The sequence below is a fragment of the Cellulomonas sp. NTE-D12 genome (genome assembly GCF_027923705.1).
Lineage (GTDB): Bacteria > Actinomycetota > Actinomycetes > Actinomycetales > Cellulomonadaceae > Cellulomonas.
Window position 1 is genome coordinate 2,626,992 of sequence record NZ_AP026442.1, and the last position, 56,488, is coordinate 2,683,479.

The window sequence follows — 56,488 nt, forward strand, 5'->3', positions numbered from 1 at the left end:
GGCCGCGCCGGGTTCCACGGCCCGCCCGACGCCCGTGGCATGGTCGAGGTGGGCTACGAGGTGGTGCCGTGGGCGCGCCGCCGGGGGTACGCCCGGGCGGCGATGGACGCGCTGCTCGCCGTGGCGCGGCAGCGCGCGGACGTGCAGGTGCTGAGGGCGACGATCAGCCCGCAGAACGCGGCGTCACGGGCGCTGGTCGCCTCGTTCGGCCTGGTCGAGGTGGGCGAGCAGTGGGACGAGGAGGACGGCCTCGAGACGATCTTCGAGGTGCCCGTCGTCTGACGCCGGCGGCCCGCACGGCGGCCCGGACGATGGCTCAGACCGCGTCGTCCCCGCGCTCGTTGGTCCGCACCCGCACCAGCTCGTCGATCGTCTGCACCCACACCTTGCCGTCACCGATCTTGCCGGTGCGGGCCGCGGCGACGAGCGTGTCCACGACCGTCTCGACCATGTCGTCGCTGACCACCACCTCGAGCCGCACCTTCGGCACGAAGTCGATCTGGTACTCGGCGCCGCGGTACACCTCGGTGTGCCCGCCCTGGCGGCCGTACCCCTGCGCGTCGGACACGGTCAGCCCCCGGACGCCGATGGCGCCGAGCGCCTCGCGGACGTCGGAGACCTTGAACGGCTTGACGATCGCCGTGATGAGCTTCATCAGGAGGTCCTTCCGATGCTGGAGGTGGCGGTGAGCTCGTACGCGGTCTCGGCGTGCTGGCTCGAGTCGAGGCCCTCGTGCTCCTCCTCGGGCGTCACCCGCAGTCCGATGGTCGCGCGCAGCGCCCACGCGATCGCGTAGGACGCCGCGAAGGCGAACGCCGAGGCGGCCAGCACGCCGAGCAGCTGGCGTCCCACCTGACCGAGCCCCCCACCGAGCAGCAGACCCTGGCGGGCGACGGCCGGGTTGACCGCGGTGGCGGCGAGCAGGCCGACGGCGAGCGTGCCGATCACGCCACCGACGTAGTGCACGGCGACCACGTCGAGCGAGTCGTCGTAGCGGAAGCGGAACTTGAGCCGGATGGCGAAGAGGCAAACGACGCCGGCGACCACCCCGATGACGATCGCGGGGACCGGTGCGACGAAGCCGGCGGCCGGCGTGATAGCGACCAGCCCCGCGACCGCCCCCGTGGCGCCGCCCAGCGTGGTGGCCTTGCCGGTCAGCCGCTTCTCGAGCGCCAGCCAGCCGATCATGCCGCCGACACCGGACAGGTGGGTGGCCAGCGCCGCGCTCGCCGCGAGGGTGCCCGCGGTCAACGCCGACCCGGCGTTGAACCCGATCCAGCCGAACCAGAGCAGGCCGGCGCCCAGCAGCGTGAGCGGCAGGTTGTGCGGCGCCATCATCTCCCGCGGCCAACCGCGCCGCGGTCCCAGCACCAGGGCGAGAGCCAGGGCCGACGCCCCGGAGCAGATCTCGACGACCGTCCCGCCGGCGAAGTCCAGCAGGCCCGCGCGGTGCAGCCACCCGGTGGGCGACCAGACCCAGTGCGCGAGCGGCGCGTACACGACGACCGACCAGACGGCGACGAACGTGACGAACGCGCCGAACCGCATCCGGTCCGCCGACGCGCCGCTGATCAGGGCCGCCGTGATGATGGCGAACATCAGCTGGAACGCGACGAAGGCCAGCGGCGGGACCGTCAGCGGGATGCCCGGCACCGCCTCCTGGGCGTGGGCGAGGCCGACGAGGTGGAGCCCGCCGATCAGCCCGCCACCGGCATCGGTGTCGAACGCCAGCGAGTAGCCCGCGACGACCCAGGTGATCGAGACGACCGCGATCGCGGTGAAGCTCTGCATGATCATCGCGAGCGCGTGCTTCGACCGGACCATGCCCGTGTAGAAGAACGCGAGCCCCGGCGTCATCAGCAGGACGAGCGCGGTGCAGACGATGATCCACGCCGTGTCGCCGGCGTCGACGGGTGCTGCGGTGGTGAGGAGGTGCATCGGGCCATCTCTCTCGCGTGGAGGCGGACCGGTCCGCCGCCGTGGCTACGCCGCGCGCGAGCGTACTGGCTCGTGGGAGTGGTGACGGGGTGTGTCCGTCGCGGGTCCGTGCCGGCCCGGACCGCTGGTTGCGGGGCCGCGCCCGGCGGCGGGCGGTGACGGCCGGATTTGGCCGTGCCCTGGCGGTGACGTAGGGTTGTCGAGCCGACGCGGGGTGGAGCAGCTCGGTAGCTCGCTGGGCTCATAACCCAGAGGTCGCAGGTTCAAATCCTGCCCCCGCTACTCAAGACCGAAGGCCCGGACCAGATAGTCCGGGCCTTCGTCGTGGATGCGAGGGCGGTCACGCGCAGCCGACGGGCGTGATCAGCCCTCGCGAGGCGGCGCGACGGAGTCGCGGATGACGAGGGTGGTGTGCAGTCGGCGCCGCCGTGGCTCGGAGTCCTGGCCGGCGATCGCGTCGACGAGGTACTCGGAGGCGAGCCGACCCTTGGCTTCGATCGGTTGGCGTGCGGTGGTCAGGCCGGGGTGTGCCCACTCCGACTCAGGCAGGTCGTCGAAGCCGGTCACGGACAGCTCCCCGGGTACGTCGACGTCCAATTCTCGGGCGGCGTCGAGGACGCCGAAGGCGATGATGTCGGAGAACGTGATGACAGCGGTGGGGTGCTCGCCGCTCTGCCAGACCTCGCGTAGGGCTGCGGCGCCGGCGGCGCGGGTGCAGGGAATCTCGCGGATCTCGACGCGGGGGTCGTCGATGGCCAGCCCGTACCTCTCCAGCGCGTGGTCCACGCCCCGCTTGCGCCGCGAGAGCGGCCCGTGCCACCCGGTCGAGCCGCCGGTGGTGCCGGACTCGAAAGCGAGCACCAGGATGCGGCGGTGGCCCTGGTCGAGGATGTACTCGGCCACCTCCCGCATGCCGTTCTCCTCGTCGACGTCGATGCAGGACACCCCGTCGGTCTCGTCGCTGTCGACCAGGACGAACGGGATCCCCCGATGGCGCAGGGCCTGCACCTCGCCGCGGTCGGCTTCGAGCCCGCAGACGACGAATCCGTCGACCGCCGCATAGGGGATGGCTTTGAGCATGGAGTCCCGCAGCGGCGGGACGAGCAGCATGGACAGCCCTTCCTGGTGACAGGTCTGTCCGATGCCCCGGAAGAACTGGGCGTAGTACGGGTTCTCGAGGGCCGCGTCGATCTGCTGGGGAAGGAGCACGCCGAGAGAGTTGGTCCGGCCGGTGCGTAGCATCCTGGCGGCGGGGTCGCGGACGTAGCCGAGCTCTTCGGCGACGGCGAGGATCTGCTGCAGGGTCCCGTCCGAGAGACGGTCAGGGTTGTTGAACGCGAACGACACGGCGGTCTTGGACACGTTCGCCTTGGCTGCGACGTCGGCAATGGTCACTCGACGGGGGCTCATGCCTGCTCCGTCGTCCAGACGACCGCGGAGCGGGCCGGCACCCGGAGGGGGTTGCCGGCGGCTCTGCGCTGGTCGACGGCCGGCCAGACCTGAGCTGCCTCCGCGTTGCCGAGGGCTGACGGCGGCAGATCCGCGTCGACAGGTCCTCGGTTCACGGCGACCAGCACGCTGTCACCGTCGAGCACTCGGCGGCGCACCACGACGTCGCCCACGGCGTAGGGGTACTCGTCTGTTCCGTATCGCAGTGCCGGCAGCTTGGCCCGCAATGCCAGCAGGCTGGTCAGCGTCTGCAACGTGTCGGTGTCCCATCGGTTGGTGTCCCAGACCATGCCGGCACGGCAGCCGGGGTCGTTGTCCCCGGTCATGCCGATCTCGTCGCCGTAGTAGATCATCGGCGCCCCGGGCGCGGTGACCAGCAACGTCAGCGCGAGGCGAGTCGCGACGGGGTCGTCGCCGTGCCGGGTGATCAGTCGTTCGGTGTCGTGGCTGCCGAGCAGGTTCAGCATCGCGTGCCGCGCGTGGTGCGGGATCTGGTCGCGCAGGTCGTTCATCCCCGCGGCCAGGGTCTTGGCATCGTGCTTGCGGTCGGCGGTGAACCCCAGGACCAGGTCGCGCAGGGTGTAGTTCATCGTGCCGTCGGCGGTGTCCCCGGCCAGCCACTGGGTAGGTGAGCGCCATTCCTCGGCGACGATGTACGCCTCGGGGTTGGTGTCCTTGACGACGCGTCGGAACTGGCGCCAGAACGGCATGGGCACGAAGTACGGGACGTCCAGCCGCCACCCGTCGATGCCCTGCTCGAGCCAGTACCGGGCGACGTTCAGGTGGTGCTCGCGCACCTGCGGGTCGTGCACGTTCCACTTGGGCAGGTACCAGCAGCCCGAGCAGGTCCGGTAGTTCGGGACGGGCTTCTGCACGACGGGCAGGTCTTCGACGTAGAACCAGTTGACGTACGGCGACTGGGCGCCGTTGGCCACGACGTCCTGGAAGGCCGAGTGCCCCACGCCGCAGTGGTTGAGCACGGCGTCGAGCACCACGCGGACCCCCCGCGAGTGGGCCTCCTGAAGCAGCTCGCGGAACGAACCGAGGTCGCCTAGCCGCGGGTCGATCGAGAAGTAGTCGGTGGCGTCGTACCGGTGGTTGGTGCCGGCGGCGAAGATCGGCGTCAGGTACAGGGCGTTGGCGCCCAGGTCGACGATGTGGTCCAGGTGCTGCACGATCCCGGCCAGGTCGCCGCCGAGGAAGCCCTCTCGGGCGGGTGGCGAGTCCCAGGCGCGCACGTCCGGCGGGTTGCGGGCGGGGTCGGCGTTGGCGAACCGCTCGGGGAAGATCTGGTAGAACACCGCGTCCTGGACCCAGGCCGGGACTCTGGGGGCGGTGCTGTCGTTGGAGCTGGACATGGTGTGCGGGCTCATCCCTTCACGCCGGTACCGGCGACACCGCGGATCAGCGCCCGCTGGAAGATCAAGAACATGACGATGGTGGGGATGGCGGAGGTCAAGGTGCCCGCCATCAGATAGTTCCACGACGTGGCGTACCGGCCCTGGAAGGCCGCCAGACCGATCTGGATGGTGCGCATCTCGTCGCCGTTGGTGACCAGCAGCGGCCACAGGAAGTCGTTCCAGGCGAACAGCATCGCGAAGATCGCCAACGTGGCCAGCGAGGCCGACGACAGCGGGATGACCACCTGCACGAAGGTCCGCACCCGCCCGCACCCGTCGAGCCGGGCAGCTTCCTCGATCTCCTTGGGGATCGTCGAGAAGTACTGGCGCAGCAGGACGATTCCGAACACGTCGGCCAGCCGCGGCACGATCAACGCCCAGTAGGTGTCGGTCCAGTGCAGCTGCACCACGAGGGAGAACGCCGGGATGATCGTGACGAACTGCGGCACCATCATCGTGGCCAGCAGCAGCAGGAAGATCGGGTTCTTCGCGGGGAACCGCAGCCGGGCGAACGCGTAGGCGGCCAGCGAGTCCAGCACCAGGTGGCCGACGACGATGCCCACGGTCATCACGATGCTGTTCAGGTAGTACCGCTCGAACGGGGCGGCCTGCCACGCGTGCACGTAGTTCTCCCAGTGCCACTCGGTGGGCCAGAGGCGGGTGAACACCTCGGAGCGCTTCTTCACCGAGGTCAGGAACATCCAGACGAACGGCACGATGACCGTCGCGCTGCCGAGGATCAGCAGGGTGTGCCGGGCCGCGGTGCCCCAGCGGACCGGGCGCGGGCGGGACGTGGTGCTGCTCATGCCAGATCCGACTCCCCCGACCCGGTGGCCCGCCACTGCACGAGGGTCACGCCGAGCATCAGCGCCAGGCTCGCGAACGCGATGGCCGCGCCGTAGCCGAACTGCCCGAGCTTGAACGCGTACCGGTACATGAGCATCCCGAGCACCTCGGTGCCGCCGGTCGGTCCACCGCCGGTCAGCACGTAGACCAGGTCGAAGGACTGGAACGCCGTGATCAGCGCCTGGACGACCACGAAGAAGGTCATCGGCCGCAGCAGCGGGATGGTCATCCACCGGATCCGTTGCCACAAGGTGGCACCGTCCAGCTGCGCCGCTTCGGTCAACGAGACGGGAAGGGCCTGCAGCGCGGTCAGGTACAAGATCGCGTTGAACCCCAGGTTCTTCCAGACGGTCAGCAGCGTGAGCGCCGCGAGGGCGGTCCACCGCTGGTTCAGCCAGTCGACCGTCGGCAGGCCGATCGCCGTCAGGAGCCGGTTGAGCACGCCGGACGAGTCGAGCATGTACCGCCACACGATGGCCGCGGCGACCGAGGAGGTGACCACCGGCAGGAAGTAGATCCCCCGGTAGACGGCCAGCCCACGCAGCGGCGCGTCCAGCAGCAGCGCGATCGCCAGACCGGACGCCACCGACAGGACGCTGACGCCTCCGGCGTAGAGCACCGTGACCAACAGGGAGTTCCAGAACTCGTGGTCGGCGAGCATCCGCGCGTAGTTGTCCAGACCGACGAACTGCTGCGCGGTGCCGAAGCCGTTCCACGAGGTCAGGCTGAGGAACCCGCCCGACACGATCGGGTAGATGACGAAGGTGCCGAGGATGACCAGCGCCGGGACGAGGAACCCGACCGCGGTAAGCACCTCGCGCCTGGAGTAGCGGTCCCGCACCGACCGCCGGACGGGCTCCTGGACGGAGCGCCCGACGGTCGGTGCGGTGGTGGCGACCATGGTCACTTGGCGCCCGAGAGCGCGGCGTTGACGTCGGTCTCGGCGGCCTTCAGCGCGTCGTCGACCGACACCTGGCCGGCCAGCGCCTTCTCGATCTGCTTGGCGAAGGCCAGCGAGACCTGCGGGTACAGCGGCGTGTTCGGCCGGGACTTGGCCGTGGCCAGCTGGTCGACGAACGGCTGCAGGCGGGGCTGGGTGGAAGAGACCCACTGCTTGTACGCGTCGGAGTCCCCGACGGCCTTGCGCACCGGGAGCATGCCGGTCTTCTCGCTCCAGGACGTGACCTGCTCCGGGGCGAGGAACCAGGTCAAGAAGTCGGCGGACGCCTTCTGGGTGGCCTCGTCGGAGGTGAAGACGACCGCGCGCTCACCACCCATGTTCGTCGCGGGCTTGCCGTCCGAGGGGTACGGGACGGTGGCCGTGCCGAAGTCGAACGGCGGGTCCGAGGCCCAGATGCCGACCATCCAGGAGCCCTCCTGTGCACCGCCGGCGGTGCCCTTCTCGAAGGCCCCCCACTGCGTCCGTGGTGCCAGGCCCTTGTTCAGCAGGTCGACCCAGAACTGCAGCGCCTTCTTGCCCGCGGGGGTGTTGAACGCCGCCTTCTTGTTGTCCGCACTCAGGAAGTCGCCGCCGGCCTGCCACAGGCTGACCTGGAAGTTCCACGTCAGGCCCTCACCGGAGTCACCTGCCTGGGTGAACAGCTCCACCCCGGGCTTGCCGGTCTTGTCCTTGATCTGCTGGGCCTGGGCCTGCAGCTCTTCCCAGGTCTTGGGCGGCTGGTCGGGGTTCAGGCCGGCCTGCTTGTACAGGTCCTTGTTGTACATGTAGCCGAGGTTGTTGGTGGAGACGGGGACCGCGTACTGCTTGTCGCCGTCCTTGCCGAAGTCCAGCAGCGCCGGATAGATGTCGCTCATCGTCGCGGGGTCCACCAGCGGCTTGAGGTCCACCAGCTTGCCGGTCTGGGCGACCTGCGGCACGGACACCAGGTCCATGATCGCCATCGACGGCAGCGTGTCCGTCTTGGCCGAGGTCTGGATCTTGGTGATCAGGTCCGAGCTGGGGATGTTCACCGCCTTCACCGTCACACCGGGGTGGCTCTTGGAGTACTGGTCCGCCATCGCCTGGAAGGTGTCGGCGTTGGCGCCGTCCCAGTAGTGCCACACGGTCACGGTGACGGGCTTGGCCGCGGCGCCGCTCGTCGTCGCCGACGTGCTCGCTGTGGAGCCGGGAGCGCACGCGGCCACGGTCAGCAGACCGATGGCGATACTCGATGCCAGTGCTGTCTTGCGGAGCATCACGACTCCTTTGTCGTGCCGGCGGTCGCCGGCGTGGGTGAAGGTGAAACGCCGTCGCCCTCGGCGACGGACAACCACGCGCAGGCATCCGTAGGAAGGATCCTGCCGTCGATCGGCGCGCTGGACACCTGCACGGTGCCCCAGCCGTCGGGAAGCACCAGCTCGTGCGCGGAGGTGTTCAGCACGCACACGACCGGGCCACGGCGGAACGCGACGACGTCCTCGCCGAGCTCGTCCAACCACAGGAGGTCGTCACCGGCGAACAGGTGCCGACGGGCGTGCACCGCCCGGCGCACCACGCCCAGTGCGGACCACGGGTCGGGCTCTTGAGCCTCGACGCTGAGCGATCCGAAGACCGATGGCTGCGGCAGCCACGCGGTGGGTGCTGCCGTGAACCCGAACGTTGACGGCTCCGCGGTCCAGGGCATCGGGACCCGGCACCCGTCGCGCCCGAGCTCGGCACCGGCAGACCGGACCCAGATCGGGTCCTGCCGCACGTGCTCGGGCAGGTCGAAGACCTCCGGCAACGCCAGCTCGTCCCCCTGGTACAGGTACGCCGCACCCGGCAGCGCCAGCATCAGCATGGATGCCGCCACCGCGCGCCGACGGCCGAGAGGAAGGTCCACCGGCCCGCGGCGGCGCGCCGATGCCAGCATGTCCGCCGGGTCCGGCTCCTCGACCACCTGCACCTGCCCGTACCGCGTCGCCGGCCGGTGCACGTCGTGGTTCGCCAACGCCCACGCCGTGCCGGGACGCAGGCCGTGCTCGACCGCACCGCGGATCGACGGCGCATGCCACGGCTGGACCAGCAGGTGGAAGTCGAACGCCTGCCCCAGCTCGTCCGGGGAGGCGTACGCCATCAGGTCCGCGACCGAGGCCACCCAGACCTCACCGACGAAGCAGGCGCCGTACTCGTCGGCGATCTTGCGCCACCGCCGGTAGACGTCGTGCACACCTGGCTGGTTCCACATGAACTCGTTGCTCGACCCCGCCGGCCCTGTCCAGTCCGGCAAGCCGTCACGCTTGACCAGGCCGTGCGCCACGTCGACGCGGAAGCCGTCCACGCCCCGGTCGAACCAGAACCGCAAGACGCCGTCCATCATCTCGACGACCTCGTCGCACCCCCAGTTCAGGTCCGGCTGCGAGGCGTCGAAGGAGTGCAGGTACCACTGCCCGTCGGGCACCCGGGTCCAGCCGGGGCCGCCGAACACGCTGCCCCAGTTGTTCGGCGGCAGCTCCCCATCCGGGCCACGCCCGTCGGCGAAGTGGAACCTCGACCTCTCCCGCGACCCCGCCGGAGCAGCGAGCGCCTCACGGAACCACGCGTGCTCCACGGAGCAGTGGTTGGGGACGAGGTCGAGCATCACGCGGACGCCGCGGGCGTGAGCTGCCGTGACGAACGCCTCGAGATCGGCCACCGTCCCGAACAACGGGTCGACCGCTGTGTAGTCGGACACGTCGTACCCGTGGTCCGCCTGCGGGGACTGGAAGCACGGGCTCAGCCACACCGCGTCGACACCCAAGGACGCCAGGTGGTCCAGGCGACCGGTCAGGCCCGCCAAGTCCCCGACCCCGTCCCCGTTCCCGTCGGCGAACGAGCGGACGTACACCTGGTACACGACCGCGTCGTCGATCCACGCCACAGCGGCACTCCCTCGTGCGGTTAGTAACTCGATTTACTAACAACGTAGCAGAAGGTATGAACCCTCTGTCAAGGGATGCGCCCGGTGTCGGTCTGGGTCTGCGGCCTCGGGCAGCTGCGGGCAGGTTCGGGGCACGAGGCGCGCGCCCGTTAAGGCTTCGGGTTTGGCGGAACACGTCCGGCCAGGTGCTGCTCCAGACCAGCGATCCCCCCGTCATGGGGCCGTGCTCTGATCGGGCCTCAAAGAAACGGAAGGGTGTGCAGATGCCCATGCATGAGCCGCTGGCCTGCGGCAATGCCCGACGACGCAGGCGACGGTCGCGCCCACCGGCGATCCCCCCGCTACAAATGTTCAGGTCAGAGGCCCTTTCGCTCAGACGAGCGGAAGGGCCTCTCCCGTCGATGTCGTCAGGACGTCAACGAGCGCGCCGAGACACGCGGGCGAACCTCGGTGGACGGTCGGCGCGATGAGCGCGCGCCTGCGTCCGGGCCGCTACCAGAGCAGGTCGCTGATGAGACGAGCCATGTTGCCGCCGAGCTGGGCATAGTGGTCCGTGACGTAGGTCGCCCCGGAGTGGGTGGACGACCACAGGCCCATGACGTTCAAGGCGAACCACTCCAGTGAGATGCACAGCTCGCCCTCGCGGACGACGGCCTCGGCCGGCATCGCCGTCACGCGCCCGTCGAGGACGCAACCGATGACGCCCCGCGCGAACTGCAGGGTGCGCCCGTCCGAAAGGGTGAGGACGGCACTCGCGCCGTCGTCGCCCACCTGAAGGTCGGCTCTGAACAGAGTTGCCAAGAAGGAGAGCGGGACGAAGAGATAGGTGCCACGCACGTCTCGCTCGCCACCCATGCCGTGGTACTTGGCAGCCTCCCAGGTGAATGCCGGTACCGGCATCGCGACTCGCTCGCCCGATACCCAGGCGAGCTTCCGGCCGTCTGCTACCGCTATCGCGAACGGATCGCCGACCGGCGCGAGAGCCGGTCCGACTCTCTCGATCGACCCATCCACCGAGCGTCGAACCCCCGAGAACAGGTAGTCCCAGACCAGCTCCGCATCGTCGAACGTCTGACCGTGGTCCCGCCCGTGGACATCGCGAAAGACGACATCGGCGTGCGCGCCGCGATAGAACGCGAAGTTGTCGACCCCGCGCACGGCGATCGCCGGCGGCTCCGTCACGCCGTTGACGCGCAGCCAGTACTCACGGTTCAGCCGGTTGACCTCGGCAGCATCGTCGGAGAAGAGCGACGGGCCGTTGTCGAGGTCGAGCCGCGACTGCCAGATCGCCAGAGGTCCACCACGGTTGACGAGGCCCCCCTGCTCGTCGAAGAGAAGCGCTGGGTCCGTGGAGCCTCCAGATCCGGCTGCGCCGGCGAGGACGTGTCCGAAGTTGCGGGCGAAGTAGGCAGTCATGGAGTCGCCGAGAGACATGCCCTGCATGAAGATCCTGCTCCGGTCGATCTCGTACTCGGTGGCGAGCCTGTCGATCAGCCCGAGCACGAGCCGGATGTCGTGGTTCACGTCCGGACTGGCCGCAGGGCGGTTCAGGTAGAGCCCGTTGCTGTTGGGGGTGGTCGCGGCGGGCAGGCTGGCCGGGGAGAGCTCGACGGTCCACAGTCGGCGCGAGCTGGCCGTAGGGAACAGCACGATGAAACCCTCACGGTCCGCGACGTTCACCCAGGACGTGTAGACCGCCTGGCCCCACCCCGTCATCAGCCCTCCGTGCAGGGCGATCACCAGAGGCGTGGGGCGTGTGGGGTCGTAGCTCGACGGGACGTAGGTGTACCAGACGTCGTTGATCCCGTCGGCGACGACCCCCTGGTGCTCGCGCAGCAGCGCTGGGTACGGCTGCGAGTTGTTGCCGTTCTCGTTCACCACGAGCTCGGAGCCCTTGAGCGACTCCGGGAGGTAGTCACGGTTGTCGTCGTCAGGGACGCCCGGTCGCAGGACGGCGGCTCCTGGCATGGGTTGCTCCTTCTGGGCTGTGTGCGGCGGAGGGTCCGGTGGTCGACGCCGGGGCCCGGAGCGGCGCCTCAGACGGCGTCGAACTCGACGTCGGGCAGGCCGAAGAACTCGAAGGCCTCGCGGACCGCGAGGTCCCAGAAGTCCCACTCGTGCGTGTAGCCCTCGCCGATGAAGAACGTGGCGTCGAGGCCCAGAGTCGCCGCGTGCTCGCGGAAGGGTCGCAGGTCGTTCATGACGTAGTCGTCGTCCGCACCGCTCGCGAAGAGCAACCGAGGAAGAGTCCCGGACGCGGCGCGCTCGTCGATGATGCGCCACACGTTCTCCTCGGACGCGAGGAATGCGGACATCCCTCCGGCGTTCTCGACCATGCCTGCGAAGCGGGCAGAGACCGGGTCGTCGCCCGCGAGGTACTCGGGGGTGAGCGTGGCGAAGTCACGCGGTGACGCGGAGAGGATGGCCGCGGCCCCGAACCGTTCCGGGGCGTTGACGGCGAGCTTGATCGCACCACGCCCACCCATGGAGAGCCCCGCGATGAAGTTGTCCTCCCGGCGAGCGGAGACCGGGAACCACTCCTGCACCATCGGCATGAGCTCACGGAGCACGTAGTCGTACATGTCGTAGCCCAACATGCACCGGCTCCAGTTGGAGTAGTTGCTGTTGAGCCCGCTCGGCATGACGACGGCGACGCCCTTGCGGGCCGCGTACCGCTCGACGTTCGTCTTGCGGACCCAGTCGGTGTGGTCCCCGTACGTGCCGTGCAGGAGCCACACCACCGGGAGGTCCTGACGTTCCCGGTAGAACTCGGCAGGCTCCAGCGCCCGGGGCATGTCCGGCAGGATCATGCTGAACGCCTGGTTGGTCCGCAGGAACCGGCTCTCGGCGTTCATGGTCAGCAGGGCCATCGATCTCTCCTCGGCATCGTCATCGCTGAGCTGGAGTGACGACCGCCAGGTCACGCCCGGGCGGCGGCGTCCAGCTGCGCCCACCCTGTCCGGCCAGAGTCGCATGCCGCAGCCGCCGTCTGGCGGCCCGACGCCCGAGGATTGCGCCACTGAGGCGGATCAGGACCCGCGACCCCCGACGCGACGATGGATCGAAATCACCGTGGTGCGTGCCTGCGCTGCGGACACGTCGACGCCCGGGGGGCTCCATGGAACGGCGACGGGCGCCGATCTGGACGTCACAGTTCAGCACTCTCTTCGGGATCAACTTCGTCATCAACTTCGCTCAGTTCATGACGCTCGCGATGGTGCCGAAGCTGGCCGAATCGCTGGGGGCGACGGCGCTCGTCGTGGGAGTCGTCGCCGGCGTGTTCGCCGTCACCTCACTTGCCGTTCGGCCCGCCGTTGGATGGGCCACCCTGAAAGTTCGGCACAACGTCCTTCTGACCGCCACGGTCTCCCTGATCGCTCTGGCCTTCGTCGCCTACGGCGCGTCGACCAGCCTCGCCGTGCTCATCGCCGCGAGGTTGCTGCACGGGGCCGCGATGGGCTTCCTCGCGCCGGTCACGCTGGCCATGGCGAGCGATGCGCTGCCGCCGGAACGGATGGCCCAAGGCATCGGCGTCTTCTCCCTCGGTCAGGCCGTGGCAACCGCCTTGGGGCCGTCGGTCGGTCTGTGGCTCGCCGCCGCGCTCGGGTACCGTCCGGCCTTCCTGTGCGGCGCCGCCCTCCTCGCGCTCGCCGCTGCCCTTGCCTGGCGCTTTCCCTCGCGCCGGCCCGAGCCGACGGTCGGCCGAGGCTTCACGTGGCGGTCGTTCATCGCCCTCGAGGCGCTCGTCCCCGCTGCTGTGGTCATGCTTCTGGGTGGAGCGTTCTCCGGCGTGAACTCGTTCATCGTGCTGTACGGCGAGTCGCGCCACGTCACGGGCATCGGCCTCTTCTTCACCGTCTACGCCCTGTTCATCGTGATCTCTCGGCCCTTGGCGGGCCGGGTCGGCGACACCCACGGGCTCCGGGTGGTGGTGATCCCGGGGATGGCGGCGTTCGCGCTCTCCTTCGTGGTGATCGCCCACGCGAGGACGCTGGCGGGCTTCCTCGTCGCCGGGGCGGTCTCGGCCTTCGGGTACGGGATCTGCCAGCCCGCCATCCAGACGCTCTGCCTGATGTCCGTCGAACCCGGGAGGCGGGGGGTGGCCAGCAACACGAACTACATCGGCGTCGACCTCGCCTACCTCGTCATGCCGATCGTGGCGGGTTCCATCGTCACCGCCCGCGTCGACGCCGGAACCCCGCTCGCGCAGGCGTACTCGACGATGTACCTCACGCTCACCATCCCGATCGCGCTCGGCCTCCTGATCTTTCTCCTCTTCGGACGCAACCTTCGTGGGTGGGGGCCGAAGAGGAGTGCCGGGACGGCGGCAGCCCCACCGCGCGCATCGAACCCGCCAGGACAGCAGCCGGCGCGTGCGTTGCCCGGACCGGTCCAGGCGACTGACCACACGGAAGGAATCCCGTCATGAGGCCCGTCGCGAACCAAGCCATGCTCATCACCTACCCGGACAGCCTGGGCGGCGACCTCCGCGGCTTGGCGCAGGCGCTGCGCACGCACCTCGCCGGAGCCTTCGGCGGGATCCACGTCCTGCCCTTCTTCCCCTCCTCGGGCGATCGTGGTTTCGCGGTGATCGAGTACGACGTGGTGGACCCGGCATTCGGCAGCTGGTCCGACATCGAGGAGCTCGGCCAGGACTACTTCCTCATGGCCGACTTCATGATCAACCACGCCTCGATCCGGTCCCGCGAGTTCCTCGACTACCTGGAGCTCGGTGACGAGTCTCCGTACCGGGACATGTTCATCCACTGGGACGAGTTCTGGCCGGGCGGCGAACCGACGCCCGCCGAGATGGCCGCGCTCTACCGCCGCAAGCCCGGGGGGCCGGTGCTCGAGGTCACGCGCCGGGACGGCACGGCGGTCAGGCTCTGGAACACCTTCTTCGCCGAGCAGGTCGACATCGACCCCTGGCAGCCGGCCACCCATGCCTACTTCGAGCGCAACCTCGCCATCCTCGCCGAACGCGTCGCGGTGGTTCGTTTCGACGCGTTCGCCTACGCCTCGAAGCGTCCCGGGACCAGCTGCTTCTTCGTGGAGCCGGAGGTCTGGGAGATCCTCGAGATCGGCATGCGTGCGCTGCGAGCGCGTGGCACGCAGATGGTGCCGGAGATCCACGAGAACTACCGGATCCAGCTGAAGATGGCCGACCGCGGCCATTGGGTCTACGACTTCGCGCTCCCGATGCTGACCCTGCACGCTCTGTTCACCGGTCGGTCCGACCGGCTCAGGCACTGGCTGGAGATCTGTCCTCGCAAGCAGTTCACGACGCTCGACACGCATGACGGCATCGGCGTCGTCGACGTTGTGGGCCTGCTCGACGACGAGGAGATCGACCTCGTGGTCGATCGCGTCGAAGCGAACACCGAGGAGCTGCGGAGCCGTTCACCTCGTCCGCCGTCCACCATCACCAAGGGGCGGCAGGGAGCCCAGCGCTACCAGCTCATGACGTCGTTCTACTCAGCCCTGGGCGAGGACGACCGAGCATTCCTTCTCGCACGCGTTCTCCAGCTCTTCGCACCTGGGATCCCCCAGGTGTACTACGTCGGAGCCCTCTTCGGTGCGAACGATCTGGCGATGCTCGAGGAGGTGGGCGACCTTCGAGCGGCCAACCGCCACAACTACGCCATGGACGAGATCGCGGCCCGGGTGCAGAGGCCGTCCGTCCAGCAGTTCCTCGAGGTGCTGCGATTCCGCAACCACTTTCCCGCATTCAATGGATCGCTCACCATCGGAGAGGAACGGGACGGTGTGCTGGTCCTGACGTGGACGGACGACACCAGCGAAGCGTCCCTGCGCGCCGATTTCACGACGACGTCGTTCCGCATCTGCACCCGCCGCGGCGCCGAACCGACGACCGTCGTCTTCTCCTCCTAGCGCACCGCACGTCATCGATCGCCGTCGGGGCCCTGGCCGGAGACGGGTGCGACCCGACGACGCCCGGTGCGTCAGCTCACGATCGCCGACCGCTCTCCGGCGGCCGGGGGGTGAGCCTGACCTCGCGCTCGAGGTTCGCAGGGGTACCGAAGGTGGCGTACCGGAACGCAGCCAACGCCAGCCAGAGGTGATACACGTGGCGCTGGTTCGCCAGGTTGAGGTTGAACTCCTGCTGCAGCCTGTCGAGCCGCTTCTGCACGGTCGAGTGATGGAGTTTCAGCAGGTCGGCGGCGCCACGCACGGATCCGGTCTGCGTCACCGCGGTGACCGTCTGGTCCAACCACGGCATGGTGTCGGAGTTGATCGCGGTCACCACGGGATCCGCGAGCAGCTCCTCGGTGCTGACGTGCAGGAACATCGGGCCCAGAACGCCTAGCCGGTCCCACCGCGTGACCTCGCCCGGTCGAGCGATCCGGAGCACGATGGCGGCCCGCTCCCACGACGTCAGCAGCCCCGCGACGTCGACCTCCGGCCCCACGCCGACCCGCGCGTTCCCGCCGCTGTTGACCTCCGTGTCGTACGGAGCGCGCCGGATGGTGGCGCCGACGGCCACCCCGCACAGGTTCGTGTACGCGTGCAACCCTCCGGACGGCGTGGCCGGCAGGTGGGCGACGACCTGGTAGGTGCGGCTGCCGTCCAGCTTCAAGGCTGCGAGCAGCTGGTGGCGACGCTCGGGCGGCACCGGGTCGTTCAGCAGCGCGGTCCATGCCTGTGCCGGGTCTGGCACGAGCGTCTCGATGCGGTTCATCCACCGCCGGACCCCTTGCACCACGCGCTCGAGGATCAGCTCGTGCAGCATGCTCGGTTCGTCCGTCTCCATCCAGACGCGGTCCTGGCCCTCGCCGCCGATCGCCGTCTGTGGCCAGGCCTCCGCCGGTTGGAAGTCGTCGCCCGACGGGAGCCGCTGCCCCGCAGGCCCGACACGGAGCGTCAGATGCCGTTCGGGCAGACGCATGCCGGCCCCGCACGAGCTGAGCCCCGCGGCACCTCGGAGATAGGCCTCCGGGCCGGCCGCGCTGGCGTCGAGCGCGTCGAAGTAGTCGTAGACCCGCAGCGCGGCGGAGGCGTCCTCGTCGTGCAGCGCCAACCGCGCGAGCAGGTCTCTCATCGACTCCGTGCCTCCCGCGGTCCGTACCCGAACAGCCGGCCGAGCCAGTTGCGACGGGCCTCGAGCGCGGCTTGCGTCACGGCCGCGTGGGGATACGAGCTGAACCCGTGGAAGCCGCCGCTCCACACGTGCAGCTCGGCCTCTCCCCCGACCCGCCAGATCCTGGAAGCGTAATCGATCACCTCCGAGCGGAAGATCTCGGCGGAACCCACCTCCAGGAGCGTCGGCGGCAGCCCCGCCAGAGACCGCGCCCGCGCCGGCGCGTTGGCCGAAGCCTCACGCGGGTCGACCCCCTCCAGGAGAAGCCGCCACGCCGTCGTGTTCTCGTCCCGGTTCCACGGACTGTCTGGTACCTGCCGCGCCGAGTCGCCGTCGGCGTCCGGGTCGAGCATGGGTGCCAGCAGCAGCTGGCCCCGCAACCGCGGAACGCGACGATCCCGGGCGAGCAGGGCCGTTGCGGCCGCGAGCCCGCCACCGGCGCTCATGCCCGCCACGACGAGTGCCTCCCGGTCCACGCCGAGTGCCGTCGCGTTCTCGTGCACGTACGCCAGGGCCGCGAAGCAGTCCTCGACGGGGACCGGCGCCTTCACCTGCGGGGCGAGGCGGTAGTCGACGGTCACGACGCTCACGCCGAAGTCGTCGATCCACCGGACGAAGTCAGAGGCCGAGTCCCACGGGGTGCCGAGCACCATGCCGCCGCCGTGGACGTACACGATGCAGGGTCGAGGCGTGCCCGAGCTCGGTGAGAACACGTGGTGCAGCGGAACGAGGTGGCCGTCAGCACCCGGTGCAGCCAGGTCGGCGACGACGAGACCCTGCGCCTCGAGCTCGGCACGGGCGGCACCGGAGTGCGCCCGCAGCTCCTCCTGCAAGGAGACGAGCGCCTCGCTCTCGAAGTTCAGGACGTAGACCGGGCCGGCAGCCATCAACGAGCTCGCCAGCTCCGGGTCGTAGGGCGGCCGAAGCGGCACGTCGGGCGTCATGAGATATCGCTCCCCACCGTCAGGCCTTGACGGAGCCCTGCAGAAGCGCCGCGCGGAACTGACGCTGGAACACGGCGAAGACCAGCAGGGTCGGGATCATCATGAGAAGGGCCGCCGCGCAGAGCATCACCACGTCGGTGGCATGAGCCCCTTGGAAACCCGCCAGAGCGCCACCGACGGTGCGCTTGGCCGGGTCGTCGATCATCACCAGCGTCAGGATGAAGTGGTTCCAGGTCCACAGGAAGCTGAGGATCACCATCGTGGAGATGGCCGCGCGCGCGAGCGGAACCTGGATCTGCAGGAAGGTGCGGACCGGTCCCGCACCGTCCACCTGTGCTGCTTCCTCGATCTCGGCCGGCATCCCGAGGAAGTGCGAGCGCATCCAGAAGACACCGAAAGGCATCTGGAAGGCCACCAGGGGTAGCGCGACGCTCCACACGGTGTTGGTGAGGTGCAGCTGACGCATCGTCAGGTACAGGGGTGTGATGAGGCTCTCGGTGGGGATGGTCAGTCCGGCGAGGAAGACGACGAACAGCGCACCGCCGGCCGGGACTCGCAGCCAGGTCAGCGAGTAGGCGGCCATCGTCGAGCACAGCAGCACCAGGGGGACGACGACGACCACCAGAGTGGCGCTCGAGCCCATCAGCGTCGGGAAGTGCGCGAGCTGGAACGCCGTCGCGAAGTTCTCCCAGTGCAGGTGACCGGCGAAGGAGATCCCGGAAGGCAGCGTGTTCGCCGGCGCGAGCGCGACGGAGAACAGTGAGACGAACGGCATCACGGTGAAGACGACCAGCGCCAGGAGAACGACGCCGCCCGCCAGGTTCTCGGTACGGGAGATTCGCATGGCTCAGTCCTTCGCGGCGAGTCGCTGCAGGGGGATGATCACGAGCAGGACCACGCACATGAGGACGATCCCCATCGCCGCAGCGGCGCCGATCTTCTGCTGTCCGAACGCCAACAGGTAGATGTCCACGCCGGGGACCATCGTGGCCCGGTTCGGACCACCCTGCGTCGTCATGAAGACGATGTCGAAGCTGGCGAGCGCAGCAATGACGGTCAGTGTTGCGCAGACCACGAGCTCACGCCGGATGCCGGGGAGCGTCACGGCGAAGAACTCCTGGAGGGCGTTGGCGCCATCGATACGCGCAGCCTCGTAGATGGATTGGTCGATCTTGCTGATGCCGGCGGTCAGCATCATCGTCACGAGGCCGAGCAGCGCCCAGGTGCCGACGAACCCCACTCCCGGCAACGCCGTGACGGGATCCGCGAGCCACGGACGCGTGACACCGTGCAGGCCGATCGCGGAGAGAACCTGGTTGACCAGCCCCTCGCGTGAGTAGATCCAGCTCCAGCCGATGGCGGCCGCAACGATCGGGATGACCTGCGGCATGAAGAGCAGGGTCCGGGCGAGGCCGGACCCACGCCGCCGGGAGGCGCCTCGGGTCAGCACCGCGGCAGCAAGACCGAGCACCAGGGTGACGCCCGTGAAGAAGACCATCAGCTCGAACGAGTGCAGCAAGGCCGTGAGCCGAGCCGGGGAGGAGAACACGTCCACGTAGTTCTTGATGCCGACGAAGGTCGCCGTCCCGACGCCGTTCCAGTTGTACAGCGAGTACTGGAACGCCCGTCCGAAAGAACCCAGCACCAACCAGCCGTACAGCCCGAGCGCCGGTGCGATGAACACCAGTGCCACGAGCGCCTGCCGTCGGCGCCTTGGCGTGCCGAACACTCCTCCCCGGCCGCGCATCAGCCCGCCAGCTCCTTCTTGTAACCGGCCTGGACGTTGTCGATGAACTTCTGCGGCGTGTCGGTGCCCAGCACGAGCGCCTGGAGCTCCGGGTTGAGCGTCGCGAGCGTGAAGGCCGGTGCGGAGTTGGCGATGAAGTCCACCGAACCGTCGCTGCTGAGGATCGTCTGGAACGCCTTGGTGGTCTGCTGGACCAGCGGGACGTCGCTCTGCGGGACCGGCAGGTCGACCGGACCACCCGGAGAGCAGCCGATGACGTCGACGATCATCTTGCGAGCCGTCTTGTCGGTCTGCACCCAGTTGAGGAAGTAGGCCACGACGTCCTTGTGGGCGGCCCCCGCCGGGATGGCGTAGTTGGTGGGAGATGCCATTGCGAACTGCTTGTCACCGGCCTTCACCGGAGGCATCAGGAAGAAGCCGACGTCATTGCCCATGGCCTTGACCAGGCGCTGCGCCTCCCAGTCCCCCGTCGGGACGAACAGCGCCTTGCCCGCCTGGAAGTCACCCATCATCGTCGGGTAGTCCACGGACACGGCGTCCTTGGAGATGATGCCGTTGTGGGTCCACTCCTGGAGCTTGGTGGCCGCCTTGAGCATCCCCGGCTGGTCGAAAGTGGCGCCCGGGCGCTCGAAGATCCAGTCGTTGATGGCGGGCGCGTCGCCGTAGGAGTTCTGCAGCTCCTGCAGGAGGAAGGGTGTTCCGGCGTCCTTGGCGGCGAGCGAGATTCCCATGAGGCCGGCCTTCGCCGCCTTGAGCGCGTCGGCTTCGAACTCGTCGAGAGTGGCGGGGGGATCCGAGATCCCGAGCTGCGCAGCCACCTTCTTGTTGTAGAAGATGCCGGTCACGTTGTACCCGATCCCGACGGCGTAGAGGGAACCGTCGCCGCGCTTACCGTCGGGGCTCAGCCTCGCCATGCTCAGCAGACGCTGGGACCACGTGTCCCAGTGATAGGCCTTCGCGTAGGGGTCGAGGTTCGCGAGGAGTCCGTCCTTGGCGCTCTGTGCCACGCCGGGCGAGAAGACCAGGCCGGGCGGGTCGGCGCGGGTGAGGATTCGCGACATGTTCGCGTTCAGGTTCTGGTTCGCGTCCGCGACGATGTCGAACGTCACGTTCGGGTGCTGCCGCGTGAACTCCTCGCCGAGCTGCTTGACGGCATCACCCGACTCCGTGCTGGTCATGATCTGGATCTTGACCGGTTCCGAGGGAAGGGCGGTCGACACCGCCGCAGCCGCGGTGCTCGCGCTCCCGCTGGTGCTGGCCGCCCCGGGCGGAGCGCATGCCGTGAGTGCAAGGGCTGCGATCACACCGGCACCCAGAACCAGGGAGTGACGTCGTCGTGGGCCGGACCGGCGCGCTGCCGGGCCGTTCGTGCGGCTCATCTCGTTCTCCTTGACGTCGACCTTGACGCTGACCCGAGATTCTCCCCTCGCGGCACGCGGACCCCAGAGCCGCAACTCATCCGCACTCGTGCGCCGGGTGGCCGCCGTGTGGCGGTGTTGGCCGTCCCGCCCTCCGGTTCCGCGGTGCGAGGCAGTCGTGGCCGTGCCAACCGGACGCCGTGACGCACTCACATCCCCGGGGAGCGGCCGGTGACGGCCCGTACTCGCACCCCTGCGAGGCAGGGCCGCATGTGATGGAGTCGATCACCTCCCCGCTCGTCCGGACAATGGCCCGCCTCGCGGTCGACTCAGCGGCGATGTCACCTCCATCGGCGAGCCGCAGGTGAGCGTCACCCCAACCCGATCCGGACCACTCCAGAGCCGCAGGCGTAGCGTCGACCCGTGGGTGAGGTCGACGCGTATCTCAGCACGGTGGACGGGGCAGATCACGACGCGCTCGAGCGCGTCATCGCCATCGCCCGAGACGTGGTGCCCGAGGCCCGCGAGGGCGTCAGCTACGCCATGCCCGCGCTCCTCTACCGCGACAAGGGCCTCATCGCCACGGTCCGCACCAAGAAGTTCCTCTCGCTCTACCCCTACAGCGGCGCGGTCGTCGCGTCGGTCCTCGATGCTCTGAGCGACTTCGACACCACCAGCGGGAGCATCCACTACTCCGCGCAGCACCCGCTGCCCGAGGACGTCGTCCGGCGCATCGTGCGAGCCCGACGAGCCGAGATCGACGCGAGAGCGCGCTAGACGACGGGTCACGCCGAGACCGACCTCGCGACCCGGTCTCCCCCGCTCCTTGTGGACCCGCATCGGCTGGGCGTGCAGCCTCGGTGACGCCGCGCAGCGGTCCTGCACGGGAGCCTCGGGCCGTGTCGGTGGGCGTCTCTAGCATCGCGACATGGACTACAAGATCGAACTCATCGTCCTGCCCGTCTCCGACGTGGACCGCGCCAAGGAGTTCTACGCCGCCAAGGTCGGCTTCGTGGTCGACCACGACCAGCGCGTGAGCGACCAGCTGCGGTTCGTCCAGCTGACCCCACCCGGGTCGGCCTGCTCGATCGCCTTCGGCGAAGGCCTCGTGGACACGCCGCCGGGGTCGGTGCACGGGCTCCAGATCGTCGTGGCCGACGCCGATGCAGCGCACGCCGAGCTCTCGGCGCGCGGCGTGCCCGTCAGTGCGGTCGAGGACCTCCCCTGGGGGCGCTTCGTCTACTTCAGCGACCCCGACGGCAACGCCTGGGCCCTCCAGCAGCTGCCGCACCGCGAGTGATCGCGGGGCCCCGGCTCGTCGGGCCCGCCGCAGAGGCGTCGTGAGGACAGCGCACTCGCCTCGTCACCGCCGCGCCGCGCCACGAGGACTCCCGTGGCGCCACCCCGTCGGTTCGCAACTCCGCAACCGACGAGCCCATCCCGTGGGACGGAACCAGCGCGCCTCGTGGTGCTCGTCGCCGTCGCACCCGAGCAGCGCCCCCTCTTCCGCGACGTGCTCGACCAGCTCATCGCCGTGCTGGCCCCACCCGCCTGTGTCGGCACGCTGCTGAGCAAGGGCACCGACCACTCCGCGTTCGTCCGGGCGCTCGACGAGACGCTCGACGCCTGAGCCGAGGCCGGCGCGCCGTGTTCATCGACGTCGACGGCGCACGTTCCAACGGCCGTCGGACCTCGACGCTGCGACGTGCGGAGCAGGGTCGCCCAGGCACCACGGACTCCCCGCATCGGCCCCGCCACCGCTCGCAGTCGGGCCGTGCCCAGCGAATACTGCCCGTGTCGGGTCGGCTCTCGCGGCGGGAGGCAGGCAGATGGCCTTCGCCGGGGTGTGGCCGTTCGACCGGACGACGTTGATCCGGTACCGGACGCGTGCGGCCGGACCCGTCCTGCTCGGCGTGCTGGTGGTGGCCTACGGCGTCCTGTGGGGCGTCCGGCACCCGGCCGGCCCGTGGGGGACGTACCTCGGCCAGGCGATCGGGTCCGAGGCCGTGCTGCTGTTCACCCTGGCACTGGTGCTCATGAGCTCGACCAGCTGGGTCGAGTCGCTGTTCGCCGGTCTGGACCGGGCCGCCATCTGGCACCGCACGTGCGCCATCGCCGGGACGGTGCTGATGCTCGTGCACACCGCGACCACCTCGAGCGGCCAGGAGGCACCGAGGGGCAAGAGCCTCGGCGTGGTCGGCGCCGTCGGGATCGTCGGGCTCGTCCTGTGGGCGATGCTGCCCCGCTGGCGGCAGCTCGTGCCGCCGTTCCTCCGTGCGCCGGTCGAGCGGGTGGCGCAGAGCCCGGGCGGTCGATGGGCACATCGGTTCCTCAACGGCTACGACCTGTGGCGCAACGTGCACCGCGTGCTCGGGCTGTTCGTCGCCGCAGGCATCGTGCACGCCGTGCTCGATGCGACGGTGTTCGGCGGCGACCCGGTGCTGCGGTGGAGCCTGATCGTCGTCGGCGCGACGGGCCTGGCCTTCTACGCGTACCGCGAGCTGTTCGCCCGGTTCTTCGTCCGGGTGCACCGGTACAAGGTCAAGGCCGTCGAGCCGATCCCCGGCCGGGACGCGCAGGTGATCACGCTGGCACCGCAGGCCAAGCCTCTGCGTTTCGTCGCCGGCCAGTGGGCGATCGTCTCCATCGAGACCAAGCAGGGCTGGTCACGCAACCCGTTCTCGATCTCCAGCTCCGACCGGGCGGGCGACCTGTCGATCACGGTCAAGGGCCTCGGCGACTTCTCCAGCAGCGTCGACGACCTCGTGCGCCCCGGCATGCCCGCCGTCGTCGACGGGCCCCACGGCCGCTTCGACCGCGCGCACGGCACGGCGGAACAGGTATGGATCGGTGCCGGGGTGGGCATCACCCCGTTCCTCAGCTGGGCCCGTTCGCTCGACGGCCAGCTGGACGCGGAGCGTGTCGACTTCTACGTCAGCTCGCGCGGCCGCTCACCGTTCGCCGACGAGCTGCAGGGCATCGCCGACGCGCACCCGAACCTGCACCTGCACCTGCACCTGGTCGACACCGCGGTGGACGGTCACCTGACCGCCGAGCGGGTGCTCGCCGAGCTGCCCGTGCCGCCGCAGCGGCTCAGCGTGTTCCTGTGCGGGCCGCAGCGGATGGTCAAGCAGCTCACCCGTGCCTTCCGGCGTGCAGGAGTGGCACAGGTGAACATCCACCACGAGTACTTCAGCTGGCGCTGACCGTCGCCGGGGGTCCCGGCCACCCGCTCCGGGGCGCAGGCGTCAGCGCGCCCCGCGGGGACCCTCCGCGGCAGCGGGTTGCTGCCCGAGCCACCGGTACAGGTGCTCGGGGCGCCCGGCGGCGCCGTAGCGCAGCGTGTAGTCGATCGTCCCGATGTCCAGCAGGTATCGCAGGTAGCGGCGTGCCACACCCGGGCTGATCTCGGCACTCGTCGCGACCTCCGCGGCCGAGATGTTCGACCGCTCACGCAGCACCTCGACCACGACCGCGAGGGTCGGCGCCGAGATGTTCTTCGGCAGGGAGTCCACGCCGGCCGAGCGCAGCGTGCCGTACACGCGGTCCACGTTCCGCTGGTCGGCCTCCGCCATCTGCTGCAGGCGCTGACGTGCGGCCGCGTAGGTGTCGAGCCGTTCGCGGAAGGTGGCGAAGGTGAAGGGCTTGACCAGGTAGTGGGCGACGCCGAGGTGCATGGCGCGACGCAGGATGTCGACGTCCTTCGCCGCGGTGATCGCGATGACGTCGACCTCGACGCCGGTGGTCGCCCGCAGCCGTCGGAGGGTCTCCACGCCGTCCACGTCCGGCAGGTACACGTCGAGCAGCACCAGATCAGGCCGACACTCGGCGACGGCCGCGAGCGCGGTCGCCCCGGTGCTGGCGGTGCCGACCACCTCGAAGCCCGGCACCCGCTCCGTGAACTGGCGGTGCACGGAGACGGCCATGAAGTCGTCGTCGACGATCAGGGTCCGGATCACCCGGCCACCGCCACGCGGTCGCGGGGACGGATCGGCAGCGTCACGGTGAAGACGGCGCCGTCGGCGTTGTCCACCACGATGCGCCCGCCGAGCCGGTGGACGGCCTGGCTGACCAGCGCGAGGCCGAGCCCCCGTCGGCGGCCGTTGCCGCGCGCCACCTTGGTGGTGAACCCGTCGCGGAAGATCTCGGCGGACACCGCGGGGTCGATCCCCGGGCCGGAGTCGTGGACGCGGAGCTGCAGCTGTGGCCCGTCGAGCCCGATCGACACCTCGACCCGGCCACCCGGACCGCTCTGCGCCGCCGAGTCGAGGGCGTTGTCCACGAGGTTGCCGAGGATGGTCACCAGGCTCTGCGGGTCGACGAGCCCGGCCGGCACCTCCTCGACCATCTCGACCCGCAGGGTGACGCCGCGCTCGCTGGCCACCGAGGCCTTGCCGAGCAGCAGCGCGGACACGATCGGCTCCCCGATCCGGCCGACGAGCGCGCCCGCGAGCTCCTGGTGCAGGGAGGAGCTGGTGTTCACGAACCGCACCGCCTCGGCATAGCGCTCGAGCTCGAGCAGGCCCCCGATCACGTGCAGCCGGTTGGCGAACTCGTGCTCCTGCGCCCGGAGGGCGTCGGCCATGGTGCGGACGTCGGCGAGCTCGTCCAGCAGCCCGTCGAGCTCGGTGCGGTCACGGAGCGTGACGACGGCGCCGACCGACGTGCCGTGCACCTCGACGGGCATCCGGTTCACCACGACCACCCGGTCGCCGACCAGCACCACCTCGTCGAGCCCCTCGACCTTGCCGGTCAGCACGTCACGCAGCCGACCGGCGGGCGCCAGCTCGTCGAGGCGTCGGCCCAGCGCCGAGGTGTCGATGCCGATCAGCCGCGTCGCCTCGTCGTTGACCAGCGTGACCCGGCCCGCCGGGTCGATGGTCAGGGCGCCCTCCCGGATGCTGTGCAGCATCGCCTCGCGCTGCTCGAGCAGCGCGGCGATCTCCCGCGGCTCGAGGCCGAACGTCTGCCGCTTCACACGACGTGCCAGCAGGAGCGCACCGAGCGCTCCCAGCCCGAGGCCGAGCAGCGGCGGCACCGACGACTCGGGCAGGCGTGCCGCCAGCTCCGAGCTGACGTGCGCCTCGAGCACCCCGACCGAGACCAGCCCGACGACGGTCCCGTCCGGCGCGACGATCGGCACCTTGGCGCGCATGGACCGACCGAGCGAGCCGGTCTCCACGCCGGTGAAGGTGTTGCCGGCCAGGACCGACTGCGGGTCCTCGGCCGGGTCTCCGAGCAGGGACGTCCCGATCAGCTGGGGGTTCGGGTGCGAGTACCTGATGCCCTGGCGGTCCGCGACGACGATGAACGCGGCCCCGGTCGCGTGACGGACCCGCTCGGCGACCGGGGCGATCACGCGGGCCGGCGAGGGGCCCGCGAGCGCCGTGACGATCTCCGGCATCGAGGCCACCGTGCGCGCGATGGCCAGGGACGACTCGGCCGTCCGGGCGTCCAGCACCCGCCTGGCCTGCACGAACGACACGGCGAAGCCCGCGACGACCGTCAGCAGCAGGATCACGATCTGCAGCGTGAAGATCTGCGTCGACAGCCGATGGCGTTCACCGATGAGTGCCATTGGCGGATGTTAGTCCGGTTCCGCGACTTTGCCGCCGCGACCGAAATGCTCATCAAAGCCCTCATCGATCAGTTGGTGCGATCTACCGACGCAATCTGGACCGGACGTGTGGCGCCGCTCACAGTCGTCGGACCCGGTGATCTCCCGACGAAGCGAGAGGACCGCCCGACATGTCCTTCAGACAGCCCCTTCCCCGAACCGCCGACGAGAGCGCCGCCCCGCGCTCCGCCGCCGCCCGCGGGGCCGCCCCGGCCTCGGCACCGCAGGCCCGTTCCCGTATCGAGCTCGTCGGTGTCACGAAGCGGTTCGTGTCGCCGACGGGGGCCGCCATGACCGCGCTGCGCGACGTCGACTTCGTCGTCGAGCCCGGTCAGTTCTGCGCCGTCGTCGGCCCGACCGGCTGCGGGAAGTCCACGACGCTCACCATGGTGGCCGGCCTCGACCGGCCCACCGCCGGTGTGGTCCGCGTCGGCGGCGCGGTGGTGGACGGCATCCCCGACAGCACCAGCTTCATGTTCCAGCACGACGCGCTGCTGCCCTGGAAGAGCGTGCTGCAGAACGTCGCGCTCGGGCCTCGGTTCCGCGGCGAGTCGAAGGCGTCCGCCCTCGGGCGTGCACGGGAGTGGCTCCACGTGGTCGGCCTGTCCGGCTTCGAGGACCACCACCCCCACCAGCTGTCGGGCGGCATGCGCAAGCGGGCCACGCTCGCGGCGTCGCTGATCAGCGAGCCGTCGATCCTGCTGATGGACGAGCCGTTCGGAGCCCTCGACGTGCAGACCAAGGCGATCATGTCGAACGAGCTGCTCACGTTGTGGGAGCGAACCCGGCCCTCGGTCATCTTCATCACGCACGACCTCGAGGAGGCCGTGGCGCTCGCCGACCGGGTCGTGGTGATGACCGCCGGTCCCGGCACCGTGAAGGCGGTCTACGACATCGACCTGCCCCGCCCGCGCGGGGCCGTGCAGGAGATCCGGTTCGACAGCCGGTTCCTCGAGCTGCACCAGCGCATCTGGGAGTCGCTGCGCGAGGAGGTCGAGCGCGCGTACGCGAGAACCGGCCGCGCCGCCGGCTCCGCCACCACCGGCACCTCCGAGGGAGGACGGCCGTGAACGAGGCCTCGACCGTGGGCGACGCGCGGACGCTCGCCGCCGTCCGCGCACAGTCCGTCCAGTCCGCTCCCGGTGACGAGGCGTCGATCGCCGAGGCGGCGCGCCGCCGCGTGCGCCGACGGAAGGTCCTGGTCCAGACGACGCGGCTCGCCGTGCTCGTCGTGGTCGTCGGCGGCTGGCAGCTGTTCACCGACCGCAAGATCGTCGACCCGTTCTTCTTCGGCCAGCCGTCGGGGATCGTGCTCAAGCTGACGGACTGGGTGCAGCACGGCACGGCCTACGGCTCCCTGTGGCTGCAGATCGGCGTGACCATGAAGGAGGCCCTGCTGGGGTTCGCCTACGGCACGCTCGCGGGGATCGTCCTCGGCGTCCTGCTGGGCCAGATCCCGTTCCTGGCCGACGTGATCGGGCCCTTCATCAAGGTGCTCAACGCGATCCCCCGCATCGTGCTCGGGTCGATCTTCGTCGTGTGGCTGGGGTTCGGCACCACCTCGAAGGTGCTCCTGGCGGCCGTCCTCGTCTTCTTCGTCGTGTTCTTCAACGCCTTCCAGGGCGTGCGTGAGGTCGACCGCAACCTCGTCGCCAACGTGCGGGTGCTCGGCGCCTCCCGTGCGCAGACCGTCCGGCACGTCGTGCTGCCGTCGGCCGTCGTCTGGATCATCGCGAGCCTGCACGTCGCCTTCGGGTTCGCGATCATCGGGGCGATCGTCGGCGAGTTCCTCGGGGCCCAGCAGGGCCTCGGGCTGGTGATCTCGACGGCGCAGAACAACTTCGACCCCAACGGGATCTTCGCCGCGATGCTGCTCATCGCCGTCGTGGCGCTCAGCGCCGAGGGGCTGATCAGCCAGCTCGAGAAGCGCCTGCTCAGCTGGCGGCCCGGCACCCAGACCGAGGTCGCGGGGCTCTAGCCCCTTCCCTCGCCGGCAGATCGCTGGGCGAGCCTGCCCTGCCACGGCTCTGCCCTGCCACTGCGCTGCCCGTCCGCCTGCCCCGAACCACCGAGGAGGTGCCCACCCAGACGTGACCGACCGGACCACCCGCACATCAGCTCTCAACGAGGAGAACGAGACATGGCCACACGAGTGCACGCCCGAACGATGACGGGGTTCGTCGCTGTCGCGACGACCATGACCCTCGCCGCCTGCGGCGGCGCCGCGAGCGGGAGCGGGAGCGCGAGCAGTGCCGCCACCGGCGCCGGCAGCGCCAGCGCTGCGCCGGTCACCGTGACGATGATGGTCGGCGGGATCGACAAGCAGATCTACCTGCCGTACCAGCTGGCCGAAGGGCTGGGCTACTACAAGAAGTACGGCATCGACATGAAGCTGAGCACCGAGGTGTCCGGCGGTGTCGGGGCCGAGGACGCGGTGGCGTCGGGCCAGGTGAACCTGGCCGGTGCGTGGTACGTCCACACCATCGACTTCCAGCAGAAGGGCAAGGACGTCATCAGCGTCGCCCAGCTGAGCGGAGCGCCGGGCGAGCGGGAGATGTGCGCGACGGGCTCGAACATCTCCTCGGCGGCCGACTGGTCGGGCAAGACCGTCGGGGTCACCGACCTCGGCTCCGGCACCGACGACCTGACGCTGTACCTGGCCGCGAAGAGCAGCCTCACCCAGGCGCAGTTCCACCGGCAGGGCGTCGGCGCGGGCAGCACCCTGGTCGCGGCGCTGCAGCACGGCAGCGTCGTCTGCGGCATGACGACCCAGCCGACCGTCAGCGCGCTGGAGACGCAGAAGATCGCGTACTCCGCGATCGACCTGGCCACGACGGACGGGGCCGACAAGTGGCTCGGCGGCGCCTTCCCGTCCGCCGCCGTCCTGGCGAAGGCCGACTGGGTCAATGCGAACAAGGACACCGTGCAGAAGGTGGTCGACGCGCTCGTGGCGACGATGCACTACATCGCGACCCACAGCGCGGCGGACATCGCGGACCACCTGCCGCCGAACTTCGTGTCCAACGGCCTGGTGACCAAGGACCTCTACGTCAAGGCGCTCGACCAGGACAAGGGACAGTTCCTGCCCGACGGCATGATGCCGGCCAACGGCCCTGAGACGGTCCTGGCGGTGGAGAAGCTGGCCGGGAAGGTGACCGCACCCGTCGACCTGACGAAGACGTACACCAACGACTTCGTCGTCGCCGCCAACAAGCTGGAGGGCTTCGCCCAGTAGCGGGCGTCCGCACCCGGGTGCGTGCCCCACCGAGCAGAGGTGGGGCACGCACCCGTGCCCATGCAGGCGGGCGGCCGTCGCTCGCACGGGCCGGGACGTCAGCTCCCGGAGTGGCGGTCCAGGAAGGCGTACACGTCGTTCTCGTCGACCCCCGGGAACGTCCCCGTGGGGAGCGGCGCCAGGATCTGCGTGTGCACCACCGCGCTGGGCCAGGAGCGGTCTGCCCACCGTTCGGCGGGTTCGCGCGCCGGGAGCCGGCAGCACCGGGGGTCGGGACAGGTGGAGCGGGTGCGCACCGTCGTCTCCCGCCCACGGAACCACTTGGCCTGGTCGAACGGCACCCCGAACGTGATGGAGAACTCGCCGAGCGAGGTGGTGCCGGTCTGGGTGGACGCCCAGTAGGTGCCGACGGGCGTGTCCACGTACTGGTGGTTCTCCGCGCTGCGGTCGCGCCGGCCGAAGGCGGCGCGCGCCGGCCAGTGCCGGCACACGATCTGCCCGGCTGAGGCGCCGGTGCTGTCCGTCGGGAGCGGGAAGCCGTCGTTCTCGTAGCCCTTGTACAGGGCGCCGTCCTCCCCCACCCGCATGAAGTGGACCCGCAGGTCGAGGTGCGAGGTGAGCAGGTTGGTCATCCGTTGGGCGGCCGTCTCGTGCGTCACGCCGAACGCGTCGCGCAGGTCCTCGACCGCCAGGTTCTTGGCCTTCTTGGCCCGCTCGAGGAACGGGACCGCCGCGAACTGCGGCATGAGGCAGGCGGCCGCGAAGTAGTTGATCTCGATGCGTTGGCGCAGGAAGTCCGCGTAGCTGGTGGGTCGCTCGTGGCCGAGGACCCGGTGGGCGATCGCCTGCAGCGCCAGGGAGCGCAGCCCGTGGCCGCCCGGGATCGAGGCGGGCGGCAGGTAGATGCGCCCGTTGGCCAGGTCGGTGATCGTGCGCGTCGACGGCGGGAGGTCCGGGGTGTGGACCAGCGTGAAGCCGAGGCTCTCGGCCATCTGCGCGACGCTGCGGTGGCTGAGCGCCCCCGTCGTGTAGCCGCTGCGGCGGACCAGGTCCCCGGCGACCTCCTCGATCGGCGGCAGCCAGTTGTCCCGCTGGCGCATCCACCGGTGCAGCACCGTGGTCGCCCGGCGGGCCTCCTCCGGCGTGGCGACCGCGGCGTCCGTGCGGCGGGCCAGCTCCTCGTGCAGGCCGACCAGAGCCTCCAGCACGTCGGTGGGCAGGGTGCGACCGGGGCGGATCTCCGGCAGGCCGAGAGCCGCGTAGGTTGCGCGCCGCTGGCCCCGGTCGAGCGCGATCTCGAGGGCCGCCCGGCGAGACGGTGGTTCGACGGACAGGAACGAGGCCGTCGGCACGCCGAGCGTGGTCGCGATCGCCTGCAGCAGCGTCACGCGGGGCTCACGCCGGCCGTTCTCGACGAGGGAGAGCTGGCTGGGGCTCACCCCGACCGCCGCGCCCAGCTGGTCCAGCGTCATGCCCCGTTCGGTCCGGACGTGCCGGATGCGGCGACCCAGCGTCAGCAGGTCGTCGGCCTCCGCCGCCGCACCCGTCGTCTCCGGCACGGCGATCACCGGGCCGCTCAGGGCGGCCTGGCTGGTCCGGCGGGCGGCGTCGATCGACATGGCATGACGGTATCGAAAGATCCGCGTTTCTTGCGACCACCGGCACGGTTCCTCGTGGCCCGGACGGTGCAATCGTCAAGACCGTCCGCGATGTTGCGAGAGAAGGAGCACCCGATGACGTCCCTGGCCGAACCGAGCGTGACCGTGAGCGGTCAGCACCTGGCGCAGCGCAACGAGCGCCTCGGCACCTGGGTCGAGGACGTCGCCCGCCTCACGCTCCCCGACCGGGTCGTGTGGTGCGACGGGTCGGCACGGGAGTACCAGGAGCTGTGCGACCTGCTCGTCGACGCCGGGACGTTCGTGCGGCTGAACCCCGAGCGGCGCCCGCGGTCCTTCCTCGCACGGTCGGCCCCGGGGGACGTGGCGCGCGTGGAGAGCCGGACGTTCATCTGCTCGGAGCGCCAGCAGGATGCGGGTCCGACGAACAACTGGCGGGAACCCGCGCAGATGCGCGCCGAGCTCGACGGTGCGTTCGCCGGCTCCATGCGGGGGCGGACGATGTACGTGGTGCCGTTCTCGATGGGTCCGGTCGGCTCACCGCTCGCCGAGATCGGCGTGGAGCTGACCGACTCCCCCTACGTCGTGGTGAGCATGCACCTGATGACGCGCGTCGGGGCGGCGGTGCTGGAGCAGCTGGGCTCGGACGGGGACTTCGTGCCGGCCGTGCACAGCGTCGGGATGCCGCTGGTCGACCCCGACGGCACGGCCCGCGCGGACGTGCCGTGGCCGTGCAACGAGACGAAGTACATCGTGCACTTCCCGGAGAGCCGCGAGATCTGGTCGTTCGGCTCGGGGTACGGCGGGAACGCCCTGCTGGGCAAGAAGTGCTTCGCGCTGCGGATCGCCTCGGTGATGGGCCGCGACGGTGGCTGGCTGGCCGAGCACATGCTCCTGCTGCGGCTGACCAGCCCCGAGGGACGCGACTACCACCTGGCCGCGGCGTTCCCCTCCGCGTGCGGCAAGACGAACCTGGCGATGGTGCGTCCGACCCTGCCGGGCTGGTCCGCCCAGACGCTGGGCGACGACATCGTCTGGATGCGCCCCGGCCCGGACGGCGGCCTGCGCGCGATCAACCCGGAGGCCGGGTTCTTCGGCGTCGCCCCCGGCACGGGCGAGACCACCAACCCCACCGCGATCGCCATGGTCGCCAGCGACACGATCTTCACCAACGTCGCCCTCACCGACGACGGCGACGTGTGGTGGGAGGGGCTGACCGAGCAGGTCCCCGACCACCTGGTCGACTGGACGGGCCAGGACTGGACCCCCGGCTGCGGCCGCCCGGCGGCCCACCCGAACTCCCGGTTCACCGTCCGCGCGGACCGGTGCCCGGCGATCGCCCCGGACTGGGAGGACCCCGCCGGGGTGCGGGTCGACGCCATCCTGGTCGGCGGCCGGCGGGCGACCAACGTGCCGCTGGTCACCCAGGCCCGGGACTGGGCTCACGGGGTGTTCCTCGGCGCGACGATCTCCTCCGAGCAGACCGCCGCCGCCGAGGGGACGGTCGGCGCCCTGCGCCGGGACCCGTTCGCCATGCTGCCGTTCTGCGGCTACCACATGGGCGACCACTGGGCGCACTGGCTCGAGGTCGGCGCCCGGCTCGGAGCCGGCGCCCCGGCGATCTTCGCCGTGAACTGGTTCCGCAAGGGTGCCGACGGGCGGTACCTGTGGCCCGGGTACGGGGAGAACTCGCGGGTGCTCGCGTGGGTCGTGGGGCGGCTGGAGGGGTCGGCGGCTGCCGTGGACTCCCCCGTCGGCCTGCTGCCCGCCCCCGGCGCGCTGGACGTCACCGGGCTCGACGTCGGCCCCGACCAGGTGTCCGAGCTGCTCGACGTCGACCCGGCCGCCTGGCTGGCCGAGGCGGACGCCACCGCGCAGTGGTTCGAGACCTTCGGCGACCGGCTGCCGCCACAGATCGGTGCCGAGCTGACCGGACTTCGGCAGCGCCTGGTCGAGCGCCTGTGACGGGGCCGACCCGGCCGGCGGACGGAGCGTGCGTCTGACCCGGTTGTCAGTCCTGCGGCGACAGCTCCGCGGTGGCGAGGTGCTCGCGCAGCGCGCCGTCGAGGGTCTCGATGTCGCCTTGCTCGACCAGCTGCGCGAGGCGGCGATGGTCCTGCAGGATCCGCTCGGCGTTCGGCCCGCTGGCCGCGCGCCGGGCGGTGAGCAGCACCTGCCGTGCGCGCAGCTTGTCGTAGAAGTCGAGCAGCACCGGGTTGCCGCCGGCGACGACGAAGGACCGGTGGAACTCGACGTCCACCTCGACGAACCGCGCGAGGTCGGCCCGGGCGAGCTGTTCCGCCTGGTCGTCGACCAGCGCGGCGAGGGTCCGCGCCAGCGCCCGGCGGTCCGGGTCCGGCAGCGACCGCACCGACGCGTACTCGACGGCGTGCCGGGCCTGCGTCACGTGGCGGGACTCCTCCGGGCCGATCTGCCGGACCAGGGCGCCGCGCTGCGGGTAGATGGTCACCCAGCCCTCGTCCTGCAGCCGGACGAGCGCCGTGCGGACCGGCGTGCGGCTGACCCCCACCCGGGCGGCCAGGTCGTGCTCGCTGACCATCGAGCCCGGGGCGATCTCCCCGCTGGCGATCGCCTGGCGGATCTCCTGGAGCGCCCGCTGTGCGGCGCTCGGCGTCTGCTGCACCACCACGTGCCCCCTCGTTCCCGCTGGTCGACCCCCAGTCTGTCCCACTCGGGTCGCGGGGGTAGTCTGACTGGTATCCCAGTTGGATTCCAGTAGGACGGCGGTTGCATGTCGGAGGCGACGGTGGGCGTGGGCCCGTGGACGGGCGCGGACCGGTGGACCGGACGGGCCCGCCCCTGGCGGACGGTCGCCCCGGCCGTGTTCGCGGCGGCCTGGGGTGGCAACCACTTCACACCGCTGATGCTGATGTACCGGCAGCACGACGGGTACACGACGATGGCGGTGGACGTCGTGTTCGCGGCCTACGTCGCGGGCCTGGTGCCGGGGTTCCTGCTGTCCGGCGCACTGTCGGACCGGTACGGCCGCAAGCGCGTGATGGTGCCCGCCGTGGTGCTGGGCATCGCCGCGAGCGCGGCCCTGGCCACGGGCGTGCACACCCTGCCGCTGATGTGCCTGGGACGGCTGCTGTCCGGGCTGAGCGTCGCCGCGGCGATGGTGGTGGGCACCAGCTGGTTGCGGGAGCTGTCGCAGGGTCCGTGGGAGCAGGGGGCGGACGACGGCACGGGCGCCGCACGCGCCTCGGTGACGCTGACCCTCGGGTTCGGTGTGGGCGCCGGGGTGTCGGGTGCGCTCGCGCAGTGGGCGCCCGGGCCGTCCGTCCTCCCCTACGTCGTGCACGTGCTGCTCTCGCTCTGGGCGATCGCCGCCCTGGTCGCAGCCCCGGAGACGCGCCGGTTCGACGCCGACATCCGCTCGCTGCTGGCGGACCTGCGGGTGCCGGCGGCGTCGCGCCGTCGGTTCCTGCTGGTGCTGACCCCGCTGGCGCCGTGGGTGTTCGCCGGCGCCGCGCTGGCGTACGCGGTGCTGCCCGCGCTGCTGCACCGGGCCAGCCATGGGGAGGACGTCGCCGTCGCGGCCGTGCTCGCGCTGGTGACCCTCGGCACCGGCGCGCTGGTCCAGGTGGGCCTGCGGCGGTTGCCGCCGGCGCGGCGCCGGCACGCGCCGCACGTGGGGATGGGCGCGATGGCGGTCGGTGCCGCGCTGTGCGCCCGGGCGGCGGCCGCACCGACGTTGTGGCTGGCAGCGGTCGCCGCGGTGGTGCTGGGGCTCGGTTACGGCATCTGCATGGTGACCGGTCTGGTGGAGGTGCAGCGGCTGACCGACGAGGAGCACCTCGCCGGGCTGACGGGCGTGTACTACAGCCTCACGTACCTGGGCTTCACGCTGCCCGTGGTGCTGGCCTGGCTGCAGCCGTTCGGCAGCTACCCCGTGCTGCTGACCGCCGTCGCGGCGCTGGCGGTGGTGTGCGGCGCCGTCGTCGCCGTCGCACGGCGGACGATCCCCGTGCCGGTCTGGCCGGACGCGTCGGCGGCGCCGTGGCTCGAGCGGGTGGGCGCCGAATGACCAGGCGCCTGACGGGGCGCGGCCGGCCGGAGGGGCGCAGGTGGCCGCGGCCGCAGCACCCGCACGAGGTCGACGAGGCGCGGCTCCTCGCGGCGACCCGGGACGAGCTCCACGAGCGCGGGTACGACGGCATCACGCTCACCGCCGTGGCCACGCGCGCGGGTGCGCGCCCGAGCACGGTGCACCGGCGGTGGTGGACCCGGGCGGAGCTGGTGCTCGACGCGCTCGCCGACTCCACCCCGTCCTCGGCAGCGGTGCCCGATACCGGGACGTTGCGCGGCGACCTGCGCGCGCTGCGGGCGGGCGCGCACGAGGAGGCGTTCTGGCGTGCTCTGCCCGGGCTGGTGGCCGACGCCGCCGACTCGCCGGAGCTGACACCGACGATCCGCGAGCGGCTGGTCCGGCCGCGCGTCGAGCAGCTGCGCGCGGTGCTGCGCCGAGCGGCGGCCCGGGGCGAGCTCGCGGTCGGAGCCGACCCCGACCTGCTGGCCGAGGCGCCCGCCGCGATGGTGACGTACCGGCTGCTCGTCGGCCGGGACCCGCTCGACCCAGCCTTCCTCGAGGCCGTCCACGAGGGGCTGCTCGTGCCGGCCGCCACCGCGGGCTGCGCCGCGCGCTGACGACGAGGGCCGCCGGACCACGTCTGTCCGGGCCCGGGTTGCGTCCGGGGCGGCGGCTCCGACGTCCGGGAACCGTCAGGATCGGCGCCCGGCGCCGACCCCGGTGGATCAATGGTCGTGACGGCCACGGTGGACGTCCGGCCTGCGGGCCGTGGACGGCGAGGGGTGCGCACGCGATGGCGGACCTGGCGTTCGTGGTGCTGACCGCCCTGTGCTTCGTGGTGCTGGGGCTGCTGGTGCGTGGGTTGGAGCGGCGGTGAACGCCGAGACGTGGGTCGCGCTGGCGATCGCCGCGGCGCTGGCGGGCTACCTGCTGTACGCGCTGCTGCACCCGGAGCGGTTCTGATGTCCGCCGGGGCAGCGGCGGTCGCCCAGATCGCCATCGTGGTCGCGGTGCTGGCGGCGGTGCACGTCCCGCTCGGCGACCACATGGCACGGGCGCTGGAGAGCACCCGGCACCTGCGCGTCGAACGGTGGGTGTATCGCCTGTGCGGCATCGACCCGGACGCCGACCAGCGCTGGGGCGTGTACGCCCGGTCGCTGCTGGCGTTCTCCGGCGTCGGCGTTCTCGTGCTGTACGGGCTGCAGCGGGTGCAGGCGCACCTGCCGCTGTCCCTCGGCCTGAGCGCCGTGAACCCCGCGACCGCGTGGAACACCGCCGCCTCGTTCGTCACCAACACCAACTGGCAGTCGTACTCGGGCGAGCAGACCATGGGCCAGCTGGTGCAGATGGCCGGGCTCGCGGTGCAGAACTTCCTGTCCGCGGCGGTCGGCCTGGCGGTGGCGGTCGCGCTGGTGCGCGGGTTCACGCGCAGCCGTACGGACCGGATCGGCAGCTTCTGGGTGGACGTCGTCCGCTCCGTGGTCCGCATCCTGCTGCCCCTGGCCGTGCTCGCCGCGGTGGTGCTGCTGGCCGGCGGCGTGGTGCAGAACCTGACCGGCGTGCACGACGTGACGACGTTGGCCGGTGGCACGCAGCACCTGGTCGGCGGCCCGGTGGCCTCGCAGGAGGCGATCAAGGAGCTGGGCACCAACGGCGGCGGCTACTTCAACGCCAACAGCGCCCACCCGTTCGAGAACCCGTCCGCGTGGACCAACCTGGTCGAGGTCGTCCTGCTGCTGACGATCCCTTTCTCCCTGCCGCGGACGTTCGGCACGTTGGTGCACGACCGGCGGCAGGGCGCGGCGATCCTCGCCGTGATGGGCACGCTGTGGGGTGCCGCCGTGGCCGTCGCCACCTGGGTGGAGCTGCGCGGTCCCGGAGCGGTGCCGGCGCTGGCGGGCGCCGCGATGGAGGGCAAGGAGGTCCGGTTCGGGCCGGCCGCGTCCGCCCTCTTCGCTGCCTCGACCACCGGCACCTCGACCGGCGCGGTGAACGCCGCGCACGACTCGCTGACCGCCCTCGGCGGCGGCGTCGCGATGATGAACATGATGCTGGGCGAGGTCTCCCCCGGCGGCGTCGGCACCGGGCTGTACGGGATGCTCGTCGTCGCGGTGCTCGCCGTGTTCCTCGCCGGCCTGATGGTGGGGCGCACGCCGGAGTACCTCGGCAAGAAGGTGGGCCGCCGCGAGGTCACCCTCGTCGCGCTGTCGATCCTCACCATGCCGGCGATCGTGCTGGTGGGCGGCGCGCTGACCGCCGGGGTCCCCGCGCTGCGGGCCGCCGCCATCAGCACCGGCGGCCCGCACGGGCTGAGCGAGATCCTCTACGCCTACGCCTCCGCCGGGAACAACAACGGCTCCGCCTTCGGCGCGTTCACCGCCACCTCGACCTACCAGGAGGTCGCGCTCGGCATCGCCATGCTGCTGGGCCGGTTCGTGCCGATCGTGCTGACGCTGGCCCTGGCCGGCTCGTTCGCCGCGCAGCGGACCGTGCCGCCCGGCGCGGGCACGCTGCCCACCCACACCCCGGTGTTCGTCGGGCTGCTGGTGGGCGTCGTCGTCATCGTCGCCGGCCTGACCTTCTTTCCCGCGCTCGCGCTCGCACCCTTCGCCGAGGCCCTGTCATGACCGTCACCGCGCTGCCAGCCCCCGCTCCCGACCTGCCGAGCACCCGGCCCCCGGCCGGGGCGTTCGAGCCGCGGCAGCTGCTCGCCTCGCTGCCGCAGGCTCTGCGCAAGCTCGACCCGCGCCACCAGCTGCGCTCCCCCGTGATGTTCGTGGTCTGGGTGGGCGCGGCGCTGACCACGGTGCTGGCGGTGCTGCACCCCAGCGGGTTCGCGTGGGCCATCACCGTGTGGCTGTGGCTGACGGTGGTGTTCGCCAACCTCGCGGAGGCGGTGGCCGAGGGTCGGGGACGGGCCCAGGCGGCGTCCCTGCGCCGCACGCGCACGTCCACCACGGCGCACCGGCTGCGCGCGGACGGCACCCTCGAGGACGTCCCCGGCGTGGCGCTGACGGTCGGCGACCGCGTGGTGGTGACCGCGGGCGAGGTGATCCCCGGCGACGGCGACGTGGTCGAGGGCGTGGCGGCGGTCGACGAGTCCGCGGTCACGGGTGAGTCCGCGCCGGTGATCCGCGAGTCCGGCGGCGACCGGTCGGCCGTCACCGGCGGCACCCGGGTGCTGTCCGACCGGATCGTCGTGCAGATCACCGCCAAGCCGGGCGAGACCTTCCTGGACCGGATGATCGCCCTGGTCGAGGGCTCGGCCCGGCAGCGGACGCCCAACGAGATCGCACTCACTCTGCTGCTGGCGTCGCTGACGCTGATCTTCCTGCTGGCCGTCGTCACGCTGCAGCCGCTCGCCACCTACTCCGGCCGGCCGCAGTCGATCACGGTGCTGGTCGCCCTGCTGGTGTGCCTGATCCCCACCACCATCGGCGCGCTGCTGTCCGCGATCGGCATCGCCGGCATGGACCGGCTGGTGCAGCGCAACGTGATGGCGCTGTCGGGGCGGGCCGTCGAGGCGGCCGGGGACGTCGACGTGCTGCTGCTGGACAAGACCGGCACCATCACGCTCGGCAACCGGCAGGCGGTCGAGCTGGTGCCGGCGGACGGCGTGGCGGCGGACCGGTTGGCGGACGCCGCGCAGCTCTCGTCCCTGGCGGACGAGACGCCGGAGGGCCGCTCGATCGTCGTGCTCGCCAAGGAGGAGTTCGGGCTGCGCGAGCGGCCGGCGGGCCAGCTGGGCCAGACCACGTTCATCCCGTTCTCGGCGCAGACCCGGATGAGCGGGGTGGACCAGTCCGGCCCGGACGGCACCCGGTCGATCCGCAAGGGGGCCGCGAGCGCGGTGATGGCCTGGGTGCGCGAGCACGGTGGGCACCCGACGGCCGACGTGGGCGAGGCGGTGGACGCGATCGCGGGGTCGGGCGGCACGCCGCTGGTGGTCGCCGAGCTGGTGGGCGACGGGCCGGCGCGGGCGCTCGGCGTGGTGCACCTGAAGGACGTGGTGAAGTCCGGCATGCGCGAGCGGTTCGCGCAGCTGAGGGCGATGGGCATCCGGACGGTGATGATCACCGGCGACAACCGGCTGACCGCCGCCGCGATCGCCGACGAGGCGGGGGTCGACGACTTCCTGGCCGAGGCGACCCCGGAGGACAAGCTCGCGCTGATCCGCACCCAGCAGGCCGACGGACGGCTGGTCGCGATGACGGGCGACGGCACCAACGACGCCCCGGCGCTGGCTCAGGCCGACGTCGGGGTGGCGATGAACACCGGCACCTCGGCCGCCAAGGAGGCCGGGAACATGGTCGACCTCGACTCCAACCCGACCAAGCTGATCGAGATCGTCGCGATCGGCAAGCAGCTGCTGATCACCCGTGGGGCGCTGACCACGTTCTCCATCGCCAACGACGTGGCCAAGTACTTCGCGATCATCCCGGCGATGTTCGCCGGCCTGTACCCGCAGCTGCAGGCGCTGAACGTGATGCACCTGCACTCGCCGCAGACGGCGGTGCTGTCGGCCGTCGTGTTCAACGCCCTGATCATCGTGGCGCTGGTGCCGGTGGCCCTGCGCGGTGTCCGGTACACCCCGTCAAGCGCCGCGGCCCTGCTGCGCCGCAACCTGCTGGTGTACGGCCTCGGCGGGATCGTCGTGCCGTTCCTCGGCATCAAGGCGATCGACCTGCTCGTCACGCTGCTGCCCGGCCTGTGACCGGGACGGAACGGGAAACTCGATGACCTCCTGGCTGCGTCAGCTGCTCGCCGGCGTCAAGGTGCTGCTCGTCGCGACGCTCGTGCTCGGCGTCGCCTACCCCCTGCTGGTGCTGGGCATCGGCCGGCTGATGCCCGCCCGCGCCGACGGGTCGCTGGTGCGCGTCGGCGGCACGGTGGTCGGCTCCGCCCTGATCGGCCAGCCGTCCGGCGGCGACCAGTGGTTCCAGCCGCGGCCGTCGGCCGCCGGCGACGGCTACGACCCCCTGGCATCGGGCGGCTCGAACCTCGGCCCGAACGATCCGGGACTGCTGGCCACGGTGCAGCAGCGGCGTCAGCAGGTCGCCGCTCGCGAGGGTGTCGACCCGGCCGCGGTGCCGGCGGACGCCGTGACGGCGTCGGCCTCGGGGCTCGACCCGGACATCTCCCCGGCCTACGCGCGGCTGCAGGTGGCCCGCGTCGCGCGCGTGCGCGGTCTGGACCCGGCCGTGGTCCGCGCGCTGGTGGACGCGCACGTCGAGGGGCGCACCCTCGGCGTGCTCGGCGACCCGCACGTCGACGTGCTGCAGCTGAACGTGGCGCTCGCCGCGCTGCCCGCCGCTGCGGCAGGGTGAGCACGTGGGCAACGCAGATCGGCGGCGCGGGACGCTGCGGGTCTTCCTCGGCGCGGCCCCCGGCGTCGGCAAGACCTACGCGATGCTCGACGAGGCACAGCGCCGGCACGAGCGGGGCGTCGACGTCGTCGCCGGCCTCGTCGAGACCCACGGCCGCGAGCAGACCGCCGCTCAGCTCGCCGGTCTGGAGGTGCTCCCGCGACGAACGATCGCGTACCGCGGCACCAGCTTCGGAGAGCTCGACGTCGATGCGGTGCTGGCCCGCCACCCCGAGGTCGCGCTGATCGACGAGCTGGCGCACACCAACGTGCCCGGCAGCCGCAACGCCAAGCGGTGGCAGGACGTCGAGGAGGTGCTCGACGCCGGCATCGACGTGGTCACCACGGTGAACATCCAGCACCTGGAGTCGCTCAACGACGTGGTCGAGTCGATCACCGGCGTGCACCAGCAGGAGACGGTGCCCGACGAGGTGGTGCGCCGCGCCGACCAGATCGAGCTGGTCGACATGAGCCCGGAGGCGCTGCGCCGCCGGCTGGCGCACGGCAACGTCTACCGGCTCGACAAGGTGGACGCGGCGCTGACCCACTACTTCCGCCCCGGCAACCTCACCGCGCTGCGCGAGCTCGCCCTGCTGTGGACGGCCGACCGGGTCGACGACGCCCTCGCCCGCTACCGCGAGGAGCACGACATCGCGGAGCTGTGGCCGGCGCGCGAGCGGCTCGTGGTCGCCGTCAGCGGCGGCCCCGAGACGGAGACCCTGGTGCGCCGGGGCGTGCGGACCGCGTCCCGGCCGGCCGGTGGCGAGCTGCTGGTGCTGCACGTGTCCCGTGGCGACGGCCTGGCCGGTGCCGGTCCCGAGGCGCTGGCGCGGCACCGGACGTTCACCGAGAGCCTCGGCGGCACGTGGCACAACGTCGTCGGGGACGACGTCGCGGCGGCGATCCTCGACTTCGCGCGGGCGATGAACGCCACACAGGTGCTGCTCGGCGCCACCCGCCGCCGGGGCCCCCTCGGCCGCCTGGCACCCGGGGTGGTGCCGCGGGTCATCCGGGGCGCCGGCGACATCGACGTGCTCGTCGTCACCCACGAGCGCGCCGGCGGCGGCCGCCCGGTCCGGGCTCGCCGGCCAGGACTGTCGGTGCGCCGGGTGGCCACCGCCTGGGCGCTCGCCGTCGCGGGGCCCGTCCTCCTCGGGCTCGCGCTGCGGCAGGCGCAGGCCGCGGCGACCTCCCTGCCGACCGTCCTCATGCTGTTCCTCGCCCTGACCGTCGGCGTCGCGATCGTCGGCGGCGTGGGGCCGGCGCTGTGCGCCGCCGTGCTCAGCGGCCTGCTCAGCAACTACCTGTTCGTCCCGCCCGTCGGCACCCTGACCATCACGCAGCCGCAGAACGCCGTCGCCATCGCCGTCCTGATCGCCGTCGCCGTCGCCGTCTCGGCGGTGGTGGACCTCGCCGCCCGGCGCAGCGTGCAGGCCGTCCGTGCTCGCGGCGAGGCGGACACGCTCGCCTCCGTCTCCGCGGCCGTGCTCCGCGGCACCGACGCGGTGCCGGCCATGCTCACGTCGCTGCGCGAGGCCTTCTCGGTCGACGGTGTCACCCTGCTGACGCGTGCGGACGAGACCTCCGCCTGGGCGCCCGCGCACAGCACCGGGCTCGCGGCGGCCGACCCGTCCGAGGCCGACGTCACCTTCGTCCCCGTGCACCCCACGCTCGCCCTCACGCTGCGGGGACGTCCGCTGTCGGCCGAGGACCTCCGGGTCGTCGCCGCGGTCGGCGTGCACGCCGCAGCCGCGCTCGAGCGCGACGCCCTGCAGGCGCAGGCCAAGGCCGCCCGACTGGAACGCGAACGGACCGCGACGCGGACCGCGCTGCTCGCGGCCGTCTCCCACGACCTGCGCACCCCGCTCGCCGCGATCAAGGCCGGCGTCACCGCCCTGACGAGCAGCGGCGACATCCTGCCGCCGGCCGACCGGGACGCCCTGCTGGACGACCTGACCACCAGCACCGACCGGCTGCAGGCGCTGATCGACAACCTGCTGGACATGAGCCGCCTCGACGCCGGCGCCGTCACCGTGGCCCGCACCCCCGTCGCCCTCGACGAGGTGGTGCTGACCGCGCTGGCCCCGCTCGACGACGAGCGGCTGAGCATCGACGTCCCCGAGGACCTGCCCCTGGTCCGTGCCGACGCCGGGCTGCTCGAACGTGCCGTCGCCAACCTGGTGGAGAACGCGCTGCGGTACACCTCGGGCCCCGTGCGCGTCGTCGCCGGTGCGCTGGCGGACTCGGTGGTGCTGCGGGTGGTGGACCAGGGGCCCGGCGTCCCGGACGAGGACAAGCCGGCGATGTTCACCGCGTTCCAGCGCCTGGGCGACAACCCGCGCGGTCACGGCCTGGGCCTGGGGCTCGCCGTGGCGCGAGGCTTCGTCGAGGCGAACGGCGGCACGCTCGACGCCGAGGACACCCCGGGCGGAGGCCTCACGATGGTGGTCACGCTGCCCCTGGAGGCCCCATGACCCGCGTTCTGGTGGTCGAGGACGATCCGGCGCTCGCCCGCGCGCTGGCGATCACCCTGCGCGCCCACCGGTACGACGTCGTCGTCGCCCACACCGGCGCCGCCGCGCTGGACGCCGCCGGCGGCGGCCACGTCGAGCTCGTCGTGCTGGACCTGGGGCTGCCCGACCTCGACGGCATGGACGTGCTGCACGCGCTGCGCGGCTGGACGAGCGTGCCGGTGGTGGTGCTGTCCGCCCGGCAGACCGCCGACGACAAGGTCGCCGCGCTCGATGCCGGCGCCGACGACTACCTGACCAAGCCGTTCACCATGGACGAGCTGCTCGCCCGCCTGCGGGTGGCGGTCCGGCACGCCGTCCCCGAGACCGCACCCGTGGTCGAGACGGCGACCTTCACCGTCGACATCCCGCACCACCGCGTCACGCGCGACGGCGAGGACGTGCGGGTCACGCCCACCGAGTGGCACCTGCTCGAACAGCTCGCCCGCAACGTGGGCAAGGTGGTGGGCCGCCGCGAGCTGCTCACGGAGCTGCGCGGACCCCATCTCGACCGGCAGACCCACTACCTGCGCGTGTACGTCGCCCAGCTGCGACGCAAGCTCGAGCCCGACCCGGCTCATCCTCGGCACCTGCTCACCGAACCCGGCATCGGCTACCGACTGGTGCCCTGACCTTCCTCACCCCGAAGGAGCCCGCCGTGGACGTCGCGCTCGAGATCGCCGTGCAGGACCCCGAGGGCGTCGCGGCGGCGGTCGCCGGCGGCGCCGACCGGATCGAGCTGTGCACCGCGCTCGCACTGGGTGGCCTGACCCCGTCGGCGGGGCTTGTCCGGGCGGCGGTGGCCGCCGGACGGCCCGTGCACGTGCTCGTGCGGCCGCGTGCCGGGGGCTTCGAGTACAGCGCGGTCGAGCTGGCGGTGATCCTCGACGACGTGCGCCGGGCGCTCGACCTCGGCGCGCAGGGCGTGGTGGTCGGCGGGGTGCGCGGCGAGCGGATCGACACGGCGCTGGTCGAGCGGGTCCGCGCGCTGGCGGGGCCGGCGGAGGTGACGTTCCACCGGGCGTTCGACACGCTGACGGACCTGGAGCCCGCCCTCGACGTGCTCGCCGGTCTCGGCGTGGACCGGGTGCTGACGTCGGGCGGCGCCAGCCGGGTCGCGGACGGGCTGCCGCAGCTCGAACGCCTGGTCGCCCGGGCGGACGGTCGCCTTGAGGTGATGGCGGGATCCGGGGTCGACGCGTCCACCGTGCGAGCCGTGGTGGCGACGGGCGTCGCCGCGGTCCACGCGTCGGCGAAGCGGACGGTGGTCGAGGCGACCCGGGTGGACCTCGGGTCGCTGGCGCAGGCCGGCTCGTCGGCGCGGGAGGCGACGGACGAGGCGGCGGTCCGCGCGCTGCGCACGGCGCTCGACGAGGTCCGTCGGACCAGCTGACGGGCGGGAACACGGTCCCATCCGCGCGCCGAAACCCGCCCCTACCCTGACCTCATGGGTCACGGGCGCTCGTACCTGGCCGAGCTGGTCCGGATCAACGACACGCTGATCTGGTCGCAGGACCGCACCGACTCCTTCGTCGCCGCGGTCGAGATCATCCGCGACATCATGGGCGCCCGCCTGGCGCCGACCTACCTGCAGGACGAGGCCGGCAACCTGCTGGTGCTGGTGACCGACGACCAGACGCGGGACGCGCTGGGCCCCCACTTCGCGACGATGCCGGCGCACGAGCACGTCCGACCGCCGTGGATCAACCCGCAGGAGTGGCCGGTGTCGGCGGCCGACCACCTGGCCGACCCCGCGTGGGCGCTGCTGCCCGACGACTTCAAGGCGTGGTTCGGCGAGTCCGGCGTGGTGGTGTCGATCCACGCCGACGGGCGGCACCTGGGCGCCGTGCTGCTGTGCTTCGACGGGCCGTGGGCGCTGACGACGACCCGCAAGGAGTTCCTCGCGGCGGCCGGACGGATCCTCGGCAACGCGGTGTACCGGTGGCAGGTCGCCGGGCGGGAACGCGAGCTCGGTGCGCTGGAGGAGCGGCGCCGGCTGAGCGACGAGCTGCACGTGGACCTGTCCCAGCAGCTGGCGGCGCTGGGGCTGCACGCCGGCGTGATGCAGCTGGACGCCGCCGCCCGGGACGTGGACCGGCTCGTCGCGGACGTGGACCACCTGGAGCAGCTCGTCTCCACCGCCAACCGGAGCCTGCGGCACCAGATGCTCGGCCTGCGCACCGACGCCGAGATGGTCAAGGGCACCTTCGTCGCGCAGGTGCGCTGCCACCTGGACAACTTCGAGCGGCAGTTCGGCATCCCGGTCACGCTGGAGTGCACCGGCGACGCCGACCAGGTGCCGCTGGCGGTGGCGGCCCAGCTGATCCGCGTCCTGCAGGAGGCGCTGGCGAACGTGCACCTGCACGCGCACGCCGCCGCCGTCACCGTCCGGCTGCTGCCCACCTCGACGCGCATCCGCCTCGAGGTGGAGGACGACGGCAACGGGTTCGACCCCACCTCCGTGCCCGACTCCCGGCTCGGCGTCCGGATCATGTCCGAGCGGATGCAGCAGGTGGACGGGGTGGTGCAGTTCGGCCGCGGCGCCGCCAGCGGGACGCTCGTCACCGCGGAGGCGCCGCTGCGGCGCGCCGGCTCGTCGTCGGCGATGCCGTCGCGCGTCGGGGTGGCGTCATGACGCCGACCACCGTGCTCGTGGTGGACGACCACGCGCTGTTCCGCGACGGGCTGACCGCGCTGATCAGCCGGTGGGACGACTTCGTGGTGGTCGGCACCGCGGCGGACGGCGCCGAGGCGATCCGGCTGGCGCGCAGCCTGCGGCCCGGGCTGATCCTCATGGACGTGCGGATGGAGCCGGTCGGCGGGGTCGAGGCGACCGCCGCGATCACCACCGCCGACCCGGACGTCCGGGTGGTGATGCTCACCATGTCCAGCCTGGGCGAGGACGTGTACCAGGCGCTGCGGAACGGCGCGCACGGGTACCTCAGCAAGGACGAGCGCGCGGACCGGCTGCACGAGTACCTCGCCGGCCTGATGCGCGGCGAGGCCGCGATGTCCTCCACCATCGCGGCGCGGGTGCTGGCCGAGTTCGGCCTGCCGGGCGGCTCCGGCACCCCGATCCCGCCGGCGCACGAGCGGCTGACCCACCGCGAGCGCGACGTGCTGCGGTTCCTGGTGGACGGGCTGTCCAACGAGGAGATCGCCCAGCAGCTGTTCCTCTCCGAGGCGACGGTGAAGAAGCACCTCGGCAGCATCATGACCAAGCTCCACGTGCGGAACCGGGTGCAGGTGGCGGTGTTCGGGGTGCGGCAGGGCATCGTCCACTAGGGCGAGCGGTAGCCGATCGGCTACCCCGGCGTACCCGGTCGGTGCTGGTCCGCCCCTGCGCCCCGCCGGTTGACTCGAGGCAGTCACGGTGCGCGCAGACGCGCGCCGTCCGGCTCGAGCGAAGAGGCGTCGATGAGGGCAGTGGTGGTGTACGCGTGGGCCCGGTCGGCCGCAGGGGCGATCGTGCACGCGGACGGTGGGGTCGAGTGGCGCAACGCCCGGCCGGTGGCCGGTGAGGACGACCCCGCGGCGGTCGCCGCGGCCCTGGCGGTGGCCGGCCCGGACGGCGAGGTCGTGGGGCTGACGCTCGGCGACGCGGACGCCAGCTGGGCGCTCGCCCGCGGTGCCGCCCGCGCGGTGCGGGTGACCGATGCGCCGGCGTCCGACGACGAGGGCGTCACGGCCGCGGTGATCGCAGCGGGCGTCCGGTCGGTGGCGGACGTCGACGTGGTGGTGGTCGGCGACAGCGAGGAGCACCCCGGTGTCGCGGCCGCCGTCGGCGCGCGGCTCGGCTGGCCGGTGGTGGCGGGCGTGGTGTCCGCCGCGCCGTCGGGTGCCGGGATCGAGGCCGTCCGGCGTGCCGGTGACGTGCAGGAGACCGTCGTGGTGACCTGCCCGGCCGTGCTCGGCGTGGCGGCGGAGGGTGCGGAGAACCGCACCCCCGGCATGAAGGAGCAGCTCGCGGCCCGCAAGCGTCCGGTGGTGACGACGACGCTCGCCGAGCTGGGAGTGGACACGCTGCCCGCCACGGTGGTCCCGGGGGGCAGCCGGCTGCCGGAGCAGGCCCGGACCAGGGTGTTCGAGGGAGAACCGGACCAGACCGCGCGGCAGCTGGTCGCCGCGCTGCGGGCCGAGGGGGTCCTGTGATGAGCGACGACACCTGGCTGCTGGCCGCCGCCGGCGCCCACCTGAAGGGCGCCGTCGGCACCGCACGTGCGGCGGGCGGACGGGTCACCGTGCTGGCCGTCGGCCCCCGGGAGCTGGCCGACGCCGCCGCGGCCGCCGCACCCGACGAGGTCCGGTGGCTCGAGACGGCCGACGACCAGCCGGCCGAGGCGTGGGCCGCCGCCCTCGCCGCCGAGGTGGCCACCGCGGCGCCGCACGTGGTGCTCGCACCGTCCGACCCCGCCTCGCGCACCCTGCTGGCGGCCGCGGCCGTGCCGCTCGGCGCGGCGCTGCTGACCCGGGTGCTCGCGGTGCGACCGCAGGACGGCGCGCTGGTCGTCGACCGCTCGTCCCTCGGCGGTGCTGTGGTGGAGACCCTCACCGTGCACGGCCCGCTCGCGGCCGTCCTGGAGGACGCGGACGACGCACCGCCCGCCGCGGCGCCGGCCACCGTCGCTCCCCTGGCACCCGCCGGCACACCGGTCCCGATGCAGGTGAAGCGGGAGCCGCTGCCCGGTGCCGCGGCCGGCATCCGGGACGCCGCCCGCGTCGTCTCCGTCGGCCGGGGCCTGCGGTCCAAGGACGACCTGGCGCTGCTCGACGGCCTGCTCGCGGCGCTCGGCGCGGAGCTGGCGTGCTCGATGCCGGTCGCCGACGACCTGGGCTGGGTCCCCAAGGAGCGGTACGTCGGCCGGTCCGGCCAGCACATCGCCCCGCGCCTGTACCTGGCGCTCGGCATCTCCGGGATGCCGCAGCACCTGGAGGGCGTGCGCGACGCGAAGGTCGTCGCCGCGGTGAACAGCGACCCGGCGGCCCCGATCTTCCGCACGGCCGACTACGGCGTGGTGGGCGACCTCTACGAGGTGGTCCCCGCGCTCGTGGCCGCCCTCGCCGAGTAGCGCGCGCTCCCCGCACCACAGGGTCACATCACAGTCACACCACGAGAGAAGAGAACGAGATGTCAGAGCAGTTCGACGTCGAGTACGACGTCGTCGTCGTCGGTGGCGGCGGCTCCGGGCTGTCGGCGGCCGTGCAGGCCGCGCAGAACGGGCTGACGGTCGCGGTGCTGGAGAAGATGCCGCAGCTGGGCGGCTCCTCGGCGTTCGCGGAGGGGCACGCGGCGTTCGAGTCCGACGAGCAGGCCAAGCGCGGCATCCACGTCTCCAAGGACGAGGCGTTCCGCGCCTACCTGGACTACAGCCACTGGCGCGCCGACGCGGCGATCGTCTCCCGGTTCGTCGAGAACGCCGCCACCACCATCGTCAAGATGCGCGAGCTCGGTGCGGTGTACGAGGAGGTCATCGTCACGGCCGAGGACCAGCCGGGTGAGCTGGTGACGTGGCACATCCCGCGCGGCGAGGTGGCGCACGTGCTCGAGCTGATGGAGGCTCGCGCCCGCGAGCTCGGCGTGGAGATCTACCTGCAGACCGCGGCGAACAAGATCCTGATGGCGGACGGCCGGGTGGCAGGCATCGTCGTCACGGACGCCGACGGCGAGCAGGTGCGCATCGGCGCCAAGGCCGTCATCGTCGGCACCGGCGGGTACGCGAAGAACCCCGAGATGATCAACCGCTTCTCCACCTGGGACTGCGGCGACCAGATGATCAACGTCGGCGGCGAGGGCAACACCGGCGACGGCCTGAGCATGATGTTCGAGGTCGGCGCCGTGCCGTGGTCGTCGATCGGCACCATGCTGCTGTTCCCGTTCATGCGCGGGAAGACGGTCACGTCGCACACCAACACCGCGGGCTTCCAGCCCTACCTGTGGGTGAACCGGGAGGGCCGCCGCTGCACCAACGAGATCTGCGGCCTGAACTTCGGCAACGCCGGCGACGTGGTCGCGGGCCTGCCGGGCAGCATGTTCTGGACCATCATCGACACCGCTCAGGTGAACCACCTGGTCACGGACGGGTGCGAGGTGGGCCTCGGCGTCTACGTCCGCACCGGCGAGAAGCTGGTCAACCTGCCCGCCGAGCTGGAGGCCGACGTGGCCGCCGGCACGGTCTTCAAGGCCGACACGCTCGAGGAGCTCGCGCCGCAGCTGGGCGTCGACCCCGAGGTGCTGGTCAGCGAGGTCGCCGCCTACAACCGGGCCTGCGCCGAGGGCAAGGACACCAAGTTCCACAAGGAGAAGTACCTGATCCCGGTGCAGGAGGGCCCGTTCTACGCCATCAAGATGGAGCCCGGGATCATGGTCACGATGGGCGGCATCAAGATCAACGAGAACATGCAGGTGATCGGCGAGGACGGCCAGCCCATCGAGGGCCTGTACTCCGTCGGCTGCGACGCCGGCGGCCTGTTCGGCGACTCGTACATCCTCACCGTCCCCGGCTCGGCGAACGGCTTCGCGCTGACGTCCGGCTGGCTCGCCGCCGACCACGCCGCGGAGACGATCAAGAAGCTCGTCACCGCCTGAGACGGCGGGGTGGGGCCGGTCTCGTCTTCCCCGAGCGGGCCGGCCCCGCCCCGCGCTCTTCCGTGTGCCCGACGAGCGAGGAGATCGACGATGGACGAGGACGTGTTCGACGTCCTGGTGGTGGGTGCCGGCATCGCCGGCTGCGTGGCCGCCTACCGGCTGGCGCAGGCCGGCCGGTCGGTGGTGCTGCTGGAGCGCGGTGCCGAGCCCGGCTCGAAGAACCTGTCCGGCGGGGTGCTGTACTGCCGCGTGCTGGAGCAGGTGTTCCCCGGGTTCGTCGACCAGGCGCCTGTCGAGCGCAGGATCACCCGCAACACCCTGATGTTCCTCAACCCGACCTCCTCGGTCAGCGTCGACTACCGCGACCAGCGGCTGGCGGAGCCGGTCAACGCGGTCACCGTGCTGCGTGCGCGGCTCGACGCGTGGCTGGCGCGGCAGTGCGAGGACGCCGGCGTGATGGTGATGCCGGGGATCCGGGTGGACGGGCTCCTGCGCGACGGCGAGCAGGTGGTCGGCGTGCGGGCCGGTGACGACGAGCTGCGGGCCCGCATCGTGATCGCGGCGGACGGGGTGAACTCGTTCCTCGCCCGGTCGGCCGGCATCCGCGGGCCGGAACCGACCAAGCACCTGGCCGTCGGCGTGAAGTCGGTGGTGGGTCTGCCACGCGCCGTGATCGACGAGCGGTTCGGGGTCAGCGGTGACCAGGGTGCCGCGTACGCGGTGGTCGGCGACTGCACCCAGGGGATCGCCGGCGGCGGCTTCCTGTACACCAACGCCGAGTCGCTGTCCGTCGGCGTGGTGCTGCGGCTGGACGACCTGGTCGCGTCCGGGCTGCAGACGTCGGCGATCCACGACGCGTTCCTGGCGCACCCGTCGATCGCGCCGCTGCTCGAGGGCGGTGAGCTGCTGGAGTACGGCTGCCACCTGACCATCGAGGACGGGCCGGCGATGGCCGCGCACGACCTGACCCGGCCGGGCCTGATGATCGTCGGCGACGCCGCCGGCTTCACGCTGAACACCGGGATGACCGTCCGCGGGATGGACCTCGCCGCCGGCTCGGCGATCGCGGCCGCGGCGGCGGCGGACCGGGCACTGGCGGCCGACGACGTCTCGCAGGGGGCGATGGACGGCTACCTGGCCGAGCTGTCCCGCTCCTTCGTCGGCGCCGACATGGCGACGTACGCCAAGGCGCCGGCGTTCCTCGACAGCACGTTGCTCTACGACAAGGTCGGCCCGATGCTCGCCGACGTGATGCACGGCGTGTTCGACCTGGACACGAGCCCGCGCCGGCACCTGCGCACCACGGCACGGCAGGCGGTCCGCACGTCCGGCGTGCCGCTGCGGAAGCTGGCGGGCCTGGGTGTCGCCGCGATGAGGGGGTTGTGATGCAGCTCGGCACCGTCCCGGAGCGGCTGGCCCGGAACCAGTACGACGTCGACGAGGGCACGCCGCACATCGAGGTGCACCAGGACGTGGTGCGCCGCACCGGCGCCGCGCCGCTGCTGGTGCGGATCTGCCCGGCGCACGTGTACACCGAGGAGCCGGACGGCAGCGTCGGGTTCACCGCGGCGGCGTGCCTCGAGTGCGGCACGTGCCTGGCTGTCGCACCGGACGCGGTCGGCTGGCACTACCCGCGGGGTGGGTTCGGGGTCGCGTACCGCCAGGGCTGACACGCCGCGGCACGGCACCCCGGACGTCCGACGGGCCGGGCGCGTATCGCCGACGTATCGGCGTCCGCATACGGCCGGGCAACACGCCGCTGCCTTGACTGCAGGTCATGAGTCACCGGCACCCCGCGCTCGCCCTGGTCGACCACCCCGCACCGGCGGCTTCGCCGCCGACACCCCCCGCCGCCACCGGCGTCACCGTGTACGGCTGCACGCCGGACGAGGCCGCCCTGGTCCGGGAGCTCGCGCCCGCGCTCGGCGTGCGCCCGACCCTCACCGCGGAGCCCCTGTCCGAGGCGAACGTCGCGCTGGCGCACGGCAACCGGTGCGTCAGCATCGACCACCGGGCGCCGGTGGCGAGCCGGACCCTCGTGGCGCTGCGCCGAGCGGGGGTGGAGCACCTGTCCACGCGCAGCATCGGGCTGGACCACGTCGACGTGGCGGCCGCCCGCACCATCGGCCTGAGCGTGCAGAACGTGACGTACGCACCGGACGGCGTCGCCGACTACACGCTGATGCTGATCCTCATGCTGGTGCGGGACGCCCGGCGGATCGTCCGACGGGTCGACGCGCAGGACTACCGGATCGTCGGAGGCCGGCACCGCGAGCTGCGGGACCTGACCGTCGGCGTGGTCGGCACCGGCCGCATCGGCACCGCGGTGATCGACCGGCTGGGGGCCTTCGGGTGCCGGGTGCTCGCCTTCGACCGGCGTCCGACGCCCGGCGTCCAGAGCGTCCGGCTGGACCAGCTGCTGCGCGCCAGCGACGTCGTGACGCTGCACACCTCGCTCACCGCGGACACGTACCACCTGGTCGACCGCGAGCGCCTCGCGCTGCTGAAGCCGGGTGCCCTGCTGGTCAACACCGGCCGCGGTGCGCTGGTCGACACCGCGGCGCTGGTCGACGCGCTCGAGTCGGGCCGGCTCGGGGGCGCCGCGCTGGACGTCGTCGAGGGTGAGGAGCGCCTGTTCTACGCCGACCACCGGGCGGACGCGGGCGGCGACGACCCCCTGCACCAGCTGGCCGGGCTGCCGAACGTGCTGGTCAGCCCGCACACCGCGTACTACACGGACAGGGCGCTCCGCGAGACGGTCGAGCAGAGCCTGCTCGGCTGCGTGCAGGCCGAGAGGGGGGTGCGGCGTGCCTAGGCTGCGGATCGGCATCCTGTTCGGCGGGATGTCGGAGGAGCACGACGTCTCCGTCCGGTCGGCCCGTGAGGTGGCGGCCGCCCTGGACACCGAGCGGTACGAGCCGGTGTGGGTCGGCATCACCCGGTCCGGCACGTGGCGGCTGTGCGACGGGCCGGGCGGCGACTGGGACGAGCGCCGGGGAAGTCCGGCGGTGCTGGTGCCGGACCGCGGTGTGCGCGGCCTGCTGGTGCTGGAGGGCGGCCGGTACCGGACGGTGCGCCTGGACGTGGTGCTGCCCGTGCTGCACGGCAGGTTCGGTGAGGACGGGTCGGTGCAGGGGCTGCTCGAGCTGTCCGGGGTGCCCTACGTCGGCTGCGGCGTGGCCAGCTCGGCGGCGTGCATGGACAAGTCGCTGGCGTACGTCGTCGCGCGCGGCGCCGGGGTCGCGACGCCGGACTTCCGGACGGTCGGGCCCGACGACGACGTCGACGCGGAGGCTCTGCCGTACCCCGTGTTCGTCAAGCCGGCGCGCTCCGGCTCGTCGTTCGGCGTCAGCAAGGTCTCGGGCCCGGAGGACCTGCCAGCCGCCGTCCGGACCGCCCGGCGGTACGACGCGAAGGTGCTGGTCGAGGCGGCGGTCGTCGGCCAGGAGGTCGGGTGCGCCGTGCTGGGGAACGGCGCCGACCTGGTGGTGGGCGAGGTGGACCGGATCGCGCTGTCGCACGGGTTCTTCCGCATCCACCAGGAGGACCGGCCGGAGGCGGGTTCGGAGAACTCGACGCCGATCGTCCCGGCCGACATCCCGGACGAGTCGCGGGACCTCGTCCGACGGACCGCGACGACCGTGTACCGCGCCCTCGGCTGCACGGGACTGGCACGCGTCGACCTGTTCCTCACCCAGGCCGGCACCGTGGTGCTCAACGAGGTGAACACCCTGCCCGGCCTGACGTCCTACAGCCGCTACCCGCGGATGATGGCGCCGCCGGCCTGCCGCTCGCCGAGGTGGTCGACCGGCTCGTGGACCTCGCCCTGGAGGCGGGAGCCCGATGAGGGACGACTTCGTCTTCGTCGACGAGGCGGTGCCCGGCATCCGCTGGGACGCCAAGTACGCCACGTGGGACAACTTCACCGGCAGACCGGTCGACGGGTACCTCGCCAACCGCGTGGTCGGCACCCGCGCCCTGTGCGCGGCGCTCGCGGACGCGAAGGCCGGTGCCGCCGCGCTCGGGTTCGGCCTGCTGCTGTGGGACGGCTACCGCCCCCGCCGGGCGGTCGACTGCTTCGTGCGGTGGTCGCGCAGCCCCGAGGACGGTCGCACCAAACGACGGCACTACCCCAACCTCGAGCGGCACCAGATCCTCGAGCAGGGGTACGTCGCCACCCGTTCGGGCCACAGCCGCGGCGCGACCGTCGACCTGACGCTGTACCACCTGGCCACGGGCGAGCGCGCCGCGATGGGCGGCGACCACGACCTGATGGACCCGGTGTCCCACCACGGTGCGCCGGGCGTCACGCCGGCCGAGGCGGAGAACCGGGAGTGCCTGTGCGCCGTGATGGAGGCCTGCGGGTTCGAGCGCTACCCCTGCGAGTGGTGGCACTACACGCTGCGCGACGAGCCGTACCCGGACATGTACTTCGACTTCCCGGTGGCGTGACGGCGCGCGGACGACCCGCGGCCGGCGCGCCGCCGACGGCCGATCGGGCGTCAGCCGACCGGGGATGGTGCGGCCGGCAGCCGCACCCGCACGCGCAGACCGCCCTCGGCCCGCGGCGTGAGGGTCACCGTGCCGTCGTGCGCCCGTGTGATGCTGTCGACGATCGCCAGGCCCAGGCCGACGCCCACCTGGTCGTCGTGCACCCGCTCGGTACCGCGTTGGAACGGTTCGGTGAGGGTGGGGACGAGCTCGGGCGCGAGCCGCGGACCGGTGTTCTCCACCGTGAGCACCACCCAGCCGGGCCGGGCCGTCGTGCCGACCTGCACGGTGCCCCGCACCAGGCCCTGACCAGGCACGTTGTGCACGATCGCGTTGTGCAGCAGGTTGGTGACCAGCTGCAGCAGCAGGGCGTGCGAGCCGAGCGTGACGGCGGCGTCCCCGGTCGTGGTGACGACGGTCCCCTGCTTCTCCGCCAGCGGCAGCAACGTCTCGGCGGCCTCCTCGGCCAGCACCGACAGGTCGACGCGCTCGCGCGTGAACGACCGCTGGTTGGCCCGGCTGAGCACCAGCAGCGCCTCGGTCAGGTCGATCGCGCGTGCGTTGACCGTCTGCAGCCGCTCCAGCAGCCGGTCGGTGTCGCGGTCGGGGTCCTTGCGGGCGACGTCGAGCATCGTGCGGGTGATCGCCAGCGGCGTGCGCAGCTCGTGGGAGGCGTTGGCGGCGAACCGGCGCTGCTCGGCGTCGTGCGCCTCGAGCCGGGCGAGCATCGTGTCGAACGCGTCGGCGAGCTCGTGCAGCTCGTCGTCCGAGCCGGGCAGCTGGATCCGGTGCGACAGGGAGCCGGCCGCCGCCAGGCGGGTCGCCTCGGTGATGCGGGTCAGCGGCGCCAGCATGCGCCCGGCCAGCAGCCAGCCGCCGACCAGACCGAACACCAGCAGGAAGACGGCGGCCTCGGCCGCCCTGGGCGCGAACGCCCGCCACAGGTCGGACCGCCCGGGGATGAACAGGTTCGGCCCACCGATCCGACCCGGCACCAGCTCCCGGGGGACGCTCACCGCGTCGGCCGGCACGTACCGGAGCAGGAACAGCAGGACCACGGCCAGCAGCAGCGCCCCGGCGATCATCAGGAACCCGGCGTAGCTGAGGGTGAGCTTGAGCCGCACGCTCAGCCCCGGACGCCTAACCACGCGCGGCGCCCGCCGGGGGTGCGTCGATGCGGTAGCCGACGCCCGGCACCGTCGCGATCACCCACGGCTCCCCCAGCCGCTTGCGCAGCGCCGAGACCGTGATCCGCACGGCGTTGGTGAACGGGTCGGCGTTCTCGTCCCACGCCCGCTCCAGCAGCTCCTCGGCGCTGACCACGCCGCCGTCCGCCGCCAGCAGCACCTCGAGCACGGCGAACTGCTTGCGGGTCAGCGCCACGTAGCGGCCGTCCCGGTAGACCTCGCGCCGGAACGGGTCCAGACGCAGGCCGGCGAGCTCACGCACCGGAGGCCTCAGGTGGGCGCGGCGGCGGTCGAGGGCCCGCAGCCGCAGCACCAGCTCCTGCAGCTCGAACGGCTTGGTCAGGTAGTCGTCGGCGCCGAGCTCGAAACCGGTCACCTTGTCGTCCAGCCGGTCCGCCGCGGTCAGCATGAGGATCGGGGTTCCGCTGCCGGACGCGACGATGCTCGCGGCGACCTCGTCGCCGGACGGCCCCGGGATGTCCCGGTCGAGGACGGCGATGTCGTAGGAGTTGACGCTCAGCAGCTCCAGGGCGGTGTCGCCGTCTCCGGCGAGGTCCGCGGCGATCGCCTCGAGGCGCAGGCCGTCACGGATCGCCTCGGCCATGTAGGGCTCGTCCTCGACGACCAGCACACGCACCCACCGGATGCTACGAGGCCGCACATATGGTCCGCGTATAGGCAGCCGCATACGGGGTGACAACGCGCCGGCGCCTGGACTGGCGGCATGGAACGAGTCCCAGCGGTGCGGGGCACGCGACCGGCGGTGCCTGGCGTCCGGCCGGCGGTACGACGACCGCGGCAGCGCCGGGTCAGGCGGACGGTCGTCGGCGTGGCAGCCCTGGTGGTGGCGGGCGCTGCCGTGGTCGGCACGCTCGTGCACGACTCCGCCTCCGCGTCGGCCGTACACGAGCCTCCCTCGGCGTCAGCCGTCCACGACTCTCCCTCCCCGGCAGCCGTCCACGACTCGGCGTCCGCGTCGTCGATCCCCACCGGCGAGGCCGCCGCTCCGCCGGACGTGACGCAGGCCGACGGCCTGCTGCCGGCCGGCGTCACCCCGTCGGACACCCGCTACCCCGGTGTCGCGAACCTGCGCCCGGACCTGCTCGCCGCCCTGCGTCGCGCGGCCGCGGACGCCGCGGCGGCCGGTGTCCGTCTCGACGTCACCAGCGGCTGGCGCTCCGCCGCCTACCAGGGCCGACTGCTGAGCCAG

General features: G+C 71.9%; 50 protein-coding genes, 1 tRNA gene and 2 pseudogenes (2 of these 53 only partly in view). 32 read left to right on the top strand and 21 right to left on the bottom strand.

Annotated elements, in window-relative coordinates; translation table 11 throughout:
- On the top strand, window positions 1-282 hold the 3' portion of the coding sequence (locus QMF98_RS12085) for a GNAT family N-acetyltransferase (protein WP_337973262.1). Its footprint begins 333 nt before the window's first position; only the last 282 of its 615 coding nucleotides appear in the window; the start codon falls outside the window, past its left edge; its stop codon occupies window positions 280-282.
- Between the two features lie 34 nt (window positions 283-316).
- Here QMF98_RS12085 and QMF98_RS12090 read toward each other — a convergent pair whose 3' ends face one another.
- Together QMF98_RS12090 and QMF98_RS12095 are read right to left on the bottom strand one after the other, a co-directional pair.
- Window positions 317-655, bottom strand: a complete 339-nt coding sequence (locus tag QMF98_RS12090) for a P-II family nitrogen regulator (RefSeq protein WP_337973263.1) — start codon at window positions 653-655, stop codon at window positions 317-319.
- Window positions 655-1,938 carry an ammonium transporter gene (locus tag QMF98_RS12095; protein WP_337973264.1) on the bottom strand — a complete coding sequence of 428 codons (1,284 nt, stop codon included), beginning with the start codon at window positions 1,936-1,938 and terminating at the stop codon, window positions 655-657. Before QMF98_RS12095 ends, QMF98_RS12090 begins: the two co-directional genes overlap by 1 nt.
- Before the next feature lie 208 nt (window positions 1,939-2,146).
- Between QMF98_RS12095 and QMF98_RS12100 the strand changes: the two genes are divergently transcribed.
- Window positions 2,147-2,220 (top strand) — tRNA-Met (locus QMF98_RS12100).
- Between the two features lie 81 nt (window positions 2,221-2,301).
- Here QMF98_RS12100 and QMF98_RS12105 read toward each other — a convergent pair.
- From QMF98_RS12105 to QMF98_RS12140, 8 genes are all read right to left on the bottom strand, one after another.
- Complete coding sequence (locus tag QMF98_RS12105; RefSeq protein ID WP_337973265.1) at window positions 2,302-3,348, bottom strand: LacI family DNA-binding transcriptional regulator; 1,047 nt, start codon at window positions 3,346-3,348, stop codon at window positions 2,302-2,304.
- Window positions 3,345-4,760: a glycoside hydrolase family 13 protein gene (locus QMF98_RS12110; RefSeq protein WP_337973266.1), complete on the bottom strand. Its 1,416-nt coding sequence runs from the start codon at window positions 4,758-4,760 to the stop codon at window positions 3,345-3,347. Before QMF98_RS12110 ends, QMF98_RS12105 begins: the two co-directional genes overlap by 4 nt.
- Window positions 4,757-5,593: a carbohydrate ABC transporter permease gene (locus QMF98_RS12115; RefSeq protein ID WP_337973267.1), complete on the bottom strand. Its 837-nt coding sequence runs from the start codon at window positions 5,591-5,593 to the stop codon at window positions 4,757-4,759. The genes QMF98_RS12110 and QMF98_RS12115 overlap by 4 nt, the downstream gene beginning before the upstream one ends.
- Window positions 5,590-6,534: a carbohydrate ABC transporter permease gene (locus QMF98_RS12120; protein ID WP_337973268.1), complete on the bottom strand. Its 945-nt coding sequence runs from the start codon at window positions 6,532-6,534 to the stop codon at window positions 5,590-5,592. The genes QMF98_RS12115 and QMF98_RS12120 overlap by 4 nt, the downstream gene beginning before the upstream one ends.
- Window positions 6,535-6,536: 2 nt before the next feature.
- On the bottom strand, window positions 6,537-7,829 hold the full coding sequence (locus tag QMF98_RS12125; protein ID WP_337973269.1) for an ABC transporter substrate-binding protein: 1,293 nt from the start codon (window positions 7,827-7,829) through the stop codon (window positions 6,537-6,539).
- Window positions 7,829-9,472, bottom strand: a complete 1,644-nt coding sequence (locus QMF98_RS12130; protein WP_337973270.1) for a glycoside hydrolase family 13 protein — start codon at window positions 9,470-9,472, stop codon at window positions 7,829-7,831. Before QMF98_RS12130 ends, QMF98_RS12125 begins: the two co-directional genes overlap by 1 nt.
- A 492-nt stretch (window positions 9,473-9,964) precedes the next feature.
- Window positions 9,965-11,350, bottom strand: coding sequence for a CE1 family esterase (locus QMF98_RS12135; protein WP_337973271.1), 1,386 nt, complete (start codon window positions 11,348-11,350; stop codon window positions 9,965-9,967).
- Between the two features lie 158 nt (window positions 11,351-11,508).
- Window positions 11,509-12,342, bottom strand: coding sequence for an alpha/beta hydrolase (locus tag QMF98_RS12140; RefSeq protein ID WP_337973272.1), 834 nt, complete (start codon window positions 12,340-12,342; stop codon window positions 11,509-11,511).
- 248 nt (window positions 12,343-12,590) lie between these two features.
- Between QMF98_RS12140 and QMF98_RS12145 the strand changes: the two genes are divergently transcribed.
- The gene (locus QMF98_RS12145; protein ID WP_337973273.1) at window positions 12,591-13,901 is read left to right on the top strand and encodes an MFS transporter; all 1,311 of its coding nucleotides are present in this window, start codon (window positions 12,591-12,593) and stop codon (window positions 13,899-13,901) included.
- Complete coding sequence (gene gtfA, locus QMF98_RS12150) at window positions 13,898-15,364, top strand: sucrose phosphorylase (protein WP_337973274.1); 1,467 nt, start codon at window positions 13,898-13,900, stop codon at window positions 15,362-15,364. The genes QMF98_RS12145 and gtfA overlap by 4 nt, the downstream gene beginning before the upstream one ends.
- Before the next feature lie 76 nt (window positions 15,365-15,440).
- Here gtfA and QMF98_RS12155 read toward each other — a convergent pair whose 3' ends face one another.
- From QMF98_RS12155 to QMF98_RS12175, 5 genes are read right to left on the bottom strand one after another with little or no spacing between them, the layout of a single operon-like run.
- Complete coding sequence (locus tag QMF98_RS12155) at window positions 15,441-16,532, bottom strand: helix-turn-helix domain-containing protein (RefSeq protein ID WP_337973275.1); 1,092 nt, start codon at window positions 16,530-16,532, stop codon at window positions 15,441-15,443.
- Window positions 16,529-17,515 carry an alpha/beta hydrolase gene (locus QMF98_RS12160; RefSeq protein ID WP_337973276.1) on the bottom strand — a complete coding sequence of 329 codons (987 nt, stop codon included), beginning with the start codon at window positions 17,513-17,515 and terminating at the stop codon, window positions 16,529-16,531. Before QMF98_RS12160 ends, QMF98_RS12155 begins: the two co-directional genes overlap by 4 nt.
- Before the next feature lie 19 nt (window positions 17,516-17,534).
- The gene (locus tag QMF98_RS12165; RefSeq protein WP_337973277.1) at window positions 17,535-18,359 is read right to left on the bottom strand and encodes a carbohydrate ABC transporter permease; all 825 of its coding nucleotides are present in this window, start codon (window positions 18,357-18,359) and stop codon (window positions 17,535-17,537) included.
- A 3-nt stretch (window positions 18,360-18,362) separates the two neighbouring features.
- The gene (locus tag QMF98_RS12170; RefSeq protein WP_337973278.1) at window positions 18,363-19,208 is read right to left on the bottom strand and encodes a carbohydrate ABC transporter permease; all 846 of its coding nucleotides are present in this window, start codon (window positions 19,206-19,208) and stop codon (window positions 18,363-18,365) included.
- 53 nt (window positions 19,209-19,261) lie between these two features.
- Complete coding sequence (locus QMF98_RS12175) at window positions 19,262-20,440, bottom strand: ABC transporter substrate-binding protein (protein ID WP_337973279.1); 1,179 nt, start codon at window positions 20,438-20,440, stop codon at window positions 19,262-19,264.
- Between the two features lie 603 nt (window positions 20,441-21,043).
- Between QMF98_RS12175 and QMF98_RS12180 the strand changes: the two genes are divergently transcribed.
- The 4 genes from QMF98_RS12180 to QMF98_RS12195 all read left to right on the top strand — a co-directional run bounded on the left by QMF98_RS12180 (window position 21,044) and on the right by QMF98_RS12195 (window position 23,826).
- A complete protein-coding gene (locus QMF98_RS12180; protein ID WP_337973280.1) occupies window positions 21,044-21,397 on the top strand; it encodes an iron chaperone in 354 nt (117 codons plus the stop codon).
- 151 nt (window positions 21,398-21,548) lie between these two features.
- Window positions 21,549-21,920, top strand: a complete 372-nt coding sequence (locus QMF98_RS12185) for a glyoxalase superfamily protein (protein ID WP_337973281.1) — start codon at window positions 21,549-21,551, stop codon at window positions 21,918-21,920.
- Between the two features lie 165 nt (window positions 21,921-22,085).
- A complete protein-coding gene (locus tag QMF98_RS12190) occupies window positions 22,086-22,250 on the top strand; it encodes a hypothetical protein (RefSeq protein ID WP_337973282.1) in 165 nt (54 codons plus the stop codon).
- 199 nt (window positions 22,251-22,449) lie between these two features.
- Window positions 22,450-23,826: a ferredoxin reductase family protein gene (locus tag QMF98_RS12195; protein WP_337973283.1), complete on the top strand. Its 1,377-nt coding sequence runs from the start codon at window positions 22,450-22,452 to the stop codon at window positions 23,824-23,826.
- 42 nt (window positions 23,827-23,868) lie between these two features.
- Here the strand turns inward: QMF98_RS12195 and QMF98_RS12200 are convergent, their stop codons facing one another.
- Together QMF98_RS12200 and QMF98_RS12205 are read right to left on the bottom strand one after the other, a co-directional pair.
- Window positions 23,869-24,579, bottom strand: a complete 711-nt coding sequence (locus QMF98_RS12200) for a response regulator (RefSeq protein ID WP_337973284.1) — start codon at window positions 24,577-24,579, stop codon at window positions 23,869-23,871.
- Window positions 24,576-26,198, bottom strand: coding sequence for an ATP-binding protein (locus QMF98_RS12205; RefSeq protein ID WP_337973285.1), 1,623 nt, complete (start codon window positions 26,196-26,198; stop codon window positions 24,576-24,578). Before QMF98_RS12205 ends, QMF98_RS12200 begins: the two co-directional genes overlap by 4 nt.
- Window positions 26,199-26,368: 170 nt before the next feature.
- Here QMF98_RS12205 and QMF98_RS12210 point away from each other — a divergent pair, with 170 nt between their 5' ends.
- From QMF98_RS12210 to QMF98_RS12220, 3 genes are all read left to right on the top strand, one after another.
- Window positions 26,369-27,307, top strand: coding sequence for an ABC transporter ATP-binding protein (locus tag QMF98_RS12210; protein ID WP_337973286.1), 939 nt, complete (start codon window positions 26,369-26,371; stop codon window positions 27,305-27,307).
- The gene (locus tag QMF98_RS12215; RefSeq protein WP_337973287.1) at window positions 27,304-28,215 is read left to right on the top strand and encodes an ABC transporter permease; all 912 of its coding nucleotides are present in this window, start codon (window positions 27,304-27,306) and stop codon (window positions 28,213-28,215) included. Before QMF98_RS12210 ends, QMF98_RS12215 begins: the two co-directional genes overlap by 4 nt.
- Before the next feature lie 162 nt (window positions 28,216-28,377).
- On the top strand, window positions 28,378-29,472 hold the full coding sequence (locus tag QMF98_RS12220; protein WP_337973288.1) for an ABC transporter substrate-binding protein: 1,095 nt from the start codon (window positions 28,378-28,380) through the stop codon (window positions 29,470-29,472).
- A 98-nt stretch (window positions 29,473-29,570) separates the two neighbouring features.
- Here QMF98_RS12220 and QMF98_RS12225 read toward each other — a convergent pair whose 3' ends face one another.
- The gene (locus QMF98_RS12225; RefSeq protein WP_490715609.1) at window positions 29,571-31,091 is read right to left on the bottom strand and encodes a helix-turn-helix domain-containing protein; all 1,521 of its coding nucleotides are present in this window, start codon (window positions 31,089-31,091) and stop codon (window positions 29,571-29,573) included.
- A 114-nt stretch (window positions 31,092-31,205) separates the two neighbouring features.
- Between QMF98_RS12225 and QMF98_RS12230 the strand changes: the two genes are divergently transcribed.
- The gene (locus QMF98_RS12230) at window positions 31,206-33,053 is read left to right on the top strand and encodes a phosphoenolpyruvate carboxykinase (GTP) (protein WP_337973289.1); all 1,848 of its coding nucleotides are present in this window, start codon (window positions 31,206-31,208) and stop codon (window positions 33,051-33,053) included.
- Between the two features lie 46 nt (window positions 33,054-33,099).
- Here the strand turns inward: QMF98_RS12230 and QMF98_RS12235 are convergent, their stop codons facing one another.
- Window positions 33,100-33,738 (bottom strand): GntR family transcriptional regulator, encoded by a 639-nt coding sequence (locus QMF98_RS12235; RefSeq protein WP_337973290.1) that lies wholly within the window; start codon window positions 33,736-33,738, stop codon window positions 33,100-33,102.
- A 102-nt stretch (window positions 33,739-33,840) separates the two neighbouring features.
- Here QMF98_RS12235 and QMF98_RS12240 point away from each other — a divergent pair, with 102 nt between their 5' ends.
- The 19 genes and pseudogenes from QMF98_RS12240 to vanX all read left to right on the top strand — a co-directional run bounded on the left by QMF98_RS12240 (window position 33,841) and on the right by vanX (window position 54,052).
- Window positions 33,841-35,136 carry an MFS transporter gene (locus QMF98_RS12240; protein WP_337973291.1) on the top strand — a complete coding sequence of 432 codons (1,296 nt, stop codon included), beginning with the start codon at window positions 33,841-33,843 and terminating at the stop codon, window positions 35,134-35,136.
- Window positions 35,133-35,756 (top strand): TetR/AcrR family transcriptional regulator, encoded by a 624-nt coding sequence (locus tag QMF98_RS12245; protein WP_337973292.1) that lies wholly within the window; start codon window positions 35,133-35,135, stop codon window positions 35,754-35,756. The genes QMF98_RS12240 and QMF98_RS12245 overlap by 4 nt, the downstream gene beginning before the upstream one ends.
- Window positions 35,757-36,012: 256 nt before the next feature.
- On the top strand, window positions 36,013-36,102 hold the full coding sequence (gene kdpF, locus QMF98_RS12250) for a K(+)-transporting ATPase subunit F (RefSeq protein ID WP_263729417.1): 90 nt from the start codon (window positions 36,013-36,015) through the stop codon (window positions 36,100-36,102).
- Window positions 36,102-37,766: a potassium-transporting ATPase subunit KdpA gene (gene kdpA, locus QMF98_RS12255; RefSeq protein WP_337973293.1), complete on the top strand. Its 1,665-nt coding sequence runs from the start codon at window positions 36,102-36,104 to the stop codon at window positions 37,764-37,766. The genes kdpF and kdpA overlap by 1 nt, the downstream gene beginning before the upstream one ends.
- Window positions 37,763-39,853, top strand: a complete 2,091-nt coding sequence (gene kdpB / locus QMF98_RS12260; protein WP_337973294.1) for a potassium-transporting ATPase subunit KdpB — start codon at window positions 37,763-37,765, stop codon at window positions 39,851-39,853. The genes kdpA and kdpB overlap by 4 nt, the downstream gene beginning before the upstream one ends.
- Before the next feature lie 22 nt (window positions 39,854-39,875).
- Entirely contained in the window at window positions 39,876-40,466 is a 591-nt protein-coding gene (kdpC, locus tag QMF98_RS12265) for a potassium-transporting ATPase subunit KdpC (protein WP_337973295.1), read from the top strand.
- A 4-nt stretch (window positions 40,467-40,470) separates the two neighbouring features.
- Complete coding sequence (locus QMF98_RS12270; RefSeq protein ID WP_337973296.1) at window positions 40,471-42,978, top strand: ATP-binding protein; 2,508 nt, start codon at window positions 40,471-40,473, stop codon at window positions 42,976-42,978.
- On the top strand, window positions 42,975-43,646 hold the full coding sequence (locus QMF98_RS12275) for a response regulator (protein ID WP_337973297.1): 672 nt from the start codon (window positions 42,975-42,977) through the stop codon (window positions 43,644-43,646). The genes QMF98_RS12270 and QMF98_RS12275 overlap by 4 nt, the downstream gene beginning before the upstream one ends.
- A 26-nt stretch (window positions 43,647-43,672) precedes the next feature.
- Window positions 43,673-44,407, top strand: a complete 735-nt coding sequence (locus QMF98_RS12280; RefSeq protein WP_337973298.1) for a copper homeostasis protein CutC — start codon at window positions 43,673-43,675, stop codon at window positions 44,405-44,407.
- Window positions 44,408-44,461: 54 nt separating this feature from the next.
- Window positions 44,462-45,649, top strand: coding sequence for a sensor histidine kinase (locus QMF98_RS12285; protein WP_337973299.1), 1,188 nt, complete (start codon window positions 44,462-44,464; stop codon window positions 45,647-45,649).
- On the top strand, window positions 45,646-46,299 hold the full coding sequence (locus tag QMF98_RS12290; protein WP_337973300.1) for a response regulator: 654 nt from the start codon (window positions 45,646-45,648) through the stop codon (window positions 46,297-46,299). The genes QMF98_RS12285 and QMF98_RS12290 overlap by 4 nt, the downstream gene beginning before the upstream one ends.
- A 132-nt stretch (window positions 46,300-46,431) precedes the next feature.
- Window positions 46,432-47,166, top strand: a complete 735-nt coding sequence (locus QMF98_RS12295) for an electron transfer flavoprotein subunit beta/FixA family protein (protein WP_337973301.1) — start codon at window positions 46,432-46,434, stop codon at window positions 47,164-47,166.
- Entirely contained in the window at window positions 47,166-48,083 is a 918-nt protein-coding gene (locus QMF98_RS12300; protein ID WP_337973302.1) for an electron transfer flavoprotein subunit alpha/FixB family protein, read from the top strand. The genes QMF98_RS12295 and QMF98_RS12300 overlap by 1 nt, the downstream gene beginning before the upstream one ends.
- 38 nt (window positions 48,084-48,121) lie before the next feature.
- Window positions 48,122-49,600, top strand: a pseudogene (locus QMF98_RS12305) (FAD-dependent oxidoreductase); the annotation flags it as partial.
- Window positions 49,601-49,690: 90 nt separating this feature from the next.
- Window positions 49,691-50,986, top strand: a complete 1,296-nt coding sequence (locus QMF98_RS12310; RefSeq protein ID WP_337973304.1) for an FAD-dependent oxidoreductase — start codon at window positions 49,691-49,693, stop codon at window positions 50,984-50,986.
- Window positions 50,986-51,270, top strand: a complete 285-nt coding sequence (locus QMF98_RS12315) for a ferredoxin family protein (protein ID WP_337973305.1) — start codon at window positions 50,986-50,988, stop codon at window positions 51,268-51,270. Before QMF98_RS12310 ends, QMF98_RS12315 begins: the two co-directional genes overlap by 1 nt.
- 107 nt (window positions 51,271-51,377) lie before the next feature.
- Window positions 51,378-52,415 (top strand): NAD(P)-dependent oxidoreductase, encoded by a 1,038-nt coding sequence (locus QMF98_RS12320; RefSeq protein ID WP_337973306.1) that lies wholly within the window; start codon window positions 51,378-51,380, stop codon window positions 52,413-52,415.
- Window positions 52,408-53,447: pseudogene (gene vanA, locus QMF98_RS12325) on the top strand (D-alanine--(R)-lactate ligase). Before QMF98_RS12320 ends, vanA begins: the two are co-directional and overlap by 8 nt.
- Window positions 53,444-54,052: a D-Ala-D-Ala dipeptidase VanX gene (gene vanX, locus QMF98_RS12330; RefSeq protein ID WP_337973307.1), complete on the top strand. Its 609-nt coding sequence runs from the start codon at window positions 53,444-53,446 to the stop codon at window positions 54,050-54,052. Before vanA ends, vanX begins: the two are co-directional and overlap by 4 nt.
- Window positions 54,053-54,102: 50 nt before the next feature.
- Here vanX and QMF98_RS12335 read toward each other — a convergent pair whose 3' ends face one another.
- Together QMF98_RS12335 and QMF98_RS12340 are read right to left on the bottom strand one after the other, a co-directional pair.
- Window positions 54,103-55,221 (bottom strand): sensor histidine kinase, encoded by a 1,119-nt coding sequence (locus tag QMF98_RS12335; protein ID WP_337975618.1) that lies wholly within the window; start codon window positions 55,219-55,221, stop codon window positions 54,103-54,105.
- A gap of 10 nt (window positions 55,222-55,231) precedes the next feature.
- A complete protein-coding gene (locus QMF98_RS12340; RefSeq protein WP_337973308.1) occupies window positions 55,232-55,915 on the bottom strand; it encodes a response regulator transcription factor in 684 nt (227 codons plus the stop codon).
- Window positions 55,916-56,107: 192 nt separating this feature from the next.
- Here QMF98_RS12340 and QMF98_RS12345 point away from each other — a divergent pair, with 192 nt between their 5' ends.
- Window positions 56,108-56,488 carry the 5' portion of a D-alanyl-D-alanine carboxypeptidase family protein gene (locus QMF98_RS12345; RefSeq protein ID WP_337973309.1) on the top strand. It continues 261 nt past the right edge of the window, so 381 of the gene's 642 nt are visible here — the first part of the coding sequence; its start codon is at window positions 56,108-56,110; its stop codon lies off the right edge, out of view.

What these genes read in the sequence shown, in the direction of transcription:
- QMF98_RS12090 (WP_337973263.1), bottom strand. Translation starts at nt 655, where the DNA reads ATGAAGCTCATCACGGCGATCGTCAAGCCGTTCAAGGTCTCCGACGTC.
- QMF98_RS12095 (WP_337973264.1), bottom strand. Translation starts at nt 1,938, where the DNA reads ATGCACCTCCTCACCACCGCAGCACCCGTCGACGCCGGCGACACGGCG.
- QMF98_RS12105 (WP_337973265.1), bottom strand. Translation starts at nt 3,348, where the DNA reads ATGAGCCCCCGTCGAGTGACCATTGCCGACGTCGCAGCCAAGGCGAAC.
- QMF98_RS12110 (WP_337973266.1), bottom strand. Translation starts at nt 4,760, where the DNA reads ATGAGCCCGCACACCATGTCCAGCTCCAACGACAGCACCGCCCCCAGA.
- QMF98_RS12115 (WP_337973267.1), bottom strand. Translation starts at nt 5,593, where the DNA reads ATGAGCAGCACCACGTCCCGCCCGCGCCCGGTCCGCTGGGGCACCGCG.
- QMF98_RS12120 (WP_337973268.1), bottom strand. Translation starts at nt 6,534, where the DNA reads ATGGTCGCCACCACCGCACCGACCGTCGGGCGCTCCGTCCAGGAGCCC.
- QMF98_RS12125 (WP_337973269.1), bottom strand. Translation starts at nt 7,829, where the DNA reads ATGCTCCGCAAGACAGCACTGGCATCGAGTATCGCCATCGGTCTGCTG.
- QMF98_RS12140 (WP_337973272.1), bottom strand. Translation starts at nt 12,342, where the DNA reads ATGGCCCTGCTGACCATGAACGCCGAGAGCCGGTTCCTGCGGACCAAC.
- QMF98_RS12145 (WP_337973273.1), top strand. Translation starts at nt 12,591, where the DNA reads ATGGAACGGCGACGGGCGCCGATCTGGACGTCACAGTTCAGCACTCTC.
- gtfA (WP_337973274.1), top strand. Translation starts at nt 13,898, where the DNA reads ATGAGGCCCGTCGCGAACCAAGCCATGCTCATCACCTACCCGGACAGC.
- QMF98_RS12155 (WP_337973275.1), bottom strand. Translation starts at nt 16,532, where the DNA reads ATGAGAGACCTGCTCGCGCGGTTGGCGCTGCACGACGAGGACGCCTCC.
- QMF98_RS12160 (WP_337973276.1), bottom strand. Translation starts at nt 17,515, where the DNA reads ATGACGCCCGACGTGCCGCTTCGGCCGCCCTACGACCCGGAGCTGGCG.
- QMF98_RS12165 (WP_337973277.1), bottom strand. Translation starts at nt 18,359, where the DNA reads ATGCGAATCTCCCGTACCGAGAACCTGGCGGGCGGCGTCGTTCTCCTG.
- QMF98_RS12175 (WP_337973279.1), bottom strand. Translation starts at nt 20,440, where the DNA reads ATGACCAGCACGGAGTCGGGTGATGCCGTCAAGCAGCTCGGCGAGGAG.
- QMF98_RS12185 (WP_337973281.1), top strand. Translation starts at nt 21,549, where the DNA reads ATGGACTACAAGATCGAACTCATCGTCCTGCCCGTCTCCGACGTGGAC.
- QMF98_RS12195 (WP_337973283.1), top strand. Translation starts at nt 22,450, where the DNA reads ATGGCCTTCGCCGGGGTGTGGCCGTTCGACCGGACGACGTTGATCCGG.
- QMF98_RS12205 (WP_337973285.1), bottom strand. Translation starts at nt 26,198, where the DNA reads ATGGCACTCATCGGTGAACGCCATCGGCTGTCGACGCAGATCTTCACG.
- QMF98_RS12210 (WP_337973286.1), top strand. Translation starts at nt 26,369, where the DNA reads ATGTCCTTCAGACAGCCCCTTCCCCGAACCGCCGACGAGAGCGCCGCC.
- QMF98_RS12220 (WP_337973288.1), top strand. Translation starts at nt 28,378, where the DNA reads ATGGCCACACGAGTGCACGCCCGAACGATGACGGGGTTCGTCGCTGTC.
- QMF98_RS12225 (WP_490715609.1), bottom strand. Translation starts at nt 31,091, where the DNA reads ATGTCGATCGACGCCGCCCGCCGGACCAGCCAGGCCGCCCTGAGCGGC.
- QMF98_RS12230 (WP_337973289.1), top strand. Translation starts at nt 31,206, where the DNA reads ATGACGTCCCTGGCCGAACCGAGCGTGACCGTGAGCGGTCAGCACCTG.
- QMF98_RS12240 (WP_337973291.1), top strand. Translation starts at nt 33,841, where the DNA reads ATGTCGGAGGCGACGGTGGGCGTGGGCCCGTGGACGGGCGCGGACCGG.
- QMF98_RS12245 (WP_337973292.1), top strand. Translation starts at nt 35,133, where the DNA reads ATGACCAGGCGCCTGACGGGGCGCGGCCGGCCGGAGGGGCGCAGGTGG.
- kdpA (WP_337973293.1), top strand. Translation starts at nt 36,102, where the DNA reads ATGTCCGCCGGGGCAGCGGCGGTCGCCCAGATCGCCATCGTGGTCGCG.
- kdpB (WP_337973294.1), top strand. Translation starts at nt 37,763, where the DNA reads ATGACCGTCACCGCGCTGCCAGCCCCCGCTCCCGACCTGCCGAGCACC.
- kdpC (WP_337973295.1), top strand. Translation starts at nt 39,876, where the DNA reads ATGACCTCCTGGCTGCGTCAGCTGCTCGCCGGCGTCAAGGTGCTGCTC.
- QMF98_RS12275 (WP_337973297.1), top strand. Translation starts at nt 42,975, where the DNA reads ATGACCCGCGTTCTGGTGGTCGAGGACGATCCGGCGCTCGCCCGCGCG.
- QMF98_RS12285 (WP_337973299.1), top strand. Translation starts at nt 44,462, where the DNA reads ATGGGTCACGGGCGCTCGTACCTGGCCGAGCTGGTCCGGATCAACGAC.
- QMF98_RS12290 (WP_337973300.1), top strand. Translation starts at nt 45,646, where the DNA reads ATGACGCCGACCACCGTGCTCGTGGTGGACGACCACGCGCTGTTCCGC.
- QMF98_RS12295 (WP_337973301.1), top strand. Translation starts at nt 46,432, where the DNA reads ATGAGGGCAGTGGTGGTGTACGCGTGGGCCCGGTCGGCCGCAGGGGCG.
- QMF98_RS12300 (WP_337973302.1), top strand. Translation starts at nt 47,166, where the DNA reads ATGAGCGACGACACCTGGCTGCTGGCCGCCGCCGGCGCCCACCTGAAG.
- QMF98_RS12310 (WP_337973304.1), top strand. Translation starts at nt 49,691, where the DNA reads ATGGACGAGGACGTGTTCGACGTCCTGGTGGTGGGTGCCGGCATCGCC.
- QMF98_RS12315 (WP_337973305.1), top strand. Translation starts at nt 50,986, where the DNA reads ATGCAGCTCGGCACCGTCCCGGAGCGGCTGGCCCGGAACCAGTACGAC.
- QMF98_RS12320 (WP_337973306.1), top strand. Translation starts at nt 51,378, where the DNA reads ATGAGTCACCGGCACCCCGCGCTCGCCCTGGTCGACCACCCCGCACCG.
- vanX (WP_337973307.1), top strand. Translation starts at nt 53,444, where the DNA reads ATGAGGGACGACTTCGTCTTCGTCGACGAGGCGGTGCCCGGCATCCGC.